This is a genomic window from Legionella busanensis (genome assembly GCF_900461525.1).
GTDB lineage: Bacteria > Pseudomonadota > Gammaproteobacteria > Legionellales > Legionellaceae > Legionella_C > Legionella_C busanensis.
In genome coordinates, this window is sequence record NZ_UGOD01000001.1 from 2,541,173 (window position 1) to 2,598,843 (window position 57,671).

Here is a 57,671-nt window from a genome sequence, read left to right on the forward strand (position 1 = left end):
AAAAAATCAACTCATAAGCGCTTAATCTCAAAATAGTCAATTCTATCGGATTTAAATGGCTAATTGGAATATCTAAGAAAGGTGAAAAATTTTCTTCAATCGTTTGTAAGGATTTAGGAATACCATATAAAAGACGACAAAAATACTCAGAATCAACTTTATCCATGTTGTTTGCAATACGAAATTGCGTTTCAATTTCTGATAACTCATGCCCTGACATTAGCCACTGATATAAAGCTTGCAATACAAGTCGTCGTGCACGACGTTTACCACGGATAGCATGTTTCTCCACTATTACCTCAATCATCTTTCATTTCATCAATTGCTTGTCTAAAGTCACTTATATCTTTAAACCGTTTATAAACCGATGCAAAACGTACATAAGCAACATGATCAAGATTATATAATTGTTTCATGACTAGCTCTCCAACTAAACTAGCCTCTATTTCACGTTCACCCCGACGGCGAATATCTTGTAAGATATTTGCAATGGCAGCCTCTCTTAAATCAACGCTAACTGGCCTTTTCTCTAGCGCTCTTTGCATACCAGAGCGTAAATTATCTATATTGAAAGATTCTCTGCGACCATCACGCTTAATAATTGCTGGCATAATTAACTCAGCTGTCTCAAATGTCGTAAAACGTTCATGACATAGCAAGCATTGCCTTCGGCGCCGCACTTGCGCGCCTTCTGCAACTAAGCGAGAATCAATAACCTTAGTTTCCTGTGCATGGCAAAAAGGACAATACATAATAATCAATTAGCTAGGGTAAACAGGGAAGTCATGACATAACTGTACAACTTGATTCTTAACTCGTTGAAGAACCTCTTCATTGTTATGATCATCAAGAATATCACAAATCCAGTCACTAATCATTCTTATTTCTTTCTCCTTAAAGCCCCTTGTAGTAACAGCCGGCGTGCCTAAACGCAAGCCACTTGTTACAAAAGGAGATTTTGGATCATTTGGTACTGAGTTTTTATTTACAGTAATATTTGCTTTACCTAAAGCTGCATCTGCTTCTTTACCTGTTAAGTTTTTTTCAATTAAATCTACTAATAACAGATGGTTTTGGGTGCCACCAGAAACAATGGAATAACCCCTTTTAAGTAAAATATTTGCCATTTCTTTCGCATTGGCTAATACTTGCTGTTGATAAACTTTAAACTCAGGTTGAAGAGCCTCAGCAAAAGCAACAGCTTTAGCAGCAATAACATGCATCAATGGTCCGCCCTGCATTCCTGGAAAAACAGCAGAGTTTAATTTTTTTTCAATTTCTTCATTAGAACGAGCTAAAATCAAGCCACCACGTGGGCCACGTAGTGTTTTATGTGTTGTTGTTGTGACAACATCTGCATAAGGAATTGGAGTAGGATACAGCTCTGCCGCCACTAAGCCTGCTACATGGGCCATGTCAGCCAATAGATAAGCGCCAACTGAATCAGCAATTGAGCGAAATCTTGCCCAATCTAAATATTGAGAGTATGCAGAAAATCCAGCTATAATCAATTTTGGTTTATGTGTTTTGGCTGCTTGCTCTAATGCATCATAATCAATTAAACCTGTTTTGACATCAAGACCGTATTCTATAGCTTGATATAATTTACCTGAGAAGTTAACTTTTGAACCGTGTGTTAAGTGGCCACCGTGCGGCAGAGCCATTCCCATTACTAAATCGCCTGGCTTTAAAAGAGCCATCATGACGGCTGCATTAGCTTGCGAACCTGAATGTGGCTGTACGTTTACATAATCAGCTTTAAATAATTTTTTAGCCCGCTCAATAGCCAAATTCTCAGCAATATCAACATATTCACAACCGCCATAATAGCGTTTACCTGGATAACCTTCAGCGTATTTATTAGTTAAGACAGACCCTTGTGCTTCCATCACGCGAGGACTTGCATAATTTTCTGAGGCAATAAGCTCAATATGTTCTTCTTGTCGTTTTTTTTCAGCTTCCATTGCCTGCCAAAGTTGATCATCAAAGTTGGCAATTGTGCAGTTTTTATCGAACATTCGTAGTCCTCTTTAACATAAGAAATGAAGTAATTATAGATTCTTTTTGAGCTTGATTGTAGATAGGACTAAGTAAGCTTAGATATTTAAATTAAAAACTTACTTAAATTTCTATATAAAAAGCAAACGGCACAACTCGCTTAAAAGCTATTTAAGCTCACTAATTGAACTGATATGTATAAATTATTCAATCTTTAATGCTCTTATTTTAACTGCTAATTTATTCTGCCTGTAAACAAACTAATCAATCCAATTAGTCATTTTCCAGGCAGTTTTAAAAAAATTTCTTATTTTAATCTCTAGGAAATTCCTATCGATGTCCATGTAGATGATCATTATAGGTATAATTATCAATTCGATCTTGATGATGGTTATAATAGCGTCCGCGATAGTAGGAACGTGAATAATAACGCGGATAACTACGATAGCGATGATAATGACGATAATAAGAAGGTGCAGGCACCCGGTAAGTTCGATATGGTCTTTCAATAACTACAACAGTATCATCATAATGCCCATGCATATTAACTGTATGCCTAAAGTTATGTTCTATTGAAGCATGATGATATACAGTTGAGCAAAATCCTAATGATGGCAACAGCAGTAAAATTAGAAAATAACGTTTCATAATACCTCCAGCCATTAAAAGGACACAATGTAATTTACACTGTGCCCTTAGAATCAAGTTAATTATTTAGCTCGAACTTCAGCTTTTACTTGATTTTTAAGATAAGGAACTATTCTTACAGTTGTTTCAGAACGTGTATAACCTGAATAAATATGGTAGCCACTAAATGTAACAATATCTAAATACATATCGCGATGACAGTAACCATAGTAATATAAATCAATGTAATGTGGCGCTTCAAAACTATAGACATTAAAAGGTGCTAATGAGCTACCATCATCAAAACGACCATATACTGTAACATTATCATAACTGTTATTAATAATTTCAATTTCACAAAAACCAGGTGCCATTGCCTTTTTAGCAGCGCTTACAGCTTCTGTTTTAAGTGCTTCAACTTTTGGGTGCACATGGCGGTTCTCTGCATAAGCAGTTGATAATAAACCTAAACAACAGGCAAGCAATAAAGATTTCACTTTCATAATTACCCCTTTTGTGTTAAAAACAAAAGGCATGGTAACAAAGGATACCATTTAGTCAATAGGTTTTTTTTCCGATCACAAATAATTTCTTTCTACTTCAACTCTTAACCAATTGTGATATATTAATGCCTTCGTAGGTACATTATTCAAATCAGCTTTATTTTATTCCATTAAAATACAAAGTTACATTAAACTTATTCAGAAACTGTTATTGGGAGACAATATCGATCGAAAAAAGTGCTGAAAAAGTATATTGTAGATAAATTATATGAGCCCATTAAAGCACTTTCTTAGGTAAAATTACTCGTCAAGAGCGGCTTCTAAATAAAGCTATTTTAAGTTTTAGAAAACGCAAATGGTTAAAGTAATGAAATATATAATAGTAATTAGCTTTAAGTAAAATTATCTTACGATGCAATATAGAATTTAATAGGTAGCATTAGAAAATTAAAACCGCCTGACTACATGCTTAGATAAAACTAGAAGGAATAATAATGAAAAAGCGTATGACTATTATGATAATAGCATTGCTAATTGTCTTTGGCGGTATCATTGCATTTAATTTTATTAAGGGAATAATGATTCAGCGTTTTGTTCGTCAATTCCAAGCTGTTCCACTTACTGTTTCTTCTGTTAAAGTCATGCAAAAAACTTGGCAACCAACTATCTCTGCCGTAGGTAATTTTGTTGCTGTAAATGGAGTGGAAATAAACTCAGAAGAAGCAGGTCAAGTTGTTGCAATCCATTTTGAATCAGGACAGTATGTTGAAAAAGGCATGCCTTTAGTTGATCTAAATGATACTGTTGAGCAAGCGCAATTAAAATTTGAACGAGCTAATAAAGAATTAAGAGATGTCAGTTATAAACGCCAAGTCACACTATCTGGGCGCGGAGCGACACCTATTACCAGCGTTGATGAAGCCAAAGCTAGCTTAGAGCAAGCTCAAGCTAATGTGGAAAAAATTGAAGCTCAAATCAGGAATAAACATATTATCGCCCCTTTTTCTGGCAAACTTGGTATCCGCCAAATTAATCTTGGCCAATATGTTACACCAGGTCAAACTGCAATTGTGACACTACAGTCGATGGATCCTCTTTATCTTGAATTTAATTTACCAGAACAATTTTTCAAAAAGCTACACTTAAGACAAAAAGTTCAACTTAGCCTAGAAGAATTTCCAAATTTACTTTTTCAAGGTGAAATTTCTGCCATTAACTCTAAGGTTGATCCCAATACCCATAATATTTTAGTTCAAGCGACTGTGCCTAATTGTCCAGCTCAAGCATTACAAACAATTAACAAAACAAAACTATTGACAGTAAAAAATGAAGAAAATGGTAACAAAAAAATTATTCAATGCAACACAGATATAAATACTAAGAATCATATTAATCAGTTTGTTTTTATTCCAGGTATGTTTGCTGCAATTTATGTTGAGCAGCCCTCTATTCCTAATGTACTAGTTCTACCCTCAACAGCAATTTCTTATAGTTTATATGGTAATTCTGTCTTTCTTATTGAAAAAACAAGCGAAAAAGATAAAGCTGGAAAAGATATTTTCGAGGCAAAACGTGTTTTTGTAGAGACAGGTGAACAAGAAGGTAACTATACAATAATTAAAAATGGCCTAAAACCAGGCCAACTCGTAGTTGGCTCTGGTGAACTTAAATTACAAGACCGATCACGAATTACAATCAATAATGATATTAAACTAGATACCACTGTTAATCCTGACCTATTAGGTCAGTAGTAAAGTTAAATTATTAGAATTTTTTAGGGAAACGGATGAATTTTACCGATATTTTTATTAAACGCCCCGTCTTAGCTACTGTGGTTAGTTTATTGATTTTTTTATTCGGTTTAAATTCATTATTTACCATGCAAATTCGCCAATATCCTCGTATGGATAATACTGTTATTACTGTTACTACTAGTTACCCCGGTGCTGATGCTAGTCTAATTGCTGGCTTTATTACTACACCTTTAGAAGCTGCTGTTGCAAGTGCTGAAGGCATTGATTATATGACTTCTACCAGTGTTCAAGGGCTAAGCACAATTACACTTACAATTAAATTAAATTTTAATCCCCAAGTTGCCTTTACAGATGTCATGAGTAAAGTTCAACAGACCTTAAATCAATTACCCCCGCAGGCACAACAACCTATTATTATTAAAAGCTCTGATACATCAACGCCCTTAATGTACATTAGCTTAGATAGTAATCAGATGACACCTCAACAAATTACTGATTATGCGGTACGTGTAGTTCAACCACAGTTACAAACAATTGATGGCGTTGCTCAAGCTCAACTTCTGGGAGGAGCAACTTATTCTATGCGGATTTTTCTTGATCCGATGAAAATGGCTGCCTTACATATCACACCCGCAGACGTAACTAATGTGCTTGCTCGTAATAGTTTTTTAACGGCAGCAGGAAACACTAAGGGCGAGTATGTTGCTATTAACGTTAATGCCAATACTGATTTAAACAATGCAGAAGAATTTAGTAAATTAATTGTTAGAGAAAATAAATCAGCACTCATTCGTTTAAGTGACATTGCAAAAGTAGAATTAGGATCGCAAGATTATGATACCATTGTCACATTTAATGGTAAGCAAGCCGTCTTTATTGCAATTACCCCCACGCCTACTGCTAATCCATTAACAGTTATTAGCCAAGTTAGACAAAATTTTCCATCTATTGTTGCCAATTTTCCGCCTACATTAGGAGGTACCATTGTCTATGATGCTACTGATTTTATTAGAGCCTCAATTAAAGAAGTGATCATAACAATTATAGAAGCAGCGATCATCGTTATTGTGGTTATTTTTCTCTTTTTAGGCTCTATTCGTTCGGTCATTATTCCTGTTGTTACTATTCCCCTCTCGTTAATTGGGGTATGCACCTTGATGCTTTTTCTAGGATACTCAATAAATTTACTTACCCTCCTTGCTTTTGTTTTAGCAATTGGTCTAGTTGTTGATGATGCGATTGTAGTTGTTGAAAATGTGCATCGACATTTAGAAGAAGGAAAAACGCCCTTACAGGCAGCAATGATTGGCGCACGAGAAATTGCAACACCCGTCATTGCCATGACTATTACCTTAGCTGCAGTTTATGCACCTATTGGTTTTATGGGTGGCTTAACGGGTGCTCTTTTTAAAGAATTTGCATTCACATTAGCTAGCTCTGTCATTATTTCAGGTATTATTGCACTTACCTTAACACCAATGATGTGTTCCAAACTATTTTCTAGGGAGGTTAATACAGGACGATTTGTTCATTTCCTTGATAGAAAATTTAATTCTGCTAAAAATTATTATCAAAGGAAGTTACATAGCCTCCTAGACACCCGCGCAATTATATTAGTTCTCGCAGTAGCCATTCTATTAATGTTGCCTTATTTGTATTCCACAACACCTAAACAAATGGCGCCAGAAGAAGATCAAGGATTCTTTTTTGTTGTGGCTACAGCACCTCAATACGCGACAGTTAACTATGTTGCTGCTTTTACGAAATTATTTGATAAAATCTATCAGAGTTTTCCCGAAGCCGCATATTATTTTAATATTAATTCAAGCAATCCAGTTTCGGGGATGGTTTTAAAACCGTGGGATCAACGTAAGCGTACCCAATTTGCCTTAGAGCGACCTCTGCAAGATAAACTAGATCAAGTAACGGGCTTAAAATCCTTTGCTATTATTCCACCGCCTCTACCTGGCGGCGGCGGTGGAACGCCTATTCAATTTGTCATTAAAACAACTAATGATTTCCAAACATTGCTTGAAATTTCTAATCAGATAATGGCTAAAGCTCAAAAAAGTGGTTATTTCATTTTTCTTGATAATAGTCTTAAGTTTAACCGGCCAGAAATTATATTACAGATTAATCGCTCAAAAGCAGCTGACTTAGGTCTAGATATGCAAGATATAGGCAGTAGCTTAACAAGTGCGCTATCTGGAAATTATGTTAATTATTTCAATTTACAAGGTCGAAGTTATCAAGTGATTCCTCAACTCGATAGACGATATCGGCTTTCCCCCCAACAATTAGAAAAAATCTATGTACGCTCTAAGAGTGGAACGATGGTTCCTTTATCAACTGTAATTACGCCCATAGAAAAGACGCAGCCTAATTCAGTCACCCATTTTCAACAATTAAACTCAGCGACTATTCAAGGGGTTACTGTGCCAGGTATTACGTTAGGCCAAGCATTAGAGTTTTTGCAAAATGAAGCTAAGGCTAGTTTACCGCAGGGCTATACTTATGACTTTGGTGGCCAATCAAGGCAGTATATTCAAGAAGGAACAGCCTTAATCCTTGCTTTTTTCTTCTCTATTATCATTATCTTTTTAGTCTTAGCAGCACAATACGAAAGTTTTCGTGATCCTTTAATTATTTTAATTAGTGTACCAATGTCGATTTGTGGTGCCTTAATACCTCTTAATGTAGGCGCTGCTTCTATTAATATTTATACTCAAGTTGGTTTAATTACTCTCATTGGTTTAATTAGCAAGCATGGTATTTTAATTGTCGACTTCGCTAATCAACTGCAACGAGAAAAGAAACTAGATAAACGCGCTGCAGTTGAAGAAGCAGCAGCTATTCGTTTAAGACCAATTTTAATGACTACGGCCGCTATGGTTTTTGGCGTGTTTCCTTTATTAATTGCTAAGGGTGCCGGTGCAGTCAGCCGATTCGATATAGGGCTTGTGATTTCATCAGGTTTATTAATTGGAACATTTTTTACCTTATTTGTTGTGCCAGCTATGTATACTTATCTTGCGGCTGACCATAGACATGAGGAAGCAAAAAAAGTAGATCTAGACGAAAACCCGGCTGGTTTCTTAAATACCTAATGTATCCTTGCCAAAGGATTAGACTTCTTCAAAAACAGTTAATGATGAGGCTAGCCAGTCGAAAGAGACTGAAAAAGCGCCGGGTATAAAAAGTCATAATTATCCTAATCGACATGGGGACAAGCTTTGAGGTACTTTTTCAGTTGAAATTGCCTGCAATGGCGGTTTCCAAAGAAGTCCATTGAAACTTCTGTCGTCAATAACAACTAATACGTGTTAAAATCACCAGCCTTATGCATTATTAATTGATTACAGGCTATACCATGGATAAGACTTATTCTCCTCAAGCAATAGAGAAATTTCGTTACCAAGAATGGGAAAATCAGCACTTTTTCCAGCCTTACGGTGAAGGACCAGCGTACTGTATTATGTTACCACCACCAAACGTAACGGGCAGCTTACACATGGGCCATGGCTTTCAGCATACGCTAATGGATATTTTAACTCGTTATCATCGTATGTTAGGTCATAAAACATTATGGCAACCTGGTACTGACCATGCTGGTATTTCTACACAGCTTGTGGTGGAACGTCAATTAGAAAGCAAGGGATTATTGCGTAAAGATATGACTAGAGAGCAATTTCTAGAATATGTGTGGCATTGGAAAGAAGAATCAGGTAATCAAATCACTTCGCAAATGCGGCGTATTGGTTCTTCAGTAGATTGGCAACGTGAACGATTTACTATGGATGAGGGTCTTTCAGCTGCTGTGCAGAAAGTCTTTGTTCAATTATATGATGAAGGTTTAATTTATAGAGGCACTCGTCTGGTTAATTGGGATCCTAAATTAGGTACTGCAGTTTCAGATTTAGAAGTTATCTCCCAAGAAGAAGATGGATTTTTATGGCACATTCGTTACCCGATTGTTGACTCAGATCAATTTATAGTTATCGCTACAACCCGGCCTGAAACTATGTTAGGCGACGTGGCCATTGCAGTGCATCCAGAAGATGAACGTTATCAAGATTTAATTGGTAAATACGTTAATCTTCCTCTTTGTAATCGGCAAATACCTATTATTGCTGATACCTATGTGGATAAGGAATTTGGAACGGGCTGTGTAAAAATTACACCCGCTCATGATTTTAATGATCACGAAATTGGTAAACGCCACAATCTTACTGCGATTAATATCCTTACTAAAAAAGCGGCTATTAATAAAAATGCACCGATTAAATATCAAGGTATGGATAGGTTTATCGCACGTGAACAGATTATTAAAGATTTAGATGAACTTAAATTAATTGTTAAAACTGAACCACATAAACTAAAAGTCCCTCGCGGGGAAAAATCAAATGTTATTATTGAGCCTTTACTTACCGATCAATGGTATGTAAAAACAAAGCCCTTAGCTATGCCTGCAATGGAGGCCGTTAAAAAAGGGGAAATTCGCTTTATTCCAGAAAATTGGACTAAAACTTATTTTCAATGGATGGAAAATATTGAAGACTGGTGTATTAGTCGACAACTATGGTGGGGACATCGCATTCCAGCTTGGTATGACAATCATGGCCATATTTATGTTGGTTATAGTGAGAAAGATGTACGTTTTAAATACTCGCTAGATGATGGTCTACCCTTAAAGCAAGATGAAGATGTTTTAGACACTTGGTTTTCTTCAGCGCTGTGGCCTTTTTCGACCTTAGGATGGCCTGCACGAACACCTGAGCTTGAGCAATTTTATCCTACCTCTGTGTTAGTAACAGGGTTTGATATTATTTTCTTCTGGGTCGCGCGCATGATTATGATGGGTTTAAAATTTACAGGCAAAATTCCATTTAAAGAAGTACTCATTACCGGCTTAATTCGCGATAGCGAAGGGCATAAAATGTCTAAATCAAAAGGAAATGTATTAGATCCTTTGGATATCGTTGATGGTATTGATCTAGATAGTTTAATTGCTAAACGCACCACTAATATGATGTTACCTTCTTTAAAAGATAAAATTGCTAAAGCGACGCGCAAGGAATTTCCTGAAGGTATTCCTGCTTTTGGAACTGACGCATTACGCTTTACTTTTTGTTCCCTTGCCTCGTTTGGTCGCAATGTACGTTTTGATTTACATCGTGTTGAAGGCTATCGTAATTTTTGTAATAAATTATGGAACGCTGCGCGTTATGTTTTATTGCAAACAGAAGAACAAATTGATCTAGAAGATGGTGCCTTTCAATATAGCCTTCCTGATCAATGGATTTTATCTTCTTTACAACATGCGGTAGCTAGTTGTCACCATTACTTGGTCACTTATCGTTTTGATTTGTTAGCACAAACTTTATATGAGTTTGTTTGGCATGAATACTGTGATTGGTATTTAGAATTGTCAAAACCAATTCTCTATGATTCACAAGCACTAGGCGCTATGAAACGTGGCACACGCAGAACATTAATCCATGTGCTGGATCAAATCTTAAAACTGTTACACCCTATTATGCCTTTTATTACGGAAGAAATATGGCAACGGACTAGTAAGCTTACTAGTCAGAATAGCGAAAGTATTATGTTAAGTGCTTATCCCCAAGTTAACGAACAACTCGTTAATAAAAATTTAGAAAGCGAAATGAGTTGGATTAAAGATATTATTCAATCTATACGTACTATTCGTAGCGAGATGAGTATTTCTCCAGCCAAGTTAATTATGCTACAGATTAAAAATGCAACTTCCCTAGAAAAGGAGCGCTTTAAAAATTACCAAGCCATCTTAATGGCATTAAGCAAATTAGCCAATATTCATTTTTTAGAAGATGGTGAAGAAGCACCTGTATCTGCTTCAGCAGTAGTTGGAGAACTTGAATTATTAATTCCTATGGCAGGGCTTATTAATAAAGATGCAGAATTAGCTCGTTTAAATAAAGAGCTCGCCAAACTTGATAAAGATATATCTTTAGCACAAGGCAAGCTTAATAATCCTAAATTTACGGACAAAGCGCCTGCTGAAATTATCACTAAAGAAAAAGAAAAGTTAGCGCAAGCAGAACTTACTAAAGAAAAATTATTACAACATAAATCTACTATCGAAAAGCTCTGATTACAGAGCTTTTCCTTGGGTATTTAATTCTAAAAATCTTAAGTCGAGCAGAATTTACCCCATGAAAAATTTGAATATACCTAAACTACTTTAATAAGTATGTTAATTAAAAATTAAACTCATATAAGAGCGCTTATAAGTCTTAACTTGATGAAATAGGACATTTCGACTATGTTAAATTTATGAAATTTTTAAGGAATAAATTCGATGGGCATTCAACTCAATCATACTATTATCCAAGCAAAAGATGCTAAAACATCAGCCACATTTTTAGCTGAGATTTTAGGCCTCCCTGCCCCATCTATTTTTGGCCCTTTTTTTGTAGTCAAAACCAGCAATCAGGTAAGTTTAGACTTTAAGTCAACTACAGATGAAAAAATTCAGTCTAGGCATTTTGCATTTCTTGTCAGCGAGTTAGAATTTGATGAAATTTTTAATCGAATTATCCAGCGTCAATTAAACTATTGGGCTGATCCTACGCAATCTAAAGGACAACAAATTAATCATAATGATGGCGGTCGCGGCTGCTATTTTTTAGACCCAGATGGGCATCTACTTGAAATTATTACTCGCCCTTATGGTAGCTTTAAATAAAATAGAAACATTTAAAGGTTAGTTAAATCAGCCTACTATTTTCAAACGTCACTAAATAGGAGTGGCTATTTAGTTAATACAGCTTAAATTTAGAAATATTATTACAAGCAATGAAATCGTTATTTCATTGCTTGTATTTTTTATTAAGAATAAAACCTTTGCTTTAAATTGAAGTAACTAAGGAAAAATATCTGACGGATTCTTTTTCATATTAATACTAGCTTCCTTTTCAAAAGATAAGTCGGGATGAATTTGATTTTTAAGATCTTGCATGCGGCCCATTTTAAAGAATAGTTCAGCGGTTAAATACAAAGGTGCAATGAGCGCTCGCCAAAAATTATCAACTAACGCTGGGCGCTTACCTTCCATAAAATGACCGACTAACTGTAAAACCCAACCTAAGATAAAAAGAATAATAAACATCCATAAAGTGCCTCTGGTGGGCCCAGCCCAACTTACTAAATCAGCAACCCATACCATAAAAATAAAAATTGGTACTAAAACAAGGCCTAAACGCCAATTTAAAATTATATAATAAATAAGAATAAGAACGGTCAGAATATCAGATACTCTAACGTCCATAACCCTAGGAACCACAATATGAAAAAAACCAAAAAAGATCATTAAGGAAAAAATAATAAGTGGTATACCTATAAGATGCGTATAAAAGGTAATTGGCTTTTGATGGTATTCAGAGTAAAACTGAGCTTGTTCAATAAATGAATTCATTTTTTTCATCCTGAAATTAAAAATCGTTTTCCATGTTAAATTTTAAAGATAGCCTCTACCATTCAAAATTCACTGCAGCATTATAAGTAATTGAGTTATTACCAGTACTGGCAAGGCCAGCTTTAAGAGCAAAATTTTCTGACCTTCTATAACCCATGCCAACAGCAACGGCATTCGCACCACGATAACCTCCGACGCCAATTGAGAAGTTGATTTTACCAACACCGTATGGTTGAAATAATCCAGCAAGAGCAGAAGCGGAAGCAAGACCTCTGTCAACTCTTCTATCTAATTTTTTTACTACCCCTCTTAAATTAAAAATTTTGTTTTCTAATTCATTTATTCTATTCACACTTGATTCGACACGCTGTGCAACTTGATTTAATTGAAACACATTTACTGCGTCTGTATCCTCAACCCCTGCTGCAACATTTACTAATTGTCTTGGCTGTAGCTCATTACCTATAGAAACTGTATTAGCTCTAGTTGCTACTGAACCTTCACCAATTGCTACTGAGTTTAATGCTAAAGCCTGAGAATTCGCACCTAAAGCAGTAGAATTACTACCCAATGCTCGCGCACCTACTCCGCTGGCTAAACTATTAATTCCAACCGCTTGGGCATTAGCGCCAGTCGCTGTTGCATTGTCATTTGTAGCCTGAGCACCAGCCCCGGTAGCTGTGGCTAGATTACCTGCAGCATTGGACAAAATACCTGAGGCAGTTGAGCCAGCACCAGTTGCCTGCGCACTAACACCTATCGCAGTTGAGTTTACGCCGCTGGCTTGTGCACCAGTGCCAATTGCAGAGGCATTAGTCGCAGTTGCTTGTGCATTAGCCCCATTAGCTGTTGCATTATCAGCTAAAGCTTGGGCACCAGCACCAGTCGCCGTAGCTTGAAAGCCAGCAGCATTTGACTCCGTTCCCACAGCTGTTGAACTACTGCCTGTAGCCTGTGCGCCAGTACCTGTAGCAGTTGCTTGCACTCCTGAGGCATTTGCAGCATTACCTGTCGCCGTTGCATTAGTCTGAGTCGCTTGCGCACCACTACCTGTAGCAGTTGCATTTGCTCCTGCGGCGTTGGATTCAAAACCCGTGGCTGTAGATTGAGGACCTGCGGCATTGGAGTTAGAACCTGTTGCTGTAGAACTTTCACCCCCAGCATTTGCAGCATTACCTGTCGCCGTTGCATTAGTCTGAGTCGCTTGCGCACCACTACCTGTAGCAGTTGCATTTGCTCCTGCGGCATTGGATTCAAAACCCGTGGCTGTAGATTGGGGACCTGCGGCATTGGAGTTAGAACCTGTTGCTGTAGAACTTTCACCCCCAGCATTTGCAGCATTACCTGTCGCTGTTGCATCAGTCTGAGTCGCTTGCGCACCACTACCTGTAGCAGTTGCATTTGCTCCTGCGGCATTGGATTCAAAACCCGTGGCTGTAGATTGGGGACCTGCGGCATTGGAGTTAGAACCTGTTGCTGTAGAACTTTCACCCCCAGCATTTGCAGCATTACCTGTCGCCGTTGCATTAGTCTGAGTCGCTTGCGCACCACTACCTGTAGCAGTTGCATTTGCTCCTGCGGCGTTGGATTCAAAACCCGTGGCTGTAGATTGGGGACCTGCGGCATTGGAGTTAGAACCTGTTGCTGTAGAACTTTCACCCCCAGCATTTGCAGCATTACCTGTCGCCGTTGCATTAGTCTGAGTCGCTTGCGCACCACTACCTGTAGCAGTTGCATTTGCTCCTGCGGCATTGGATTCAAAACCCGTGGCTGTAGATTGGGGACCTGCGGCATTGGAGTTAGAACCTGTCGCTGTAGAACTTTCACCCCCAGCATTTGCAGCATTACCTGTCGCTGTTGCATCAGTCTGAGTCGCTTGCGCACCACTACCTGTAGCAGTTGCATTTGCTCCTGCGGCATTGGATTCAAAACCCGTGGCTGTAGATTGGGGACCTGCGGCATTGGAGTTAGAACCTGTTGCTGTAGAACTTTCACCCCCAGCATTTGCAGCATTACCTGTCGCCGTTGCATTAGTCTGAGTCGCTTGCGCACCACTACCTGTAGCAGTTGCATTTGCTCCTGCGGCATTGGATTCAAAACCCGTGGCTGTAGATTGGGGACCTGCGGCATTGGAGTTAGAACCTGTCGCTGTAGAACTTTCACCCCCAGCATTTGCAGCATTACCTATTGCTGTAGAACCTTCACCGCCAGCACTTGCATTTGTACCTATAGCCACCGCATCAGTGTTAGCAGTAGCGCCATCACCGATAGCTATGCCAGCAGCAGTTGCATCCTCTTCTGAGGCATTCGCTTCAAAACCTGTAGCTGTAGATTGAGCACCTGCTACATTGGAGTTAGAACCTGTTACCGTAGAATTTTCACCTCTAGCATTTATATCTGTATCTATGGCCACCTCATCTGTGCCGCTAGCAGTAGCGCCACCACTGATAGCTATAGGAGCAGCTAATGTAAAAGAGCTTGGTGTTAATAAAGATAAAGCTATTGCAATTGAACAACATCGTCCTATGATTTTCATTACTATCCCTAATATTACAACATAAAAATATAAATATGCCTTGTTTAATTTTTTTTAACAAGCGCTTAGTTTTTATAAATCAAATTCAACAGAAAACAACTTTTGCTAGCATGCAGAGCAAAACTGAACTTAGTCGGTAAAAGATTTCAATTTTTCATCCTGAAAGTAAAATTATTTTTGTCTTAAATTTTAATACCAATAAAATATTATAGTAAGCCAGTCATAAGCGATTACCATAAATTAAGACACTAATATTTTCTATATTACATAATTTAAGATGTTGCTTTTAAGATTTCCTTAAGAATTCTATGTTAAAAAATTGGCAGTTTAAAAAATAATAAAGAAAGTAATGGAATTTTTAGATATCGCTGAAAAGATAATTCCTGGCTATTCTCTCTTATCTCTCGATGAACGACTCACTTTTCAAGTAAGTGCTACGGGACAAAATTTTATTACCTTAATAAAGAAGATTAAGAAAGATATAAGTCATCTTCAGCATTCTCTAAATCTATTTAATTTGCTTTTTTCGTCTATAGAAAAAGAAAAAGAACAACTCGCTGATACTATTAAAAAACAGATTGAATTATATAAAGCAAAAGCGAAAAAAGATAAAGCATTTCAATTAATAAAAGATAAATGTGATTTCCTTTTGTTAGCAGAAGACTTTCCTAAGTTAAATCGCGTTGAAGAAACAAGACGTCAACAAATTATTAATCAAGTTTATTCACAAGCCTATCTTCACCATAAAATTGATTTAAAAAAACGACTAGAAGAAGCTAGAGGAGAGTTCAGTAAAGTCTCTAACTGGCAAAATCAAGCAAAAATTAAAGAACTAGAAAAGCAATATAAAGATGCTCAACAAACATGGCTTACAAATTTTGATAATGATTTAGAATTAACTGAATTACGAAATAATCTTAATTTAGGAGAAATCAAGGAAAATCTCTTTTATTTAATTAAGTATTTTCATTTATTAAATTATCGAATTAATACGGCTAGCTCACAAACAGAACTTGAAAAATTATTAGCAGCAATTAATTTATCCAATAAAACGCCAGAAGAAATAAATAAATTAGAGAAAGAGCAATTAAGTTCTCTTATCTATTATTGTATGGATCAAATTAGCATACATGACTTGCAATTTATTAATCTCAAACAATTTAATCAAGATCAAGCCAACTTAATTGCAGATGCTATTTTACAAGCATTTAATAATCATACGGAACTATCAATACATGAACTTTTACAACAATATCATCAAAAAATAAAACACTACATTGAAAAACAATTACTATTAATTAATGACCCTTGGACACAAGAAGATAAGACTGATTCTACATCATCCTTAAATTCTTTATCCTATTTACTTTCTCATCCTATTGTTAATCAAGCTAATGAGTTTCTACGTCGCCTCTCCGATGCGCATGCCTTTATTCAAGCAACAGGCTTTGCTACCCAAAATGAAAGTTCATTTTTAGCTATTTTTGATTTCTATAATTATAATCGCGCTGCCAATCAGGTCGCCGAAGCAAAATCCATATTAACCAACCTATTTAGTCCTTTTTTACCTCTTTACACAGAGTATAAAGAAATTGCTTTGTATGAAAAAAGTATTTTCTGGAAGCTATATCGTACTGTCATGCCAGTTATTATTGCGGTTAGTTTTATTGTTCTTGTCGCGTCTTTATTATCTCCTTTAGGATTACCTGAGCTCGCTTTTGCTGCCGTTTTTATACCTGCTTTATTTATTGGCATAGCATTAGCTACTAAATACGTACAAGTAAAAGATAAAGTATATAATGGGCTACGAGAGGCTTACTATGGTGGCGCTTATGAAATACCTGAATTTCAGATCAATGAGCGTATGTTAGCGTCATTTGGCAATTATGATAAAGCCAAACTTGCCAGAGATTATTATATAGAAGCCATTAAAACGTGTATTGAATTAGATAAATTTTATCAATCCGATAAAGAGAAAGGAATTTTAACTACTGAACAACTTGAGGCACAAAAAGACAATGCTGCTCAGTTAAATCTCTTATATTTAGAATGGTATGATATCCACAGTAATAACGAATTAAGTTACACAGCTGCTCCTGATATTATTTTTAAACGACTGAGAAATGAAAGTAAAAAAGAATATCAAGCATTAAAAGAGACGTTCAATCAAGAACTCACTAAAATTAATGAAGCCGTTGATAGAGCGGTTAATGATTTAGAAAAAACATTAGATCCTAAAATAACCAAAAATCCTAAAAAAGAAACGTTAAAGCAAATGTCACCGACGCTAGAGATTCATTACACGCCAAAATTATTTAAACCTCGCTGCTTAACACATCAGCAAAAAGCACAAAAATATGTAGACCTTGCGGAACAACTTAGTCAACCTAAAATAATCTAATAAAGTTTAGGTATATTAGGTAGCTCTTTTTAAGAATTTTATTCTAAAATCTAGTTAGTAAATTTAGGAGCGAACATGATTAAGTATCTACATACCATGGTTAGGGTCACTAATTTAGATGCCTCCCTCGATTTTTATTGTAATAAACTAGGACTTGTTGAGATAAAGCGAATAGAGAATCAACAAGGCAAATTCACTTTAGTATTCTTAGCCGCTCCAGGTGATCTAAACCAAGATGAGCAATCTAAAAGTCCTATGCTTGAATTAACTTACAACTGGGATAATCAGACTTATCCCGAAGGTCGTAACTTTGGCCATCTTGCTTATTCTGTAGATAATATTTATGAGACTTGCCAACGCTTACAAGATGCAGGTGTGGTAATCAATAGGCCGCCTCGAGATGGCTACATGGCCTTTATACGCTCCCCGGATAACATTTCTATCGAATTACTCCAAAAAGGCAACGCTCTACCACCGCAAGAACCTTGGATGTCTGCACCTAATATTGGATATTGGTAAAGTGCAAGTATATTAGATCAGATAATGGTATTAACTTAAGAACAGCTCTGTGATTTCTGCAAAAGCAGGAATCTATTTTTATGTAGGCACAGTGCCAGTGTTAAGATAGAGTTCTGCCTGCGCGAAAACGACAAAATACTCAAGTTGATACTATTAATAGATCAAGTGGACTGCTACTTCAAAATTAAAATCTTAGAGCTGATATTGTGAAATCTCAGAGATATATTGCTTTAGATTATCAATGCCTCGTTGATATAAATGCTTATACTCATATATTTTATCATCTATCTCCTTATCTGATATCGTTTCAACATTAATTTGACTAAGTGGTTGATATGATAAGTATAAACAAGTTAATAATGCCTTTTTCTGCTTTATAGGAAGATGCTTGATGTTATCATAAAACTTAACCTCTTCTGCTGTAGGTTTTAAATCTTTAATAAAAGCTGAGATAGTTAAATTCATAGCAGGTGGATCTTGTGACTTTTTTCTTGGCAATACATTTTTAAAAAGTTTAGCACTCTCTATACTTAACTGTTGTATTTCTTTAAGTTTTGTAAGGCCCCAAGGTGTAAGAAATTGTAGCTCACATAATTTGAAATCTTCATTATTGGGATAATCTAATGCCATATAAATAATTTTTTTAATATCTTCATGCAACTTAAAAATTTTGATATTTTTTAATTCTTGATAAAAAGGATAAATATATTTCATATTGGTATAATGGTATTGTGTGCTTATTGCACTAGCCGCATTGTTTTTAAATGATTTAATGACTTCAGCTATGAATTTAAAATCTAGATTGCTATGCGGATGTTTCTTATTATTTAAAATATCTTTAAGATTTTTAAATAACTCTTTTAAATCATGATTATTATTAATTAACCTTATTAACTTATTAGATTTTGGACGTTCAAGATACTCACAACCGTTATTAAGGTGATTGAGAAGATTTTTTAAAACCAGCTTTAATGAGAATTCAATTATACAAACATATATATTAAGAAGAGGATAGACTAAATTGTCATATTCAGGCCCAACCTCTTTATCTACACTCATTTTTTGGATAATTATATCAGCTGCTGTTTCAAATCCTTTGATTAAAGAATAATCTTGCGCTAAAGAGTATTCTTCTACCTTATGGTCAGAATAGCTAGCAATAGAGTTATGTTCCTCTAACTCTTCTTCATCAAAATCAAAATACTTAGACACAGTACTCTCCTTTATTTTCTATGTCTTTAAATAAATTATAGTCTTGGTTTAGTAAGCTCTTAAGGAAACAGTTGATAAATAAAAAATTAGGATTTAGATTGACAAGGTTTTCTTAACATCACTTGATAGAAAATTTTATATTATTAAATTCATAGTTTTAGGTAAAAAATTTAATCTAAGAAACTAGAAAACTAATAAAATCCACAGAAATCAATATTTAAAACCTAGTGCAGGGAAGGCACTAGATTATTTATATCGACCTCTTTTTACGTATAAAAAGTACTGATAATAGTTAACATTGTAGAAAATCTATTTATTATGAATTAGCTGCTTTATAAACATACTGTTCATATCGGATATAACTTTCACGAAAAATCTGCGGTAAAATTGTTTTAATGACATAATTTTTCATCTCATCAACACTTCCCTTGCCATTCCAATCCCAAGTTATTGCAAAATAGCCATCCCATGTAAAGCACCAGCCCGCCGATTCTTGTTGGCAATCATTTTTCCATTGCATATCACGTAACGCTTTAAATGGTTCTAATGCTTTGCTTACACTACCAGGAATTATATGCGATTGATTAATCATATGAATATAATTTCGCTCGTAAGCAAGTTGGACTTCTTCTTTAAAAACAAATCGATCGTTAAAAAGTGACTGTTGTACTTCAAGTAAAAATTGATCTTTTGCCAATGGTGTTTGAGGATCTTGATTTACAGTTAGATTTAATAAGCCCTCTTTATAAAAACCATCAATAAGCTCTTGCACGATATAAGCAGTCGGATAATTAACTTGGTATGAAGAATGGCCGCAACTCGGTAATGTAAACTTAAAAGTATAAAGATTCCCTTGATTACTAATCTGAATATTTTTAACATCAGGCACCTGAATATCCTTACACTGAGGAACAGCAGCTACTCTAATCCTATTTTCTGAAGCTTCCGAATAGCTTGAAGTTATGGCTAAAAGAAGAATACTTATCCTAAATATAAGTTGCTGCATCATATTTCCTAAAAGATATTTGAAACGTCATATTATGATGACATTAGTTAGTTGATGAATAATAAAAATATACTTAAAAAATAGCCGTGATGCAGCGAAGCGTAATCAAGGTTTTTTATAAATTTTATTTTCTAATACCATTCAATTAAATCTTATCTTTTGCAATTTTGATTTTGAAGAAAAATATTTTTTTGATTACGCTTCGCGGCATCAAGGCTACTATAGACTAGATGTTTTTAAATTTTAACACTTGAATATTCTTGAAAAAAATCAATTAATTGTCGTGCTGAAGGACCCATTTCCTGTGGATTATGATGAACTAAATATAAAGGATAAGTTCGAATATTATCTTGCTGTAAACGCAGCGGTTTAATCGGTAAGTTTCTATTTTCTACTAATTGTTTAGGTAACCATGAAAAGCCAATACCTTGAGCTACACACTGAATTTTCATCTCCATCGAACTGACCTTCCAATGAAATTCCGACCCTAACCAGCCTTCGTTTCTTTGATTTTTTATACCTGAATCCTGAGCGATAATATAACGCTCGTGGTAAAGATCATCTAACGTCAATTCTTTTTGATGTAAGGGGCTGTCAATGTGGGCATAGGGAATAGACTCTACATCCAAAAGCTTATCACCGACATACCCTTCTGGAATTTTTGAAATAATGGCTATTTCAGCCTCACCATTAATTAGCAGATCACTTGGCCCCGATAAGAGGCCATGCTTTAAGATAATCCGAGTTTGGGTATTAATTAAGCTAAATTGATGCAGAATTGTTAGTAGTATTTGCGGAGGAAATATTTCATCAACCGCGAGTCGCAAAATTTTTTCATAATTAGATTTAAAATTAAGGGCTGCATTCTCAATATTTTTAGCTAAGCGTATTAATTGCTTAGACATATTTAAAACTTGGATGCCTTGTTCAGTTAAAACGGCTTTGCGTCCTTGTATATTCATCACTTGGATACCTAAGGACTCTTGTAATTTCATTAATGAATAGCTAATGCTTGATTGACTTTTATGTAGCTTTTCCGCTGCTTTAGCAAAACTTTTTTCTTCTACAATAGTTTGTAATACTCGCCATTGTTCAAGCGTTACTTTGGTCATTGCCATCCTAAATATATCTAAAAAACTGATTAATTAAAGCTAAAATTTGCGCTTTTTTATTAATTTATACCACTTATAATCAAATTTGTTAATTAAACAGAAATCCAATAAGGAGATAAAATGAAAAAAATAGCTGCTGTTCTTTTATTGATAGGTTTGGCTATTAGTGGTAAATCAAGTTTTGCAGAACAAAGTTCACAAGAAATAAATAAGGAGGTCGTGACGCAATTTTACCAAAAAGCAATTAATGAAAAAGATTTCTCGGCAGCCGAAATTTATATGGGGCCGTGGTACATACAACATAATCCTTTAGCTAAAGATGGTATAGAAGGTTTTAAACAATACATCGACTACCTTAAACAAACTTATCCTCAATCACACAGTGACATTAAACGAATTATGGCAGAAGGCGATTACGTCATTCTACATGTCCACTCTATAAAAGAACCAGGCACAAAAGGACAAGCCGTCGTTGATATTTTTCGCTTAGAAAATAATAAGATTGTAGAACATTGGGATGTAATCCAAGCCATTCCTGAAGGATCAGCGAATAGTAATGGGATGTTTTAACTAACCCACTTTGTAGTATTTAGTTTAATCAAGTGTAGATCAACCAAGATTTGATCTACGCTTGTACTTAAAAGTAAATAATAAAAATTCTTTTGCAAGAATTAATTTGGCTGATCTATTTCTTAACCCATCGACTGAATAAACGTTTCTTCAGATTTTTTCTTATGTAGGTTATCTATAATAATTTTTGCAGGCTTAAAAAACATTGCATGATTTGCTTGATTTAAAATACGAGGTATTAATTCCGGCGTTAAAGATTTTGTCAAATAATGATGGACACAACTACTAGTGAAGCGCTCCTCATTTAATAATTTTTTTTGATGTTCAGATAAGCTATCATATAAGCGTTTGGCATTTTTTTTATCTTCATGAAGTAAGACATTAACGATAGCATAATACCCGTTTTCTACCGCGATTTTAAAAGCACGACAATCATTCATACTCAACATAGCAGGTAATAAAACAGAAGCATGCTTGATAAAATAACATACTATATCTAGATGGCCATGAATTACAGCCCAGCGAAAAGCTTCAAACTCTTTGGCTTTTATCATATCTAACAATAAGTCAGGCGCTTGCGCAACTAAATATTCTATTACCTCTAAATGACCACATGCTGCTGCTAAGTAAAAAGCGTCAAACTCTTTGGCTTTGATCATTTCTAGCAATAAGTCAGGCGCTTGTTTAACTAAATATTTCATTACATTTAAGTAACCGCCCATTGCTGCAAAGCGAAAAGAAACAAAGTCTTTTGCCCTTATCATATTTAGCAATAGGTCATCAGGCGCTTGCGCAACTAAATATTCTATTATATCTAAATAGCCATTTGCAGCTGCCCAACGAAAAGCAGCATATTGGTCTGCTTTGATCATATCAAGCATTAAGTGTGGCGCTTGTACAATTAAATACTTCATCATATCTAAATGACCATTTGCAGCTGCCCAACGAAAAGCAGCATATTGGTCTGCTTTGATCATATCAAGCAATAAGTCAGGCGCTTGTGCTGCTAAGTACTTCATCACGTCTAAATGACCCATTTCTGCTGCTAGGCAAAAAGCTTGATAATTATTTGCACTAATCATTTTATTTAAAGCTTGTTGAGAAAATTTAGTCGACAAATAATTTAAACCTTGTAAATGATTAATGACACTTAAGAATTCAATTAAATTAAGGGTAGGAGGAGCTGGAAATATAAACTTCTGATACTCTAGCTTTTCTAAAACTTGCAGTTCTGCGTCATTAATTTGATTAGGATTGTCTAGAAAGCGACTGACTAAGAGATTAGGGTTAAACTCATCTTGTTTTACTTGATACATTGTTACCTATCGTACAAAATAGTATAAATAATAGCACAATGATCTTAATTAAAACATACTAAAATACGCTTATAAAGCCTAGTTCCGCTATCTATTCTAAGTATTAAAATTTTATCATCAAACTGCGATTACGAATTTCAAATTCTTACTATTTATTAACAATCTAGATAGTAATGTGAACACTTAGTAGGAAATCTAGCAAGATAAATAAAGTAAAAAATCACTGATAAGTCGAGTTACAATCATATATTTTTTAACCGACACACCCTTCTCTCAATCCATACTGCTAGCATAATAGTAGATAAAACACCTAATAAAACCCCATATCTATACCAATTCTCGCCTACTATTTTTAAAGCATCAGGCGAATGGAAGATAGAAAAAGGAATCGCTAATAAAACATCAATAATGGCTGAACCAGCTACTAACCCACAGGCAATTAAAGTGCCTTTTTGTTTTCTTTCAGTCTTTTGAGTATTACTAAGAGATTTCTTTTTATCAAGGCGCGCCTGCACATACATAGCGATCATCCCACCTAAAAACAAAGGAAATGAAGAGGAAATTGGTAAATACATCCCAATTGCCACACCTAAAATAGATAATTTCATAAAGCGATTTAAATTAAATAATTTAATAAAGATTAACAACCCTATGATAATTGCTGCCCCAACAAACATCATTGTCCAAGGTAAGGTATTGCGAAACACAGCTTCCGTAATAGCAGCCATTAAAGCGGCAGTTGGCGCTGGAAGCGATTGGCTTATGTCCATACCTTCATGAGGCATAACGCCAGCAATACCATAAACGTTAAAGAGTAATTGCATAACTGGCGGAATCACTAATGATGAAACAACAACGCCGAGTAGAAGCATCACTTGTTGCCGCCATGGGGTCGCGCCAACTAATTGGCCTACTTTAAGATCTTGGGTGTTATCATTAGCAATAGCTGCAATGCCTGTAACAACTGATCCAATAATAATGGTAATTGCTTCAGCCGCTTTAATCTGATTATTGGTCAAAGGTAGCGGTAAAAATTTATTAATAATGGTTAATAACATCCAGGCTGCAAATAACATTCCGGCAATGACTACCGAGCTACCTGGACTTGCAGTCACGCCTACCATTCCAGATAAATAGCCAGTGATTACTGAAAATAAAAATCCAATAACTAATACATAAATGACAGCAGTAAAAACTAAAGTGGGAGCAAAATCGCCATCAAGACCAGTTGCTTCAATGGGAAAAATATATTGGAAAAATAAAAATAATAAGGTCGCCATGAAAGCGATACCACTTAAAATAAAAGGTATAGGAATATCTTTATCTGTTCGCGGTACTTGTGTTGCCCAATTACGTTTAGAAGTAAACGCAGTTAAAGATTGAGTAATACTTTTTGCCAAGGGCTTAACAAGTAATAAAAAAGTCCAAGTTCCCGCAAATAACATCGCACCTATACCGAGATAGCGCATTTCACTATCCCAAAGTAATGTTGCTGCTTGATTTAATTGATAGTGTGCTAAAAAATCCGGATAAAACTGACTGACAATGGGTAACGCAATTAACCATGAGATAATGGCGCCTAGAAAAATACTAATGGCCATATCATGGCCTATCAAATAACCGGCTCCAATCATAGTCGCTGAGAAACCAGCGCCAAATCCAAAAATAGAGCGTTTAATAACAAACCAAAAATTAAAGCTACTAGCAATAACTTTAAAACCCATTTGTAACAGTTCAATTAATCCACCAACAGCACCGCCTAAAAAAATTTCTTTTACACCTACTCTTTCGCTAGAGGACTTTAAAACTTCAGCAATGGCTCTTCCTTCTGGAAAACGTAATGCGGGCTCATGAACTAAAATGCGACGAAGTGGAATAGAAAATAAAACGCCAAGGATGCCACCAATTGCTGCAATAAAGAAATTGGTTAAATAGTCAAAACTTTGCCAATAATGAATAATGATCAGAGCAGGAATTGTATAAACTATTCCTCCAGCAACAGCCTCTCCGGCAGAGGCAGCTGTTTGCACAGCGTTATTTTCTAAAATAGTTGAATCTTTAAATAAGCGTAAGATACCCATTGAAATAATGGCTGCAGGAATTGATGCTGATGTCAAAATACCTAATTTTAAAGCGAGATAAGAGTTTGACATAGCAAGCAAGACGGTCAATATAATGGCCAATACAATACTACGTACAGTTAATTCCGCTACTTTTGTTTCGTCACGAGCACCTAAGACAGAATTTGTCATGCATTGCCCCAGACTAATTTTTTCATTTCAGGACGTAAAGATGAGGTTAATGAAGAGGTGGGAATAATAATTGTTTGTGGGCCATAAACATAAGCAGCGACTTGGTAAGTGTCAAAGATGATAGCTAACCCTTCTTTGCTAAAATTCCAATTTGTATAATTTTTATTTATTGCTTGCGTACCTTCATTAACCCATTTTTCGTCAAAATCTTTATTTTTAAGTAACTGATTTCGGCAATAATTAGCAATTTCTTCTAAATAAGGACTATTAGTTTTAAAAATATCTTGTAAGTTAATTTCTTTACCATCAATAAAGTTAAATGTCTTTATACTATTATTAGGATGCGCGGCACCGCGAGAATAAGTTGAAATATTAAATAGCAAACTGACAACATGGGTATTTTGATACGCTATTTTATAATCGATATATAAACTGTCTTTACCAGGTAGATTAGTAGTAAAGGGGCTAGAGCCTGACATATCTTGTGAATTTTTGGTTTTTGTTACAAAGGTTTTTATAACCTGATTTATTTGGCTTTCTTTAAATCCTTGGGGATATTTCAGATCTAAAATAAATGTTTTAGTTTCTTTTTTTACCGTAACTGTTGTTGGTTGTGCGTAAATATTATTAGTAAAAACAACCATGAAACTTAAGATGGCAATGCGCAATAAATACATACTTATTTCTCCTGTGTTTTACTAATGATTAATCCAATGTCCAGCAATCATTGTTTCATGATCAAGTGGGTAGCCAAAATGATAACACAATTCGGCTTTATCTTTGAGCGACCAGCGTATAATATCAGCAGCCAAACCTGGCTTAATAGCACCTGTCTCTTCTGTAATCCCAAGTGCTTTTGCCGCATTTATAGTAACCCCTGCTAAAACCTCTTCTACTGTTAAACCAAAATACTGACACGCCATATTCATCATTAAAAGCAAAGATGTAGTAGGAGATGAGCCGGGGTTACAATCAGTCGCGATGGCTATATCTATTTTCAGCTGACGCAATAAGGAAATAGGTGGTAATTCTTGAGCATGTAAAAAATAGAAAGCCCCTGGAAGCAGCACAGCAACGCTACCCATCTTTGCCATTGCTCTAGCGCCATCTTCATCTAAATACTCTAGATGATCGCAGGATAAAGCGCCTAAAGAAGCAGCTAGTTTACTTGCACCTAAATTAGATAGTTGTTCAGCATGACACTTAATAGGAAGCTTTAAATCTTGCGCCACCAAAAATATTTGTTCTGCTTGTTTATAAGAAAAAGCAATGGTCTCACAAAATACATCGACTGCATCAGCTAGACCCAACGCGGCAATCGTGGGTAACATGTCTTGACAAAGATGATCAACATAATCTTGTGTTTTATTTGCAAACTCAGGTGGAACGGCATGTGCGCCTAAAAAGGTTGTTTTTACACGCATGCCACTTACCTTGCCTAGTTCACGCGCCACATTAAGCATCTTAATCTCATTTGCTATGTCTAAACCATAACCTGATTTAATCTCAACTGTGGTAACCCCTTCCGCACGCAAAGCCAATAAGCGAGGCAATGATTGTGCAATTAATTCATCTTGCGAAGCTGTACGAACTTGTCTAACTGTCGATAAAATACCGCCACCTGCCTTGGCAATATCACTATAAGTAGCGCCTGCAAGACGCTGTTTAAATTCATTAGCTCTATTACCTGCATAAACTAAGTGAGTATGACAATCAATTAACCCTGGTGTAATAAGCTTACCCTGACAGTCTTCTTTAATAGGCGCCGAAATAGGCGGTAATTTTTTTTCTTCATCACACCAAATAATCTTATTACCCTTAATACCAATAGCTTGTTGCTTATTTAAATGGCCATCGACTGTAAGCGTTGTCGCATTATGGAGAAGTCTATCGCATATAAGCATAAGCTATTCCCAATGTGGCACACTATGAGGTTTTTTTAGCCAAAACTGATGATGATGAGTAGCATAGATATCCCATTCTTCGGCATCATAATCATTACGATTAACCTCTAATAATAACCAACTTAAGAAAAGTGCAACTGTTTCTGTTGAAACCAAACGATTCTGCTTTTTAAGTGTTTTAAAAAACTCAAGCTTCTCATTATCCATAAAAGAACTTTGTCGAATCAACGTTTGCATATCTGTATCAATAATCCCCGGCATAACACTTGCAAAAGCAACCGATTTGCATTCTAACTGCCAACAGCGAGTTAACATAGCTAAAGCTGCTTTGGAAACACAGTAAGCTGTCCAACCTAACACAGGAAAATGAGCAGCCCCAGAACCGATATTAAGAACACGACCGCCATTAAGTTTATTGATTAGCAATTGAGTAAGAAATAAAGGCGCATGCAAATTCGTTGCTAGCGTTTGTTGCCAAGCTTGCTCTGTAATCTGAGTAATCGGTGCAATAGGCTCAATGACGCCAGCATTATGAATTAGACCTTTTATAGTTAGTTTATCATTTAAGGCTGTTAAAATAGCTTGCTGCCCTTCTACAGTTGAAACATCAGCACAACAGATAGAAATTAAAGGAGAGTAAGAAGCTGCTTCTTTTAATACTAACTCACGCCGGCCTACAATAAGTACTTCCTGCCCTTGCTCTGCTAATAAGTGCGCCAGCGCACGACCAATACCACTACCACCACCTGTGATAATAAACACGCTATCTTCCTCACACTCTAGATTTAACTAAAAGGGCTCTATTTTACCGAAATCATTTAACAAAGCTACACGTTATCCCCTAAAATACTTAATAGACAAATTATCTAAAGCAACTTTAGCCATTTCTAAAAAGGAAGAATTAGATGTTACTGGAAATTAATCACTATGAGCCCCCAATAGCAGCAGTTTGGCAAGGACGTAAAGATAGTTTGCCTAATGAACGTTTTTTCCAAGCAGTCAAACCCTTTGATATTCGCATCCATTCTCTTGCGGATATATGTAGCCAAATTGTTTTTCTAGGTTTTAGTAGTGATGAGGGAATAAAACGTAATGAAGGCCGCGTAGGCGCTAAAGCAGGACCAAACGTAATAAGAGAACAGATCGCAAAACTTCCTTGGCACACTAAAAAACCACTTTATGACTTAGGCAATATTGTTTGTAATGATGGAAAATTAGAAGAAGCTCAAGATGAATTCGCAAAAGTAATCAGCCAATGTCATCAACACCAATGTAAAACTATTGCTTTTGGTGGTGGCCATGAAATTGCTTGGGGACACTTTTTAGGATTAAGTGAAAAATACTATAAATTAGGCATTATTAATTTTGACGCTCACTTTGATCTTCGTCCCGTTAATGCACAAAATCAAAGTACTTCTGGCACACCATTTTATCAAATTAGGCAACTATGTCACTCTAAGAATTTACCTTTTAACTATTGTTGTTTGGGTATTCAACCTCATGCTAATACAGCAAGTTTATTTCAAATAGCGAGTGATTATCAGGTTTCATTTTTAACTGCAGAGCAAATGTTTGAGCAATCAATTAAACAGCAAACTCAATTTTTGCATCAATTTATTAGCAAACAGGATTTTATTTATCTAAGTATTTGCCTCGATGTTTTTGCTGAAGCGCATGCACCTGGCGTTAGTGCACCTCAAGCATTAGGTTTGTTGCCTTGGCAAGCACTGCCCCTGTTGAAATACATCATACAAACTGGCAAAGTAGTCAGTATGGATATTGCTGAGCTTTCACCCCAATTAGATGAGGGACAGAAAACGGCACATTTGGCAGCAATACTGATAGCAGAATTATTAGAGTCTTAATTGCTGCAAGCCATAAGTAGCAATTTAGAATAAACTCTAATAAATTAAGTAAATGTTTAGGAAATATTAAAACCTGGTGAACAGTCAGATTTGTGTCAAATACAGCTGTTTAGCAAATATGGCTAAACGGTTACTAAATTAAAAGTATTTATTAAAAGTATAATGACGTTTATAGTAGTCTCAAAAATTCATGCAAGGAGCATCTCGAATGAAAAAAACTATGTTGTTTAGCAGCCTCTTAACTGTCTTAAGTGGCTCTATTTATGCTGAAAAATCAGACTCCTTAGTCAATGCCACTCTAGATAATTATACCAAGGCTGCATCAAGTTCTGTATCTCAGCAAATTCAACTGGCTAAGGCTGACACTTTCAAAGTAGCTGCCGCTACTACAGCACCTAGCTCAACGACGACAACCACTACCCAAGAAGTTGTTGTGCCAACAACCACACAACCTGCCACAGTCACAACCCAACCTGCAACTGTGACCACACAACCTGCTACAGTTACGACACAACCAGCCACTGTAACGACACAGCCAACCACTGTAACAACTCAACCAGCTACTGTAACTACACCTTCTACCACAACGACGGTAATTACCAATCCTGCACCCACTACAACCACAACAGCGACGGTACCTGCATCATCAACAGGAACAACGTCCATGGCACAACCCATGAACTGTACTTATCATATCCCTCCTGAAACAACTCATATCGAACATGCCATTATTATGCAGTGGGCAAATAATGCTACAAGGCAATCCTTTGACTTTGATCACGTTAACATTGCACAACAGTTAACAAATTTAAGACCTTGTTATACGGAGCAAGGTTGGCAAAGTTTTAATGAAGCGCTTAATAAGTCTGGTAATTTAAGTGCAATAAGAACACAGAAACTAATGGTAGCAAGTACCGTTGATGGCAACATCGCTGTAACTGACCTTAAAGAAAATCAGTGGCGTGCCAGTGTGCCTTTACAAGTTATCTATCAAAATGAAAAACAAAAATTAACGCAGCTGCTAACTGTGGATTTAATTATAGGACGTAAAGTCACAGGGGATCTTGGCATTATGCAAATGATTGCTTCGCCTAGACAAGCTGTTACTACCACAGCACCTGCTGCAACAACAACGACAACAACAATTAAGAAACCCACCACGGTTATTATAAAACAGCCTGCAAGTGGGAATCCTTAATTGAAAATCTAAAAACCATATTAGGCCTCTTTCCAAACTGCCAGTGATGAGACGAGGTCTATTAAAAAAAGCTGAAAAAGAACCTTGTTATGAAGTAAATGAGCATTTTAAGGTCCTTTTTTTGGCCAAAATTGGCCATTAATGGCAGTTTGAATAGAGGTCTATTATATAAAAGCCTTACCATTTACCGCAGGAAAGCCTGCGATTATTTAATTTCAGGATGATTATGCGTTATTCGATTCTATCTCTTTTATGTTTAACTAGTCTTAATGCAAATGCTAACGTATTACAATATTTTACCGGCCTTAGTTATAGTAACCCTGCCGAGCTATTTAAAGTTAAAAAAAATGATCTTATTATTGGCGGTACAGTCATGTATGCTGATATTACATTCAAAGGGCGACAATTAAATTTAAATACTTTTGAAGAAGATCCTGGTACGAGTGATAGCAGACAAACCAGCTTATTACCCTATGGCCGTATTGCTACAAGGCTTAACGATAAACTTGTTTTCGGAGTTGACGTTACAGAGCCGTTTCATTCTAATTTAAAATGGGGTGCTAATGCAGTTACGCGTTATGCATCCACAGAAACACTTATGACTGATGTAGATGTAAGTCCACGCGCTTCCTATAGTTTAAGTAAAAGCATTTATCTTGGCGGTGGATTAAATTTCAATTTTTTAAAAAATAATGAAGCAAATTGGGCATTGCCATCTGGTCGAACAACTTATGATACATTAATTAATCGTACGTCTAGTTTTGGTTTAGGCGCTGACATTGGCCTGTATTATATGTTTAATCAAACTAATTTTTTTGGCGCTGCTTATTATTCATCAATTAAACAAAAAGCAAAGGGTGAAAGTTTATTTGGTAATTTTATTAACACTAATCATAAATTTTACTTTCGCATGCCGGCAACCACTATTTTGTCCTACACGCACTTATTTTCTAAAGAGTGGCTAATTAATTTACAAGCTTTTCGTAGTGAATGGAATGCTAATCAATATGCGCGTGTACGCAATACAGCGGCGCAGCCTCCTTCACCAAAGGATTTTACATTTTCTATGAAGTACGATGAATCCTGGGCTTTCGTAGGTTTTCTCCGTCATCAAATTAGTGAAAAAACAGGCTTTGGCGTGATAGGTGTTTATGATGATGGCCCCGAACAAGAAGAATTCCGGCCTCTTAACTTTCCATCCGATAAACAATATTTATTTGGTCTTGTCATAGACTATAAGGCAACATCTACAACCACACTCCAGCTTTTATATGGCCATGTTATTTCTAATACCCTTATTGCCAATAAATTTAACAATGAAGGACGAATTTTACCTTTCACTACAGGCAGAGTCCAAATTAATGCGGATGTGGTTGATTTAAGGTTATCGGTGCAAGTTTAAAACTTTGCCTATTTAATTCCTTGATTTATATCCCGTATAAATACTTTTACATTTTATGGGATATTAAATTATTTTTTTTCTTCAGCGTATGGTAAAACAGTTACCTGAGTGCCCAGTGTCATAAACTCTTCATTTAACCATTTTGCAGCGCTAGGTAAGACACGAACACATCCATGACTGGAATTTGCATAAGGTACTTCGTAAGCGGCATGAATAGTATAGCCTTGGTGAAAATACATACAATATGGCATTTTAGCGCCACCTGTAGTTTCCACAGGATATTCCCCAGACAGGCAATCAGCTCCTCGTTTATTGTAAACCCGAAAAGTACCAGTCACCGTACGACAAGACTGACCTACATCATCACAAAAATCTTTGCCACCCGAAGCACTACCTGTCATGACTCGATGACCTTCAGCATCATACGCTGCCCACGAATAAGCTTGGGGATCAAAAATAAATTGTTTCCTTCCAATAGCAGGTATTTGTAAAGGAAAATGCTCACGCCCTCGCTTATCACGTAAATAATGTGTTGTCTTATGTACATAACCATTATCATCCGTAACTAAGGTTGATTCATCATAATACTCACCGCAACTTGACAGTCCAGCACAGGCAGCTAAGCCCACCCAAAACAACTTATTCATGATAATCTCCGCTACAGGATAAATTATTAAGACAACTTATTAATGTGAGTTCGCCATAAAAGCTTAGTAAGCTAGTTTAAAGTAAGAAATATAATATATCTTTCTATAGCGAACCGACATTAATTAAGTTAAAAGACTAAACATTGTCCTACAAACGATTCCTAATGATGGTTAAGATTAATTAAGCACTTAATCGACGATATTTAATTCTTGCTGGCCGATTGGCATCATCACCTAATCGTCTTTTCCTATCTACTTCATAATCACTATAATTACCTTCAATAAAGGTTACTTGTGAGTCCCCTTCAAAAGCCATAAGGTGAGTACAAATTCGATCTAGGAACCACCTGTCGTGAGAAACAACAATAACACAGCCAGGGAAATTTAATATAGCTTCTTCTAAAGAACGTAGCGTTTCAACATCTAAGTCATTACTTGGTTCGTCAAGTAATATGACATTAGCACCGCGCCTTAGTAATTTCGCTAAATGCACACGGTTACGCTCCCCTCCTGATAACTGTGACATTTTCTTTTGTTGATCAGCCCCTTTAAAATTAAAACGACTTACATAAGCTCGAGATGGCATTTGAAATGAGCCTACCTGAATAATATCTTGGCCATCTGATATTTCTTGCCAAACAGTTTTATTGTCATCTAAATGATCACGTGTTTGGTTAACATAAGCTAAATCAACTGTATCCCCAAGACGAATTTCTCCACTATCAGGCTTTTCCTGACCCGTTAACATTTTAAGGAAAGTTGATTTACCAGCACCATTTGGACCAATAATCCCCAATACGCCACCTTTAGGTAATTGAAAACTTAAATCTTCAATAAGTAAACGATCACTAAATGCCTTACGAAGGTGATTAGCTTCAATCACTAAATCACCTAAGCGCTCACCTGGCGGAATATAAAGTTCATTGGTTTCATTTCGTTTTTGAAACTCTTTTGAGTTCATTTCTTCAAATCGAGCAAGTCGCGCTTTATTTTTAGCATGACGACCTTTAGGTGATGTACGAACCCACTCTAATTCAGCTTTTATTGCACGTTGATGAGCGGCCTGTTGTTTTTCTTCCATAGCAAGTCGTGCTTCTTTTTGCTCAAGCCAAGAAGTATAATTACCTTTATAAGGAATTCCTTCGCCTCTATCTAATTCAAGAATCCATTCTGCAGCATTATCAAGAAAATATCGGTCATGCGTTACAGCAACCACGGTCCCGGGAAATTCTTCCAGATAGCGCTCAAGCCAAGCAACACTTTCAGCATCAAGATGGTTGGTAGGCTCATCAAGTAATAACATATCTGGATTAGATAAAAGTAAACGACAAAGCGCTACTCGGCGTAATTCTCCGCCCGATAAATGACTTATTTTAGCATCCCACTCAGGTAAGCGCAGAGCATCAGCAGCAATATTAAGTCTGCGTTCTAAATCCCAACCACCACAAGCTTCAATATCAGTTTGTAATTGTCCTTGCTTTTCAAGTAATGCAGTCATTTCTTCATCACTCATTGGCTCAGCAAAGCGCATACTAATTTCGTCAAACTCTTTTAACTTATTCTTTATGTCAGCAACACCTTCTTCAACAACTTCACGAACAGTTTTAGTTGCATCTAATTTAGGCTCCTGGGCTAAGTAACCTATCTTAATTCCTGGTTGCGGCCTTGCCTCACCATTAAATTGCTGATCAACACCGGCCATTATTTTTAATAAACTTGATTTTCCTGAACCATTTAAACCTAAAACACCAATTTTTGCCCCTGGATAAAAACTTAAAGAAATATCTTTAAGAATTACGCGCTGATTATCTACTACCTTACTTACTCGATTCATTGTGTAAATATATTGCGACATGAATACTCCACTCTTTAAAAAAATTGGTGCAGAACATAAACCAAAGTATATTGCTATACAAGACCTATTGTGCACTTCGCGACGGATCAGTTAGAACAAGCATAACTTTTTATATCTACTTAGAAAATATAACTGAGTAAGTATAACTTTTAACCTCATCCTTACTGTCTTTTTAATAAATTTAAAAATGATGCTTGATAATGATCAATAGACTTCTTCAGAAACTGCTTGTGAGAAGACAAAGTCAGAAGAAGTCTAATCAAGATTAAGACCAATCTAGTATGACTTTACCAGATTGACCTGAGGCCATAATTTGGAAAGCATCCTGATAATCATCAACGTGAAAACGGTGGGTAATAACAGGTGATATGTCTAAACCGCTTTGCAACATAGCAATCATTTTATACCATGTTTCAAACATTTCTCGCCCATAAATACCCTTAACCGTTAAGCCTTTAAAAATAACTTGATTCCAATCAATAGGTGTTTCTTGTGGTGGGATACCCAACATAGCAATATGGCCACCATGATTCATTGCTTTAACCATATCGTTTAATGCCATAGGATTACCTGACATTTCAAGGCCAACATCAAATCCCTCTAACATACCTAATTCCTTAGCTACGTCAGTAATTGATTGATATTTTATATTGATAGCCCGAGTTGCGCCCATTTTACGAGCTAACTCTAAACGATGGTCATTGACATCTGTAATAACTACATGACGAGCACCGATATGTTTAACAATTGCAACAGCCATAATACCAATTGGGCCTGCACCTGTAATTAAGACATCTTCACCCACTACATCAAATGCTAGTGCACAATGTGTCGCATTACCAAAGGGATCAAGAATGGAAGCTTGCTCATCTGTAATATTATCAGGAAGTGCCAACACATTCGTTGCGGGAAGCGCTAAATATTCCCCAAAGCAACCTGGACGATTGACTCCAACGCCTTCTGTATTCCGGCAAAGGTGGCGTTTACCAGCACGACAATTCCTACACATACCACAAGTAATATGACCTTCACCAGAAACACGCTGCCCTAGTTCTAGCCCTTTTACTTCACGTCCAAGCGCAACAATTTCACCATAAAACTCATGACCGACAGTCATGGGTACAGGAATAGTTGCCTGTGCCCAATCATCCCAAGTATAGATATGGATATCTGTACCACAGATGGCAGTTTTATGAATTTTAATTAAAACATCATTTACGCCATACTCAGGAACCGGCACATCCTGCATCCAAATTCCAGGTTCACGTTTAGCTTTTACTAATGATTTCATGAGCCTCCTAAGTATTATCAAAACTTTTTCGGGAAATTTATAAATCGCTTGTGATTTATTTCTACAGCAAATCCGTGTTTATATCCTTATTTAATTACATTAAGTAACTTTCCTACCTTAGAAAAGGCTGCTAACGCTTGATCCAAATGATCTAGTTCATGTGCTGCTGACATTTGCGTGCGAATACGCGCTTTTCCTCTAGGAACAACTGGATAAGAAAAACCAATTACGTAAACACCTTCATGTAATAACAGTTCAGCCATCTTCGCTGCTAAACTTGCATCACCAAGCATAACCGGAATGATGGGATGTTCGCCTGGCACTAAATCAAATCCAAGTTCCGTCATACCTTTACGAAAATATTGATTATTTCGTTTTAATTTTAATAATAATTCATTAGAATTTTCTAATAAATTAAGCACGGCGATAGAGGTCTCAGCAATGACAGGAGCTAAGGTATTAGAAAATAGGTAAGGACGAGAACGCTGACGCAACCAATCAATAACAAGAGAAGGACCTGTCGTATAGCCACCTGATGCGCCGCCCAAAGCCTTTCCTAATGTACCTGTAATAATATCTACTCTGTCTGAAACACCACAATACTCAGGTGTACCTCGACCTGTTTCTCCCATAAATCCCACAGCATGCGAGTCATCAACCATAACCATGGCATCATATTTATCAGCTAATTCACAAATAGCAGATAAATTGGCAATAATACCATCCATTGAAAATACGCCATCTGTAGCAATTAAGCGAAAGCGAGCATCTTTGGCAGCAATTAATTGAGCTTCTAAGTCACGCATATCATTGTTAGCATACCGAAAACGAGCGGCTTTACATAATCGAACACCATCAATAATACTAGCATGATTTAAAGCATCACTAATGATAGCATCCTCAGGTCCTAGTATTGTTTCAAATAAACCTGTATTAGCATCAAAACATGACGAGTAAAGAATGGCATCTTCTTTATTTAAGAAATGGCTTATCTTATTTTCTAGCTCTTTGTGAGGTGTTTGAGTTCCACAGATAAAGCGAACAGACGCCATGCCATAGCCATATTTTTGCAATGCCTCTTGCCCTTTGTGAATTAAATTTAAATTATTGGCTAATCCTAAGTAATTGTTAGCACATAAATTAATAACTATTTCATCTTGTACTTGGACTTTTGCTTGTTGTTGACTAGAGATAACTCGTTCAGATTTATATAAGCCTTCATTTTTAAGTACATTTAACTCATCTTGCAAGTGGTCTAAAAATCGCTCTTGCATTGCTTGCTCCTAATTAAATCGAAAATTGCCGTAATAATAACAAATTTTACACAACTGCACTATTAAATGATAAACGTTTATAAATCTTTTATGAATCAATCGCACCTTTAATCAATTCTTGCTAAAATGGCCACAACCTTTTAACCTATCTAACTCCTGTAATGGTATTTCACAAATGATTAGTCAAAATGCACGTATTAATATGATTAAGCAGCAGCTTAGAACAGGTGATGTTCTTGATGAGGATATTTTAGCGTTGTATGATAAATTTCCTCGTGATGAATTTGTTCCGAGAGCGATGCATCAGTTTGCTTATTCTGATATGCAAATTCCTTTGCCCCATGAGCAGCGGATGATGAGCCCTCTAGAGGAAGGAAGAATTTTACAAGCGCTGCAACTTAAGAAAGAAGAAACTGCACTAGAAATTGGCACAGGAACAGGCTATTTTACAGCATTATTAAGTAATTTATGTAAGAACGTAATCAGTGTGGATTACTTTCAGGATTTTTTAGATACGGCAGCTGTTAATTTAAAACACCATCATTGCAATAATGTCGAACTAATTAAAGGCGATGGTTATAACGGATGGCTTGATAAAGCACCTTATGATGTCATCATTATGACTGGTGCAGTTTCTACTATAACCGATACATTGCGTTTGCAAGTATTACCTGGTGGTAGAATTTTTGCCATTATTGGTAAAGAGCCTGTTATGCAAGCAATGCTCTTTACTTTAGGATTAGATGGTATATGGACTCAAGAATTACTTTTTGAAACTTGTATCCCACCTTTAATTAACAGATTAAAGCCTAAAGAATTTATTTTCTAGGACGCATTCGCATGAAAAAAAAGCTGTTTCTGCTATTTACTATCTGCTTTGCTGGTCAATTGCACGCAACAGACTTAATGGACATCTATCAACAAGCTTTAGAAAATGATCCCACTTTTAAAGAAGCTTATAGTACTTATATGTCTACACGTGAGTCTATACCTATTGCGCGTTCAGCACTTTATCCACAACTAGGTGTAAATGCTCAAGTTGCCAGAAATGTTATAGAAACAAAAACAGCTAACGTTGATTTTCAACAAACTTATAATAGTAATCAGTGGCAGATTAACGCTTCTCAAGCAGTCTTTAATTTCCAAGCTTGGGCCCTTGTGCAACAAGCTAAGGCATCTGCTAAAGCAGCTCAGGCGACGTTTAATGACGCGGCGCAAGATCTTATGTTACGTACATCTAGAGCTTATTTTGATGTTTTACTTGCTAGAGATACATTAAGCTTTGCAGAGGCAAAAAGACGTGCTAATAGACGCCAGCTTGAACAAGCAGAAGAACGTTTTCGAGTAGGTTTAGATGCTATTACTTCTGTGTATGAAGCTCGTTCGGCTTATGATCAATCCGTTGCTCAAGTTATCACCGCACGCAATAATCTGGAAAATCAAAGTGAAAATTTACGTAAATTAACGAACCACGTATATGCTTATCTTGTACCATTGAGAAATAGCCGCATTCCTCTTATTCGTCCTGAACCCAATGATATTAACGAATGGGTCGACGTAGGTCTTAAACAAAATTATAATTTGTATGCTGCTAAATACAGCTTACAAGCTGCAAGAGAAAATATCCGCGCTCAAGCTGCAAGTGGTTGGCCTACTTTAGGGATTCAAGCCAATAGCTCCCAAACCCATAACGATGTAAGTGGAGGCGGTAGTAATGGTGCCAGTTTTTTTGCTCCTTCAAAACAATCAAATTCTACTATTGCCCTGGCATTAAACTTCCCAGTATTTCAAGGTGGGCTTGTTGTTGCACAAACAAGACAAGCTCAGTTTGATTTTCAAGCAGCCAGTGAACGCTTGGAAAGAGTGTATCGTAATGTTGTTGTTAATAGTCGAATCGCTTTTAATACGATTATTGACGGAATTAGTAAAGTTCAGGCCGATAGGCAAACGGTCGTTTCTCAACAAAATACTTTGCAAAGTACAGAAGCTCAGTTTCAAGTTGGGACACGTACTATGGTTGATGTAGTTAACGCTCAACAACGACTATTTGAGGCCCAACGGCAATTAGCGGAAGATCAATATAATTTAATTATTGCGACCTTAAATCTTAAATACTTGGCAGGCACTTTAAATGTAAATGATTTAGAAGAAGTCAATTCATGGCTAGCTACTACGCGCGTTAGTCGATTTCCTCCTCCTTTACCTCGTAGAGGCAAGCTTGAAGGCAAACACACTATCAAAAAAATCATTCATGTAAAGTTAAAAGGCTCAAAGAAAAAAGGGACAAAAAAGCAAGTAACAAGAAAACTCAAAAGTTACATATGTCCTATAAATGACCTTTTATCTAATAAGGTCAGCGCGCCATAGAAAGATAGCTTGTCTCTCTACTGTCGCACGCACCTTATTTAAAACTGGTAAGCTGATGCAATTTAAATCAAAACTATTTATAATTACTCTTTTTTGACTTTCAAGAGAACTTAAACTTGGTTAGAAAGGACGCCTTAAGGAAAATGTTATTTTTATAAATTAGAGGCTTTAATTTATCTTTCCAAGGCAAATTTAGATATCTACTTGATAAAATCTAAGTAAAATTTTTCTAAACCAGCACTTAATTTTAGTCGTCCATTAGGTTAGGTTGTTAATATGGTATTTAATCCAACAGCTATTGAAAAGAAATTACTGCACTATACTGGCAAAGCTATTGCTGATTTTAATATGATTCAGCGAGGCGATCGAGTTATGGTTTGCCTATCAGGCGGCAAAGATTCGTTTACTTTATTAACATTACTACAGTTATTAAAACAACGTTCAAATCATAAATTTGAATTATTTTCTTTTACTCTTGACCAGGCGCAGCCTGGTTGGGATGATAGTAAAGTTCATGCCTGGCTTAAAGATAAAAAAATTCCTTATGAAATCCTAACTCGTGACACTTATAGTATTGTTAAAGAGAAAATTCCTGAAGGTAAGACCTATTGTTCCTTATGCTCACGATTACGGCGCGGCATTATTTATCGTTATGCTGAGGAAAATGGGTTTAATAAAATTGCGTTAGGTCACCATCGAGATGATTTAATCCGAACTTTAATGATGTCTATTCTGTATAATGGTGATATTCGATCTATGCCCCCCAAATTATTAAGTGATAACAAAAAACATATTGTTATTCGGCCTTTATGTTATGTACAAGAACGCGATATTATTACTTATGCTAATGAGCAAAATTATCCAATCATTCCTTGTACATTATGCGGTTCGCAAGAAAATCTAGCGCGCAAAAGAATTGGTAAGTTAATTGATGAGCTTGCAAAAGATAATCCTAAAATTCCTAGTAACATTCTTCATGCCTTACAAAGCGTTAAACCAAGCCAATTAATGGATCAATCATTATGGCAATTTAAAAATTTAGAAAGTCAGCTGTTAAATAAAAAAGAACTAGGAGAAACTCCCGTTTTTGTTGAAGAAGAACTTGCGGCATTGGAAATAGAATAATTAAACGTAGGTTAGGCTAAGCATAGCAAAGCATAAGAGCCTGGGTGTAACAAAGAAAAACCCGGGCTTCGGCTTTATAGGCCTGCGTCTAGGCTACCACCAGTGTTATCGATTAAGCTGAGCATAACGCAGTCCACCAATGTAAGTCTTAAAGTATGAAGTCTATTCACTACTTGTTGAGCTGCACTTCATTTAGCCCAGTCAACCCTCAATATCTACCCACACCGACAAAACAGACAAAGCAAATGTAGACTAAGCTATGCATCGCGCAGCCCAACTGTTTGCGTCTTAAGCTATGATGACTATTTATTGTTTTATTTAAAAACAATTGTTAAAAAATTCACCTTTTTATCTTATCGATAAAGTTAAGAAATATTTCTCTCTTGTAAAGATTCACAAATTGCTCAATTTGAGCTAGTATCCAGATTAAGGTAATTACTTAATAAAAAAACTATGAATGATGCTGTGATAACAACTTTTCGTAGAGCAAAAATTTATCAGCAAAGACATTTTAAATTTGATTTTGTTGCTGCAATTGTAGTTTTTCTGGTGGCTGTTCCTTTATGTTTAGGGATAGCACTTGCTTCAGGCGCCCCCCTTTTTTCAGGGCTTGTAAGTGGTGTCATTGGGGGCGTTGTTGTAGGTTTACTTAGTGGCTCGCAAGTAAGTGTAAGTGGCCCTGCAGCTGGAATGGCTGCAGTCGTTTTGACTGCAATCACTCAGCTAGGGGATTTTCAAACCTTTCTTTTAGCTTTAGTACTAGCAGGTATTATTCAAGGCCTTATGGGCGCATTACGTGCAGGTTTTATTGTTGAATATGTACCATCTAATGTGGTTCAAGGTCTCTTATGTGCTATTGGTATTTTGTTAATTATTAAACAAATTCCATTAGCCTTTACTCTATCAAAGGATCTTAAAGAGTTACAAAGTCATCTGTTAGAGACTACAGAGGGTCTTACTTTTAGCCCGCTTTATGAATTTTCCCAGCATATTAATGAAGGGGCGGCTATTATTTCTTTAATTTCCTTTACCATTTTAATTTATTTTGAAAAAACTAAATTGAAATTTTTGCGTGGTATTCCAGCCCCTATTATTGTAGTTATCGCCGGTATTTTAATTAATGAGTTATTTCTCTTTACTGACTCAACGCTAGCTCAAAATAATCCTCATTTAGTAAATATACCTAGTAATGACGGATTTCTTGATTTCTTTACCCAGTTCCAGACACCTAATTGGTCAGCTTGGGGCAATCCAAAAGTTTATTTATATGCCTTTATTATAGCGATTGTTGCCTCTTTAGAAAGCTTACTTAATGTTAAAGCTTCAGAGAAATTAGACAAAAAACGGCGGACGACCTCTAAGGATCAAGAATTACTTGCACAAGGTACCGGTAACTTTATTTCTGGCTTAATTGGTGGTTTGCCCATTACATCAGTTATTGTGCGTACATCTGTTAATATTCAAGCTGGCGCAAAAACTAAGATGGCGGCTGTTTTACATGGTTTTCTATTATTCTTTGCAGTACTTCTAATTCCAGGTTGGCTTAATAAAATTCCTTTATCTTCGCTTGCCGCAATCTTAATATTTACGGGATATAAATTAACTAAACCTGCAATTTATAAGTCCATTTATCATCAAGGTTTAGATCGATTCATTCCATTTATAGCAACCGTAATTAGTATTGTCGTTTTTAATTTACTTGCCGGTATTTTAATTGGTTTAGCTATTAGCTTATTTTATATTTTAAAAACAAATAGTCAGGCACGTTTAGATATCATTAAAGAAGTTTACCCCAATGGTATCACTAATAGACTTGTTCTGCCTCAGCAGATAACGTTTTTAAATAAAGCCTCTTTAGTTGCTGAACTAAACTCAATACCTAATGATTCTCAACTTATTATCGATGCCCGTTATGCAAATTATATTGATAAAGAAATAATTGAGCTTATTAAAGAGTTTCAACAAGAACAGGCCCCTGTTAATAATATTTCTTTAAACTTAGTAGGTTTTAAAAACTATTATGATATTCATAATTATATCGATTTTATTACGGTAACTACCTATGATGTACAAACAACCTTAACACCTGTTGAAGTACTAACTATTTTAAAAGAAGGTAATCAACGTTTCTTAAATGACACACGTATTCATCGGATCTCCAAGCTTGATATTCAACATACAGCAAAAACTCAACATCCTATGGCTGTTGTTTTAGGCTGTATCGACTCACGTGTGCCTGTTGAAACTATTTTTGATATGAGTTTTGGTGATTTATTTTGTATACGTGTGGCTGGTAATGTCGTTAATGAAGATGTTTTAGCAAGTATGGAATATGCTTGCCAAGTTGTTGGTGCAAAACTAATCGTTGTATTAGGGCATACGCGTTGTGGCGCTATTCAAGCTGCTTGTGATAATGTTGAGAAAGGGCATATTACCCAACTCTTAGCGAAAATTAAGCCTGCTATTAGCGCTGAAGTAGAAACAACAGAAGACAGAACGGGCCAAAATAAAAAATTTATTGCTAATGTAACTGCATTAAATATTGCTAATACTATGCATCAAGTCTATCAAGACAGCGAAATCCTTAAATTATTAATTGAGCAAGAAAAGATTGCTATTGTAGGTGCCATTTATGATGTTGAAAGTGGCCGGGTTCACTTTGATGATTATTCCAATCATATTACTCGTCTAGGTAAAACGCATGACGAGGTATTAGTACATAAAACTCGCCCTATTATTGAAAAAGCAAAAGATTTGAAAGCGTCTAATTTAAAATAAACTATTTGTCTCCTAAGCTTAAATACTGTAGTCGATTACTGCGGTATTTAAGCATTCAAAGCCTGCAACCCTCATTCTAGGAAATTAATGTTGCAATAGCCTTCTTAAAAAGATATATCTTTAATCATAGCTTCAACCCAAACCTTAACTTTTGGTTGCATAAATCGTGCTGGGTGATAAAAAATAAATACAGGGATGGTTGGCATTGGATAATCCGTTAATACTTCTACTAAATCCCCTTTTTCTAATGCGTTTTTAACCTGATAAGCATGTAGGGCAATGACACCTAGCCCTTGACACGCACAATCAACCATAGCTGTTGCGTCATTTAAAAATAAACTCGGTTTTAAAAAGATAGTCTCACCATTAGCAAAGGTCCAAGAGTCATTTGGGACTCGCATGCTATGGGTGATGTAAGCATGTTTGGTTAAATCAGAGGGTTTTCTGAGTTCTGCTGCTTGTTTAAGGTAACTTTTTGCTGCACAAAAAACATAACGAGTAGTGCCAATTTTTTTTTGGATGGAATTTGAAGCAACTGGCATGGACATACCAAATACAACATCTAAATCTTCTGCAGGTAAATGAGGTACTTGCTCAGCAATTTGTAAATCAAGAATAATGTTGGGATACTTTTCTTTAAAACCTACCATTCGTGGTATTATTATTTGCTCAGCAAAAAAACGAGCACTTTTAACCCGGACTAATCCTAAAGGCTCTGTTTTAAATTTAGCAACCATATTCGTTGCTCGCTCAAGTGAAATTAATACGCCTTGTACCTCTTGATAATACATTTCACCTAAGGCAGTTAGTGTGACTTTCCGAGTAGTTCTTGCAAACAAAGCAGCACCTAATTCTTTCTCTAGTAAAGAAATTTGTTTACTTACAGCAGCAGCTGAAATATTTAAAGCTTTAGCCGCTAAGGTAAAATTGCAAGATTGCGCAACTCTACAAAATGTTTGAATCAAACCAAATGTATTCACTTTGTCTCTAGTTAATAGGTTCACTTTTAGTTTACCGTGTCCTTCAAGAAGAATAGAAATGATAAATCGCAAATTAGAAATAATACATATATAATGAGCAATTTGATTGTAATTAGGAACTAATATGCGCACATCTCAATGGTTTTTAGCTACGCTACGAGAAACGCCCAGTGACGCTGAAATTGTATCACATCAGCTTATGCTGCGAGCAGGAATGATTCGCAAGTTAGGATCAGGATTATATACTTGGTTACCGCTTGGTCTCAAAGTTTTACAAAAAGTAGAACAAATTGTTAGAGAAGAGATGAACCGCGCTAACGCCATAGAAGTGTTAATGCCAGCAATACAGCCTGCTGAATTATGGCAAGAAACAGGTCGCTGGGATACCTTTGGTGGGCAGTTGTTAACCATGAAGGATAACAGCGATAGAGATTACTGTTTTGGGCCTACTCATGAAGAGGTTATCACCGACTTAATGCGTAATGAATTAAGGTCCTATAAGCAACTACCTATTAATCTTTATCAAATTCAAACTAAATTTCGTGATGAAATTCGACCTCGCTTTGGCGTTATGCGTGCTAGAGAATTTATTATGAAAGACTCTTATTCTTTTCATTTAACCTCTGAGTCATTACAAGAAACTTATGATGCAATGTATGCAACTTACTGCCGTATTTTTGATAGACTAGGTTTAAAATATAGAGCTGTAGAAGCAGATACGGGTGCTATTGGCGGTTCAGCCTCACATGAATTTCAAGTCTTAGCTGACTCGGGTGAAGATATTATTTTCTATAGTGATGGTAGTAATTATGCAGCGAATATAGAGCAAGCAACGAGCTTAGCGCCACCGCCTACTACAACGCCACCAGCGCAAGAAATAGAGCTTGTTGATACGACTGGTAAAAAAACAATTAAAGATGTCTCTGACTATTTAAATGTGACACCTGAACAAACTGTCAAAACATTAATTGTAGAAGGCACTACTCATCCTCTAATTGCCTTAGTTTTACGTGGCGATGATGAACTAAATGAAATTAAAGCCAGTAAAAATCCAATTATTAAATCACCCTTAAAATTTGCCGATGAAAAAATTATCGAATCAACATTAGGCGCACCTACTGGCTCTTTAGGGCCTGTTAATCTCCCTATTCCAGCTATTGTTGATTATAACGCGCTTGCACTTACCTCTTTTGTTTGTGGTGCAAATCAAGCTAATAAGCATTTTATTAATGCAGCTTGGAATCGCGATGCTTCTTATCAAGTTGCCTATGACTTAAGGCAGGTTAAAGAGGGTGATCCTAGCCCCGATGGTCAAGGTAAATTACATGCTTGCCGTGGTATCGAGGTAGGCCATGTTTTTCAATTAGGTGATAAGTATGCTAAAGCCATGAATGCTGCAGTGCTTAACGAAGCAGGTGAATTACAAACATTATCGATGGGCTGTTACGGGCTGGGTATTAGCCGTGTGGTTGCCGCTGCAATTGAGCAACATCATGACGCGCGTGGCATCATTTGGCCAGAACCACTTGCTCCTTTTCAAGTAGTACTTATTCCTATTAATGGTCATCGCTCACCTGCTGTAGCAGAAATGACTGAAAAACTCTATCAGGAGTTGATAAGTTTGGGCATTGAAACACTATTAGATGATCGTAATGAGCGGCCAGGCGTTTTATTTGCTGACTGTGATCTAATTGGTATACCCCATCGCCTTGTTATAAGTGAACGTCATTTACAACAGCAAGCTGTTGAGTATAAAGCACGAAATAAAGAAGATATCGAAATGATAAGTCTAGACAACTTATCTAATTTCTTTAAAAAGTTATTACTAAATAAAAAATAAAATTAGGTTTATACTTTTTTAGCTTAGACTAAAATTGGATAAGCTTGATCTATAAATTCTAGTAATTAGTACCAGTTGCTAATTTACCTATCTCCTAGTACTTAGTGTCAGTTGCCAATTTATCTATCACCTACGTGCCGCGGCTTGTCCGCGGTATCCAGTAGATGGTCAAATTAAAATCCATCCTATCTCAATTTATTAAATGATAAAAGCAAGCTCAGAAGATAAAGGTGCTAATAGTAAGTACAAAATAAGTTTGCAATAGGTAGACTTATACTCAATCCATAATGGTATCAGTTGTATAGCCAAATTTGCCAATGATTTAGATCTTACTGGATATCGTGGACAAGCCGCGGTACGTAGGCGGTTGGTTGGTGGATTATTAACATCACCTAATAGGACAAAAAATCTCAAAGTCTAATTTTTATAAAGCTAAATTAGATGTTAATTTAATACTAAGACGCTATCTAATAATTGCCGAGTATAATCATGTTTTGGCTTAGCAAAGACTTCCTCACAAGGTCCTTGCTCAATAATTTTTCCTGCTTTCATAACCATCAAATCATCAGCAAAATAAGACACAACACCCATATTGTGAGTAATAAATAAGTAAGCTATTCCTAACTCTGCTTGTAGCCGTTTTAATAAGTTTAACAATTGTGCTTGTACTGATACATCAAGTGCACTTGTAGGCTCATCACAAACTAAAACTTCAGGTTCGATAGCTAATGCGCGCGCAATACAAATACGCTGCCGCTGCCCACCAGAAAATTGATGTGGATAACGCTCAAGACTAGTTTGCGGTAAATTAACGTAATCTAACAATTGTAATTGTCTACGTTTAATAGCATCGCTTTTTAAACCTTGTGCCACCATTCCTTCTGCCAAAATTTCGTTTACTGTTAAACGGGGATTCATTGAGGCATAAGGATCTTGGAAAATAATTTGTACCTTTTTGCGATAATTCTTTAAAGCACTGCTTCGCAAATATGACACTGATTGACCACGATAATTAACCTCACCATTGGTAATAGGTAATAAATGAAGTAATGCTCGACTAACGGTCGTTTTACCACAACCTGACTCACCAACTAAAGCAAGGGTTTTACCTTTATATAACTTAAATGATAAATCATCGACTGCCTTAATTAATTTTTTTTGTTGTGGCAAAAACCCTTTACCTACATGGTAATAGACTTTAAGGTTTTTTACTTCAAGTAATAATTCTTGATTACTTTTGTCTAAAAATTTTTCCTCATTACCTTCTGGCAAAGGAGGTAACTCTTGTGTCTCTGGATAAAGATGACAGCGCACTAATTGATTATTAACAGGTTGTAATATTGGCATTTGATGAGCACAGGGTGAAAATACATGTGCACAGCGAGGATGGAAACGACACCCTGACGGTAACTCTTCCATAGTTGGCACACTACCTGCAATACTTGATAAAAACTGATTTCTTTTCTGATAATGTGGTAAAGAAGCCAAAAGTTGTTGTGAATAAGGATGCTTGACGCACTTAAAAAATTCAGTAACTGTTGCCTCTTCAACAATTTGCCCAGCATACATAACACATACCTTATCTGCCATCGCTTTAACAACAGATAAATCATGGGTAATGAGTAAAATACTCATATTAGTTTCCTGCTGCAATTTTTTCAGCAATGTTAAAATTTGCGTCTGTATAACGACATCTAATGCAGTGGTAGGTTCATCAGCGATAAGTATTTTTGGATTATTCGCTAAAGCCATAGCAATAACAATTCTTTGCTTTTGTCCACCAGAAAGTTGATGAGGATATTGTTGTAAACGTAGTTCTGGTTCAGATATTTCTACTTTATGTAGTAAGTCAATCATTCGCTGCTTAAGTTCATTAGCAGAAAGTTCTTGATGTGCTAGTAAAGCTTCTGCTAATTGCTCTTTAATAGGCAAAACAGGATTTAAAGCAGTCATGGGCTCTTGAAAGATGATAGCAACACCTTGCCCACGCAAGTGGCGCATCTGCCGTTCTGGAAGAGACAGTATATCTTGTTTGGCAATAGTAATTGTGCTCTTATCACTATACGCAGCATTATTAGGTAGAAGACGCATCATCGCTAATGCAGTTAACGATTTACCAGAGCCTGATTCGCCTAACAATGCTAGCGTTTCACCAGGCATTAAAGCAAAGTTGATCTCGTCAACTGTTATAATAATGCCTTGGTCGGTTTCAAAAGCTACTGTAAGCTCTGCAACATTAGCTAGTTTGTCCATGATAATTTAATTTAACCTAAATTTATTTTCTATCTGCTCTAAATGACTTTTGGCTGTTTTCGTGATTAATGTTGCTAGCTTTTGCAGGCAAATAACTTTTATTGACGTAGAACGCCAATATAAGGCGACAGTACGCACAGGCGCAGGTTTGGCAAAAGGAATAATCGATAAAGAATGATGAGATGCTGTTTGCATCTGCGTTGCTAAGGCTGGTATTAATGTAACACCAGCGCCTGCCTGGACCATAAGTCGTAACGTTTCTAAGCTCGTTGCTGTAAAATCTATTTTTGTTTCTGCTTGAGCTGTTTGACATAACGCCATTGCCTGCTCCCTTAAACAATGACCCTCGGCTAGTAAAAGAACGGCCTGCCCTTTTAACTCTTCTAACTGAATTGATGAACGTTGATACAGCGGTGATAGAGCAGAGCAGATAAAATAAAAAGGCTCATCAAACAAATTATGTTGTACTAAATCACTTTGCACAGGTGTTGCCATTAGCGCCGCATCTAATTGCCCCTGGCTAAGCATCGTTGTTAATACGTCCGTTTTTTCTTCAACCAACCAAATACGCAGTTTAGGAAATTTTTTTTGAATATTAGGCATGACTAAAGGCAATAGATAAGGCGCTAAAGTTGGTATTACACCTAAGCGAATTTCACCAGAAAGGGGATCAGAGCTCACTTGAGCTAATTCTTTCATTTCTGCAACTTGCTGTAAAATCGCTTGCGCATACTTGACAAGGATTTGCCCTTGTTCTGTTAGCATCACTTGCTTATTGTTGCGTTCAAATAAAATTAAATTTAACTCTTCTTCTAATTTTTTAATCTGCATGCTAAGGGTTGGCTGACTGACATAACACAATTTAGCAGCCTCGCCAAAATGCTTTACCCTCGCTAAAACGACGAAATAGTGTAGATCACGTAAGTTCATCCATTACCTTTTTCTTTAGCGCTAATCGCCTGTTCAATAATATGTTCATTAATATCATTATAATGAATAGCACAAAATCCCGGCATTGTCGTATCAGTCAAGCCCATAACGAGCTGCTGATTTTCATTAATTTTATCAAGTAAATTCTCAAATGTTAGTTTTACTTTAGGTGATGAAATTTGTATGTCCCAATTATTTCCTTTGTCTTGAGTTAAGATAAATTGAGATATTGCTACCGGCATACCTTGTTCATTACGCCAGCCAGAAATAGAGCCGCGGCTTGCATCTGATTCCTGTAAACTTACTGAATACAAGCCACTACCGTTATTAAAATCACATAAAATTGACTTAACTAAGTGCCTCAGGGGCTGCGGTTTATTAACCCAAATTTGTTTAAACCAAGCCTTTTTAGCTGTAACAAATTGCTCTTTATTATCATTAGATACAATATGGCCATTTAAGCGGCCAGTTTGATTAATAAAAAACTCTATACCTATTCTTAACTCTTGTTGTTTAGGAAGCGCTTGTGTTGAGCCTAACATATCAACTTTAAAATTGAATCCCTTTTTCTTTTTATTTTTTGCACCAAAAACCCAGCTATTATTAATTGGATTAAAGCGCAAAAATAGATTCCCTACTTGCCAATGAGTAAGCTCAGGATTATCAATTAGAGTATTACTTTGTTCATAGACTACAATTTGTTTTGACTGCGCATCTATAACTGTAGCTAAACCATGAAAATTATTGTAATTACGCTCAATTTCAAAAAAATAAATATATCGTTCGCCACTTTCATTAGTGACTATTCCAGAAAAGGCCCAGTTTGCTTGCGGCACATACAAAGACGAAATTTTTTGCAAAATTGTAGGTTCGGCGCTCTCAGCAGACTCAACTACCTCAGCGCGCACAAAGGAATAATTTAGTATTAATCCTAGAAAAAATAAAAGAGGATAAGTGTAAATTCGTTTCATGTTGGCAATAACCTTTTAACTTGGTCATGTGACCAGAAAGCATCCCAAAAAGCATCACTTAATTTAGCCTCCACTGGTAAAAAGTACCAATTATTAGTTGCAAATGGCTGACACTTTACTGCATCTTTTTCTGTCATAATGACAATATGATTTAAACTATTTAACTCTTCTTTAGTAAACTTATGATGATCTGGAAAAGGATAGCACGTAAACTTTATACCCATGTTAGCAAGTGTGTTATAAAATCGTTGTGGATTTCCAATTGCAGCTACTGCAGCAATTGAACCGTTCAATTCTGCAGCGTCAACAACTTTACCTGTTACTAAATTAATTAACTGCCCAGGCTGCATGCTCATCTGATAAGCATCAGCCCAGCTGCCTTCATTAACAATTAAAAAATCAGTTTTATTTAAACGTTTGGGATGTTCGCGTAATGGACCTGCAGGTAAACATAAACCATTACCAAAACCACGTGTTCCATCAATAACTACGATTTCCATATGACGTGCCATTTTGTAATGCTGCAATCCATCATCACTAATAATAATTTGACTTTGATAATGCTTAGTTAAATAACTTACCGCCTCACTACGTTTAGGCGCTATCACGACAGGGCAGCCTGTCTTTTTGGCTATAAGCAAAGGCTCATCACCCACTAAACTAGCTTCGTCCGTAGGTTGTACTTTATAAGGAAATTTTTTTATTGTTGCATGATAGCCCCGACTAACGACACCTACTTTTAAGCCTTTATCTTTTAAGGCCCTAGTTAAGGCAATAACTAACGGTGTTTTACCCACACCACCTACTGTTAAATTACCTACGACAATAACAGGAACTGAAGAATGCTGTTGTTTAAAGGATTGTAGATAGGCTCGCCGCCAATCTGCTATCTTCTGATAACAGTAAGATAAAGGCCAGAGCAGCCAGCGTCCTGGATGCTGGCTATACCAGAAATTCTCTAAACTACGTTGCATCAACCACACTTTCCTTTTTTATTTCAGTTAATAAACTTTGAGTGCGATAAAGCTGAGCGTAGTGGCCATTTCTCGCAATTAGTTGTTGGTGCCTACCTTGCTCAACAATTCGTCCTTGATTCATAACAACAATTGTATGTGCATTTTTTATAGTCGATAAGCGATGTGCAATAACCAGCGTTGTTCTATTGTGCATGACTTCTTGTAACGCTGATTGAATATAATGCTCTGATTCACTATCTAGAGCAGACGTTGCCTCATCCAGTATTAAAATAGGTGCATCTTTTAAAATGGCACGCGCAATAGCAATTCGCTGTCTTTGCCCGCCTGAAAGTAAAATACCATTTTCACCAATTTTAGTATCATAACCCTCCGGTAAGCGCGCAATAAATTCATCAGCATAAGCAAGCTTAGCAGCCACTATAATCTCTGCTCGGCTTACATCAAAACGTCCATAGGCAATGTTATTAGCCAAAGTATCATTAAATAAGGTAACGTGCTGACTGACTAAAGCAATCTGCTGCCTTAAGCTAGTTAAGGAAATCTCGCTGACAGGAATATTATCTAAAAGAATTTGACCTTCATGTAACTCATAAAAACGTGGCAGTAAACTTGCAAGTGTCGTTTTACCACTCCCTGAGTGCCCCACTAAAGCTACTATCTCACCTGGCTTTATAGAGAAACTAACATTGTGTAAAATGGGTAATCCTTCTCGATATGCATAAGTAACATTTTTAAACTCAATAGCCGCTTTTATAGGTTTATCAAGTTGTTTACCCTTATTCTCTTCGATAGGACTATCAAGTAAAGTAAATACACTTTCGGCACCAGCCATTCCTTTCTGGATTGTAGCATTTAGCGTAGTAAGTGTTTTAATAGGTTTAATCAACTGTAACATAGCAGCAATAATAGCTAAAAAAGAACCTGCTGTAATTGGCATCACAGTCGTTAACTTAATCGAGGCAAAAATAATCAAGGCAATACCTAAAGCAATAATAAATTGTACACCAGTTACATTGATGCCTTTACTTATGGCAACCTTCATATCATTAATTCTTGAGGTCTCCGTTGCCTGATTAAATTTTTGAATTTCATAATTTTCGCCACCAAAAATACGAACAACTCGGTATCCTTCGATCGCTTCAGCAGCAATTTCAGTAACTTCACCCATTGTTTTTTGTACTTTATGGCTAATACGTCTTACCCTTTTATTAGTAAAATTAACTAATATCCCTATAAAAGGAATGGTTAATAGAAACATTAGTGATAATTGCCAACTGATGATCATCATGACTGTTAATAGACCAATTACTAGGCATGTATTTTGAACAAAATCAGTTAATGCATCGGCACTCACCTGCGCTACTTGCTCAACATCATAAAGAATTTTAGATAATAATTGGCCTGAAGTTGCTTGATCATAATAACTAGACGGTAATTTAATGATATGAGCAAAAACCTGCTGTCTTAATATTTTAACAACGGATCGAGCGACCCAGGTCATACAATAGCTACCTAAAAAGCTTACTAAGCCACGAAAGGTGATTCCTATTAAAACAATAAAGGGAATTTTTTTAACAAATTCTAAATCTATATTTATAAAACTTTTATCTAAAAAAGGCCGCATCATATAGGTAAATGTAGCGTCAATTAAAGAATAGATAATATTGGCAAAAATTCCTAACAGTAAAATCAACCAAAAAGGTTTAACATAACGAAGCAACCGCCAATAAAGAAAACGTGTTTTACTCGATAATCTTTGAGTCATTTGGAATTAATTATGCGGAAAATTCAGATTGTAGCCGCAAACCTTTCTGAGTGCCAAGTTTATTGGCAAAGATAATTAGATAACATGCCGATAATTTACCTAAATTTTTATGACTGCATCACTTAGTCTATTATGCCACACGAGAAGATTATGTGAACAAGGTAAGTAGCCTGGATGAAAAGAAGTGAAACCCGGGTTTCAGCCCTATGGGCTTCCACCCAGACTACTTAATAGTAAATAGCGCAATTGATTAATAAAACTCTTTCGATCGCGCTATCTATTAGCCTAAGTTAAGGCGTTTGAATTTTATTTTTAATATAAACACCAGCTGGTTTTAAGCGATCATCAGTCCAGATATTTCTTGAGCAAGTGCCAGTTGTCCAAATAGCACCTGATCGGAAGTCATCGGAGTGATTCCAATTTGCCCAGCTTATTTTTTTAGTTGCCATAAGCTGCATATATCTATCGGACATAGCAAAATCATTTTCGCCATCGCCACTGAATGTTTGCGTACCAAATTCGGTAACAAAAATTGGTAAAACATTAGAAGCACTATCTAATGCATTTAAATAATTGTCCCTATGGGAGGCAGCATAGAAGTGGAAAGCATACATGATATTTGGGAAATTAACGGGATTGCTTACAATTTCTTGATAGCTACTTCCGTCAGATACCCCTAGTGAGCTCCATCCACGTGTACCAACGATAATAGGCGCGTTAGGGTCAATTGCTCTAATTACAGGGATTATTTGATTAGCATAATTTCTAATCGTTGCCCAACTTACGCCATTAGGCTCATTCGCTATCTCATACAGAATATTGTTTTTATCTTTATGCACAGTCGCAATATCTGTAAAGAATTTTTTAGCACGATCTAAATTATAGTTAGGATCACCAGGGTTTAAGATATGCCAATCGACAATAACATAAACACCACGAGCAGTTAATTGATCAATTAAGCTACTCACTTGTTGCGTAAATTGCGCAGGGTTAGTTTCATAACCACCTTCTTGCACATAGAGAGCAAGACGAATTACACTTGATTTAAACCCACTCGTTAAGACATCTAATGCCGCAGGCGTCATACATTGACTAAACCATTGTAACCCATGCGAACTCATCCCTTTTAACTGAATGGCTTCACCATGTTCATTACATAACTTAGTGCCACATACAGTTAACTGACCATTTACGGCAATAGGAGTACCGGCTCCTTGTTTAGTTAACGTAATGGCAACAGTTGCATTAGGCGTTGCTGTAAGCGGTTGTGGCGTAAACTTGATAGAATAACCACTCACAGGTGCTGATGATAAAGTATAAATCACACCATCTGTTAACATTACCGTTCTTGAGCCACTACCATTAGCTAGACTAATTGTAGTTGTTACTGGTGCGGTATTGTTATTCGGCGTTAACGTTACTTGTAATGAAGTTAACGTAGTTGGTGCGCCGGTAACATTTAAGGTCACCGAATCTTGCGCTACTTGCACACACTTATAAGTTAAGTTAGTGCTAGGCGCTGTAGTAGCTGCTGTTAAGCTTGCTGGATTAAAGCTAGGTGTACACGTATAACCATTATAACTAATAGTATCTGTTGAAAATGAATATACACTACCTGCTTTTAGTTGACTTACAGTTGTCGTTGTATTCCAAGCTACCGTCTGAGCTATTGAACTACCTGATTGATTCTCTCTAACTAATATAACTGGTCTAGTGGTATAGCCTGTTAACTCACTAGGTAGGCTCTGCACATTAATTGCAATTCTACCAGTCTGCTGAGTTAAGCTATAGGTAATAGTAGACGTTGCTTGCTGATTTGCATTAATAGTTACTGAACTTGGCACAGCACTACCTTGATAAACGCCACCAGCACTATCAGTTACGGCTTGAGGCGATATTGTATAAGCACCGGGTGCTAGATTAGGCACTGTTACTGTTGTATTCCAAGGTAGCTGGATTTCACTAATTTTCTGGCCATTCATCATAAGATGAACTAACGCATAAGTTTGAGTAACACTACTTGGCTTTGTTGTTGCATTTCTTAATTGTAAGCTACCGGTATCACTTGGTGTTCCACCTACATATACATTAACTGTACCATCTATATGAGTATCTGCACCTACACCATATTTAATCTGAATGGATCGACCTACTGGCAAACTAGTGCTTGTACCAGGATAAGCCGTAAAATGCATATTAAGTGTTGCTAAATAAGTTCCATCGGATTGGGGCTGTGAACTAATATTCAGTGGGCTATCTGGGTAAGGTAGCGGTGCAAAATCACCCCAAAATGAAGTATTTAAAGGTGATGTATTTTTAAAAGTGACAGTTGTGTTTTCAAAATTAACAGGCCCACTGCAATCATTAGTTAATTTTAATGTCACAGTTTTCCAATATTGATCACCTGTCACCACAAACTGTGAACTTATACAGGTAGTCGGTTGAGGAGCAATAGTTGGAACTGCTACAGGTGGAGACGCTGAAGCAAACATGCTTTGAGTTAATAAAATTAGCGAGCCTAAGCCGCGCAAAAGATATCTCATAATCATTTTCCTTATGAATTGAGTTAAATACATGCGTACAAATTTAGAAAAATATAAATTTATAAAAACAAATTACCAAGTATTTAAGATAGACTAACAAATTATTAAATCAAAGTATTATTATCATTACTAGTCATTTTTACTAAAGTGGCGCTAATATATATTTCATCAATAGTTGATCACATTTTAATCATATTTGAATTTAATAAAAATTTCGTTTATAAAGAAAATTCCTTTTTTTATATGGACTTAAGAATATGAAACATCTTAAACGCCTATCTCTTACCTTTTTTACCTATTTATTTATCTTACAATTCTCTTCTGCAGCTTTTGCACACGGCGTTATTGAAAGCCCCCCTTCTCGTGAGCAATTTTGTGGTGTAGAAAGTAAGCCTGATGAAATCTTTAAAGATAAAATGACACATGAAAAATGTCGTCCTATTATGACTAAAGAAGACGGCACAATAGATAATAGTATCTATAATTTTATGGCTGTATTAACCCATACTATTGGCCGCTCAACTAAACCTATTGACCAGTTACCTAAATATGTCTGTGGCTTTGCCTCTGAGATGTGGAGCGGGGGTAAAACACCTTGGGACAGAGCAAATGATTGGCCAACTACTCAAATTGCAGGCGGTCAACAAAAATTTACTTGGAATATTTCATGGGGTAATCACTTTGGTGATACTGAAGAATTTGTATACTGGATTACCAAGCCTGATTTTCAATTTGACCCTACAAAAGAGCTAACTTGGAATGACTTTGAAACCACACCTTTCTGTCATCTTAAGTATAATGATCAGACACCAAATGCAAATCCCAATATAGTTCCTGATAAGGCTAATAACCGATTTATCACAACATGTACAGTACCTGCACGCACTAATCGTGCTGTCATTTATGGTGAATGGGGACGAAACAGTTATACTTATGAGCGTTTCCACTCTTGTATTGATGTGGTGTTTTCAGGCACCAACCCTCCGCCTACAGTTAAAGCAGTTATCAGAGCACTACCTACTACTGTTACAGGACCAACGGAATTACAGTTAGATGGTAGTCAATCTGTTGGAACTAACTTAACTTATAATTGGTCAATTGATGCTGACAATCAAGCGCCTTATCAGCTACAAAATAGTCAAAGTGCAAAAGCGCGTTTATTAATAGCCAATATTAATGCTCAACAGCTGGTACGCGTTAATTTAACTGTTCAGCAAGGTCAAACTACAAATCGAGTTAGCACCCAATTTACTCATCTTCCCGCAGTGACTGCGACTTGGAAAATGGTTGGTAGAGCAACACTTGATTCAACCTTACAAGCAGGCGATAAGATTCAATTACGGCTTATTGATAATGCTGGCAAAGATTACTTCTTTCCCACCACGCCGATTGAGTTAACGACTGACACTGCAAGACCGGATAATTGGGCCTATATGTTAGCGCAAGCAGTTAATCCAGCTAATCAATTCTCAGCTAAAATTGGTGTATTAAGTTCTGATAACAAAACCATTGAGCCTATCAAATCTGCCACAGCCAATATGATCTATGTACCTGTTAACAGCACAATTGTTAATGGTTATATTCAAGTCAATAAAACGACTGAGCCTACGCAACCTTGTACTTCGCAACGCAAACAAGGCTCAGGTAGTTATTGGTTAGGTTATGATATTTTTGCAGACACAACACCTATCGTATTAGACTTCAGTGCTACAGGAATTGACTTAACGAAAATTATTGTCGATAAAGGTGTATTTACTGATGTAAGAGTATTAGACAAAGATAAGCTATACATTGGTGGTAAACCAGCTTGGGTCACTAAAACAAATCCGGGCTACATGGCCTTCTTTGGACCAAATTATGGTAGCTATGATCCCTTTAACTCGCCAATTAATGCTAATTGTCAGACTGGTGCGTTAATAAAGAAGTAACCTCTAATCTATAGAAATTTTAATAAAAATCTGGCAATGATACCTATGTTTCGCGGATAAGCCGCGAAACGTAGGCGGAGAATTTAAATTGGGCCTCAACCCCATTTAACAAATCAAGCAAAATATCAAATAGCGTCTTTTTACCATTAATTAACACATCGGGCCAAAGCTCGACCTACGTTCGCTCAATCTTAACTTAAATTTATTTAATAACTCTTGTTGAAAGCGTATCTGTAAGGTCGTTATTTAACTCTCGAATTTCTTTACCAGATTGGGTTGTTGAATAAAAGAAAAGCGCTTTTGCACCACTTATTTTTGAGGTTACGCCCTTAACTATATTAGGAATCATTAATAAACAAGAACCTAGTAGATTGGCCAAAGCAAATAAAGCACCTCTACACCAAGGATGTCTATCTTCATCAACAACTTCTAACATCTCTTTTGAACTTGCTTTTATTCTCTCTGCAAATTTTTGTGGACGCATTTTTGTCGTAATAGCATCAAATGCTAGTGTAT

At 36.3% G+C, this 57,671-nt stretch carries 43 protein-coding genes (2 of these 43 running past the window's edge); 16 read left to right on the plus strand and 27 right to left on the minus strand.

All coding sequences use genetic code 11. The features are described 5' to 3' along the window. The 5 genes from nusB to DYH30_RS11310 form a co-directional block, all read right to left on the minus strand. Positions 1–292: the 5' portion of a transcription antitermination factor NusB gene (gene nusB, locus DYH30_RS11290; protein WP_165482193.1), read on the minus strand. 149 nt of this gene lie to the left of the window's left edge; 292 of the gene's 441 nt are visible here — the first part of the coding sequence; its start codon is at positions 290–292; its stop codon lies off the left edge, out of view. A gap of 7 nt (positions 293–299) precedes the next feature. After that, entirely contained in the window at positions 300–752 is a 453-nt protein-coding gene (gene nrdR, locus DYH30_RS11295) for a transcriptional regulator NrdR (RefSeq protein ID WP_115331756.1), read from the minus strand. A gap of 9 nt (positions 753–761) precedes the next feature. Further along, entirely contained in the window at positions 762–2,018 is a 1,257-nt protein-coding gene (gene glyA / locus DYH30_RS11300) for a serine hydroxymethyltransferase (protein WP_115331757.1), read from the minus strand. 310 nt (positions 2,019–2,328) lie between these two features. Then, positions 2,329–2,646: a hypothetical protein gene (locus DYH30_RS11305; protein ID WP_131740754.1), complete on the minus strand. Its 318-nt coding sequence runs from the start codon at positions 2,644–2,646 to the stop codon at positions 2,329–2,331. 62 nt (positions 2,647–2,708) lie between these two features. Then, positions 2,709–3,128 (minus strand): hypothetical protein, encoded by a 420-nt coding sequence (locus DYH30_RS11310; RefSeq protein WP_115331759.1) that lies wholly within the window; start codon positions 3,126–3,128, stop codon positions 2,709–2,711. Between the two features lie 494 nt (positions 3,129–3,622). Between DYH30_RS11310 and DYH30_RS11315 the strand changes: the two genes are divergently transcribed. The 4 genes from DYH30_RS11315 to DYH30_RS11330 all read left to right on the plus strand — a co-directional run bounded on the left by DYH30_RS11315 (position 3,623) and on the right by DYH30_RS11330 (position 11,609). After that, positions 3,623–4,879, plus strand: coding sequence for an efflux RND transporter periplasmic adaptor subunit (locus DYH30_RS11315; protein WP_115331760.1), 1,257 nt, complete (start codon positions 3,623–3,625; stop codon positions 4,877–4,879). Positions 4,880–4,914: 35 nt separating this feature from the next. Continuing rightward, a complete protein-coding gene (locus DYH30_RS11320; RefSeq protein WP_115331761.1) occupies positions 4,915–7,989 on the plus strand; it encodes an efflux RND transporter permease subunit in 3,075 nt (1,024 codons plus the stop codon). A gap of 263 nt (positions 7,990–8,252) precedes the next feature. Continuing rightward, positions 8,253–11,015 carry a valine--tRNA ligase gene (locus DYH30_RS11325; RefSeq protein ID WP_115331762.1) on the plus strand — a complete coding sequence of 921 codons (2,763 nt, stop codon included), beginning with the start codon at positions 8,253–8,255 and terminating at the stop codon, positions 11,013–11,015. Between the two features lie 207 nt (positions 11,016–11,222). Then, entirely contained in the window at positions 11,223–11,609 is a 387-nt protein-coding gene (locus DYH30_RS11330) for a VOC family protein (RefSeq protein WP_115331763.1), read from the plus strand. A gap of 177 nt (positions 11,610–11,786) precedes the next feature. Here DYH30_RS11330 and DYH30_RS11335 read toward each other — a convergent pair whose 3' ends face one another. Both DYH30_RS11335 and DYH30_RS11340 read right to left on the minus strand, forming a co-directional pair. Beyond that, the gene (locus DYH30_RS11335) at positions 11,787–12,338 is read right to left on the minus strand and encodes an Mpo1 family 2-hydroxy fatty acid dioxygenase (protein ID WP_115331764.1); all 552 of its coding nucleotides are present in this window, start codon (positions 12,336–12,338) and stop codon (positions 11,787–11,789) included. Between the two features lie 55 nt (positions 12,339–12,393). Then, positions 12,394–14,874 carry a YadA family autotransporter adhesin gene (locus tag DYH30_RS11340; protein WP_115331765.1) on the minus strand — a complete coding sequence of 827 codons (2,481 nt, stop codon included), beginning with the start codon at positions 14,872–14,874 and terminating at the stop codon, positions 12,394–12,396. A 349-nt stretch (positions 14,875–15,223) separates the two neighbouring features. Between DYH30_RS11340 and DYH30_RS11345 the strand changes: the two genes are divergently transcribed. Together DYH30_RS11345 and DYH30_RS11350 are read left to right on the plus strand one after the other, a co-directional pair. After that, entirely contained in the window at positions 15,224–17,275 is a 2,052-nt protein-coding gene (locus DYH30_RS11345) for a hypothetical protein (protein WP_115331766.1), read from the plus strand. A gap of 78 nt (positions 17,276–17,353) precedes the next feature. Beyond that, positions 17,354–17,794 (plus strand): VOC family protein, encoded by a 441-nt coding sequence (locus DYH30_RS11350; protein ID WP_115332567.1) that lies wholly within the window; start codon positions 17,354–17,356, stop codon positions 17,792–17,794. A gap of 192 nt (positions 17,795–17,986) precedes the next feature. Here the strand turns inward: DYH30_RS11350 and DYH30_RS11355 are convergent, their stop codons facing one another. The 3 genes from DYH30_RS11355 to DYH30_RS11365 form a co-directional block, all read right to left on the minus strand. Further along, positions 17,987–19,006, minus strand: coding sequence for a hypothetical protein (locus DYH30_RS11355; RefSeq protein ID WP_115331767.1), 1,020 nt, complete (start codon positions 19,004–19,006; stop codon positions 17,987–17,989). Between the two features lie 316 nt (positions 19,007–19,322). After that, positions 19,323–20,012, minus strand: a complete 690-nt coding sequence (locus tag DYH30_RS11360) for a hypothetical protein (protein WP_242604725.1) — start codon at positions 20,010–20,012, stop codon at positions 19,323–19,325. A gap of 236 nt (positions 20,013–20,248) precedes the next feature. Continuing rightward, complete coding sequence (locus DYH30_RS11365) at positions 20,249–21,124, minus strand: LysR family transcriptional regulator (RefSeq protein ID WP_115331769.1); 876 nt, start codon at positions 21,122–21,124, stop codon at positions 20,249–20,251. 120 nt (positions 21,125–21,244) lie between these two features. On the opposite strand from DYH30_RS11365, the gene DYH30_RS11370 reads away from it, so the two are divergent. Further along, positions 21,245–21,694, plus strand: a complete 450-nt coding sequence (locus DYH30_RS11370) for a nuclear transport factor 2 family protein (protein WP_115331770.1) — start codon at positions 21,245–21,247, stop codon at positions 21,692–21,694. A 122-nt stretch (positions 21,695–21,816) separates the two neighbouring features. On the opposite strand, the gene DYH30_RS11375 is transcribed toward DYH30_RS11370, so the two are convergent. The 5 genes from DYH30_RS11375 to DYH30_RS11395 form a co-directional block, all read right to left on the minus strand. After that, the gene (locus DYH30_RS11375; RefSeq protein ID WP_115331771.1) at positions 21,817–23,010 is read right to left on the minus strand and encodes an ankyrin repeat domain-containing protein; all 1,194 of its coding nucleotides are present in this window, start codon (positions 23,008–23,010) and stop codon (positions 21,817–21,819) included. Between the two features lie 242 nt (positions 23,011–23,252). After that, entirely contained in the window at positions 23,253–25,262 is a 2,010-nt protein-coding gene (locus DYH30_RS11380) for an OPT family oligopeptide transporter (protein ID WP_115331772.1), read from the minus strand. Beyond that, complete coding sequence (locus DYH30_RS11385) at positions 25,259–25,939, minus strand: DUF3298 and DUF4163 domain-containing protein (protein ID WP_115331773.1); 681 nt, start codon at positions 25,937–25,939, stop codon at positions 25,259–25,261. Before DYH30_RS11385 ends, DYH30_RS11380 begins: the two co-directional genes overlap by 4 nt. A 21-nt stretch (positions 25,940–25,960) precedes the next feature. Further along, positions 25,961–27,166: an imidazolonepropionase gene (gene hutI, locus DYH30_RS11390; RefSeq protein WP_115331774.1), complete on the minus strand. Its 1,206-nt coding sequence runs from the start codon at positions 27,164–27,166 to the stop codon at positions 25,961–25,963. Positions 27,167–27,169: 3 nt separating this feature from the next. Then, a complete protein-coding gene (locus DYH30_RS11395; protein WP_115331775.1) occupies positions 27,170–27,928 on the minus strand; it encodes an SDR family NAD(P)-dependent oxidoreductase in 759 nt (252 codons plus the stop codon). Positions 27,929–28,071: 143 nt separating this feature from the next. Here DYH30_RS11395 and hutG point away from each other — a divergent pair, with 143 nt between their 5' ends. The 3 genes from hutG to DYH30_RS11410 all read left to right on the plus strand — a co-directional run bounded on the left by hutG (position 28,072) and on the right by DYH30_RS11410 (position 31,631). Further along, positions 28,072–29,031, plus strand: coding sequence for a formimidoylglutamase (hutG, locus tag DYH30_RS11400; protein WP_115331776.1), 960 nt, complete (start codon positions 28,072–28,074; stop codon positions 29,029–29,031). 208 nt (positions 29,032–29,239) lie between these two features. Next, entirely contained in the window at positions 29,240–30,229 is a 990-nt protein-coding gene (locus DYH30_RS18340) for a DotI/IcmL family type IV secretion protein (protein WP_242604726.1), read from the plus strand. A gap of 226 nt (positions 30,230–30,455) precedes the next feature. Next, complete coding sequence (locus DYH30_RS11410) at positions 30,456–31,631, plus strand: OmpP1/FadL family transporter (protein ID WP_115332569.1); 1,176 nt, start codon at positions 30,456–30,458, stop codon at positions 31,629–31,631. 68 nt (positions 31,632–31,699) lie between these two features. On the opposite strand, the gene DYH30_RS11415 is transcribed toward DYH30_RS11410, so the two are convergent. The 4 genes from DYH30_RS11415 to DYH30_RS11430 all read right to left on the minus strand — a co-directional run bounded on the left by DYH30_RS11415 (position 31,700) and on the right by DYH30_RS11430 (position 36,698). Further along, positions 31,700–32,278 carry a L,D-transpeptidase gene (locus DYH30_RS11415; RefSeq protein ID WP_115331777.1) on the minus strand — a complete coding sequence of 193 codons (579 nt, stop codon included), beginning with the start codon at positions 32,276–32,278 and terminating at the stop codon, positions 31,700–31,702. Positions 32,279–32,459: 181 nt separating this feature from the next. After that, entirely contained in the window at positions 32,460–34,133 is a 1,674-nt protein-coding gene (gene ettA, locus DYH30_RS11420) for an energy-dependent translational throttle protein EttA (protein WP_115331778.1), read from the minus strand. Between the two features lie 265 nt (positions 34,134–34,398). Beyond that, positions 34,399–35,424, minus strand: a complete 1,026-nt coding sequence (gene tdh / locus DYH30_RS11425) for an L-threonine 3-dehydrogenase (protein WP_115331779.1) — start codon at positions 35,422–35,424, stop codon at positions 34,399–34,401. An 86-nt stretch (positions 35,425–35,510) separates the two neighbouring features. Continuing rightward, entirely contained in the window at positions 35,511–36,698 is a 1,188-nt protein-coding gene (locus DYH30_RS11430) for a glycine C-acetyltransferase (protein ID WP_115331780.1), read from the minus strand. Between the two features lie 175 nt (positions 36,699–36,873). Here DYH30_RS11430 and DYH30_RS11435 point away from each other — a divergent pair, with 175 nt between their 5' ends. From DYH30_RS11435 to DYH30_RS11450, 4 genes are all read left to right on the plus strand, one after another. Continuing rightward, positions 36,874–37,527 (plus strand): protein-L-isoaspartate O-methyltransferase family protein, encoded by a 654-nt coding sequence (locus tag DYH30_RS11435; RefSeq protein WP_115331781.1) that lies wholly within the window; start codon positions 36,874–36,876, stop codon positions 37,525–37,527. A gap of 11 nt (positions 37,528–37,538) precedes the next feature. Then, a complete protein-coding gene (locus tag DYH30_RS11440) occupies positions 37,539–39,065 on the plus strand; it encodes a TolC family outer membrane protein (protein ID WP_115331782.1) in 1,527 nt (508 codons plus the stop codon). Positions 39,066–39,341: 276 nt separating this feature from the next. Further along, complete coding sequence (ttcA, locus tag DYH30_RS11445; RefSeq protein ID WP_115331783.1) at positions 39,342–40,190, plus strand: tRNA 2-thiocytidine(32) synthetase TtcA; 849 nt, start codon at positions 39,342–39,344, stop codon at positions 40,188–40,190. 453 nt (positions 40,191–40,643) lie between these two features. Next, positions 40,644–42,968 carry a bifunctional SulP family inorganic anion transporter/carbonic anhydrase gene (locus DYH30_RS11450; protein ID WP_115331784.1) on the plus strand — a complete coding sequence of 775 codons (2,325 nt, stop codon included), beginning with the start codon at positions 40,644–40,646 and terminating at the stop codon, positions 42,966–42,968. Positions 42,969–43,072: 104 nt separating this feature from the next. Here the strand turns inward: DYH30_RS11450 and DYH30_RS11455 are convergent, their stop codons facing one another. Further along, positions 43,073–44,080 carry a LysR family transcriptional regulator gene (locus DYH30_RS11455; RefSeq protein ID WP_115331785.1) on the minus strand — a complete coding sequence of 336 codons (1,008 nt, stop codon included), beginning with the start codon at positions 44,078–44,080 and terminating at the stop codon, positions 43,073–43,075. Between DYH30_RS11455 and DYH30_RS11460 the strand changes: the two genes are divergently transcribed. Further along, complete coding sequence (locus DYH30_RS11460) at positions 44,073–45,788, plus strand: proline--tRNA ligase (RefSeq protein ID WP_115331786.1); 1,716 nt, start codon at positions 44,073–44,075, stop codon at positions 45,786–45,788. The two genes, DYH30_RS11455 and DYH30_RS11460, sit on opposite strands and share 8 nt — an antisense overlap. Before the next feature lie 444 nt (positions 45,789–46,232). On the opposite strand, the gene DYH30_RS11465 is transcribed toward DYH30_RS11460, so the two are convergent. The 6 genes from DYH30_RS11465 to DYH30_RS18175 all read right to left on the minus strand — a co-directional run bounded on the left by DYH30_RS11465 (position 46,233) and on the right by DYH30_RS18175 (position 55,227). After that, a complete protein-coding gene (locus DYH30_RS11465; RefSeq protein WP_115331787.1) occupies positions 46,233–48,041 on the minus strand; it encodes an ABC transporter ATP-binding protein in 1,809 nt (602 codons plus the stop codon). 6 nt (positions 48,042–48,047) lie between these two features. After that, positions 48,048–48,971 carry a LysR substrate-binding domain-containing protein gene (locus DYH30_RS11470; RefSeq protein ID WP_115331788.1) on the minus strand — a complete coding sequence of 308 codons (924 nt, stop codon included), beginning with the start codon at positions 48,969–48,971 and terminating at the stop codon, positions 48,048–48,050. Continuing rightward, complete coding sequence (locus DYH30_RS11475; RefSeq protein WP_115331789.1) at positions 48,968–49,942, minus strand: hypothetical protein; 975 nt, start codon at positions 49,940–49,942, stop codon at positions 48,968–48,970. The genes DYH30_RS11470 and DYH30_RS11475 overlap by 4 nt, the downstream gene beginning before the upstream one ends. Further along, on the minus strand, positions 49,939–50,916 hold the full coding sequence (gene lpxK / locus DYH30_RS11480; protein WP_115331790.1) for a tetraacyldisaccharide 4'-kinase: 978 nt from the start codon (positions 50,914–50,916) through the stop codon (positions 49,939–49,941). The genes DYH30_RS11475 and lpxK overlap by 4 nt, the downstream gene beginning before the upstream one ends. Continuing rightward, a complete protein-coding gene (gene msbA, locus DYH30_RS11485; RefSeq protein ID WP_115331791.1) occupies positions 50,906–52,684 on the minus strand; it encodes a lipid A export permease/ATP-binding protein MsbA in 1,779 nt (592 codons plus the stop codon). The genes lpxK and msbA overlap by 11 nt, the downstream gene beginning before the upstream one ends. Positions 52,685–52,974: 290 nt before the next feature. After that, positions 52,975–55,227 (minus strand): glycoside hydrolase family 5 protein, encoded by a 2,253-nt coding sequence (locus DYH30_RS18175; RefSeq protein ID WP_207385782.1) that lies wholly within the window; start codon positions 55,225–55,227, stop codon positions 52,975–52,977. 257 nt (positions 55,228–55,484) lie between these two features. Here DYH30_RS18175 and DYH30_RS11495 point away from each other — a divergent pair, with 257 nt between their 5' ends. Next, the gene (locus tag DYH30_RS11495; RefSeq protein WP_115331792.1) at positions 55,485–57,155 is read left to right on the plus strand and encodes a lytic polysaccharide monooxygenase; all 1,671 of its coding nucleotides are present in this window, start codon (positions 55,485–55,487) and stop codon (positions 57,153–57,155) included. Positions 57,156–57,357: 202 nt separating this feature from the next. On the opposite strand, the gene DYH30_RS11500 is transcribed toward DYH30_RS11495, so the two are convergent. Next, a protein-coding gene (locus DYH30_RS11500; RefSeq protein ID WP_115331793.1) for a hypothetical protein crosses the window boundary here: on the minus strand, positions 57,358–57,671 show its end. Its footprint extends 1,735 nt past the window's final position; the window shows 314 of its 2,049 coding nt (coding positions 1,736–2,049); the start codon falls outside the window, past its right edge; the stop codon is at positions 57,358–57,360.

Coding starts and splice junctions, on each gene's coding strand:
- nrdR (WP_115331756.1), bottom strand. CDS start 752: ATGTATTGTCCTTTTTGCCATGCACAGGAAACTAAGGTTATTGATTCT.
- glyA (WP_115331757.1), bottom strand. CDS start 2,018: ATGTTCGATAAAAACTGCACAATTGCCAACTTTGATGATCAACTTTGG.
- DYH30_RS11305 (WP_131740754.1), bottom strand. CDS start 2,646: ATGAAACGTTATTTTCTAATTTTACTGCTGTTGCCATCATTAGGATTT.
- DYH30_RS11310 (WP_115331759.1), bottom strand. CDS start 3,128: ATGAAAGTGAAATCTTTATTGCTTGCCTGTTGTTTAGGTTTATTATCA.
- DYH30_RS11315 (WP_115331760.1), top strand. CDS start 3,623: ATGAAAAAGCGTATGACTATTATGATAATAGCATTGCTAATTGTCTTT.
- DYH30_RS11320 (WP_115331761.1), top strand. CDS start 4,915: ATGAATTTTACCGATATTTTTATTAAACGCCCCGTCTTAGCTACTGTG.
- DYH30_RS11325 (WP_115331762.1), top strand. CDS start 8,253: ATGGATAAGACTTATTCTCCTCAAGCAATAGAGAAATTTCGTTACCAA.
- DYH30_RS11330 (WP_115331763.1), top strand. CDS start 11,223: ATGGGCATTCAACTCAATCATACTATTATCCAAGCAAAAGATGCTAAA.
- DYH30_RS11335 (WP_115331764.1), bottom strand. CDS start 12,338: ATGAATTCATTTATTGAACAAGCTCAGTTTTACTCTGAATACCATCAA.
- DYH30_RS11340 (WP_115331765.1), bottom strand. CDS start 14,874: ATGAAAATCATAGGACGATGTTGTTCAATTGCAATAGCTTTATCTTTA.
- DYH30_RS11345 (WP_115331766.1), top strand. CDS start 15,224: ATGGAATTTTTAGATATCGCTGAAAAGATAATTCCTGGCTATTCTCTC.
- DYH30_RS11360 (WP_242604725.1), bottom strand. CDS start 20,012: ATGCAGCAACTTATATTTAGGATAAGTATTCTTCTTTTAGCCATAACT.
- DYH30_RS11365 (WP_115331769.1), bottom strand. CDS start 21,124: ATGACCAAAGTAACGCTTGAACAATGGCGAGTATTACAAACTATTGTA.
- DYH30_RS11370 (WP_115331770.1), top strand. CDS start 21,245: ATGAAAAAAATAGCTGCTGTTCTTTTATTGATAGGTTTGGCTATTAGT.
- DYH30_RS11375 (WP_115331771.1), bottom strand. CDS start 23,010: ATGTATCAAGTAAAACAAGATGAGTTTAACCCTAATCTCTTAGTCAGT.
- DYH30_RS11380 (WP_115331772.1), bottom strand. CDS start 25,262: ATGACAAATTCTGTCTTAGGTGCTCGTGACGAAACAAAAGTAGCGGAA.
- DYH30_RS11385 (WP_115331773.1), bottom strand. CDS start 25,939: ATGTATTTATTGCGCATTGCCATCTTAAGTTTCATGGTTGTTTTTACT.
- hutI (WP_115331774.1), bottom strand. CDS start 27,166: ATGCTTATATGCGATAGACTTCTCCATAATGCGACAACGCTTACAGTC.
- hutG (WP_115331776.1), top strand. CDS start 28,072: ATGTTACTGGAAATTAATCACTATGAGCCCCCAATAGCAGCAGTTTGG.
- DYH30_RS18340 (WP_242604726.1), top strand. CDS start 29,240: ATGAAAAAAACTATGTTGTTTAGCAGCCTCTTAACTGTCTTAAGTGGC.
- DYH30_RS11410 (WP_115332569.1), top strand. CDS start 30,456: ATGCGTTATTCGATTCTATCTCTTTTATGTTTAACTAGTCTTAATGCA.
- DYH30_RS11415 (WP_115331777.1), bottom strand. CDS start 32,278: ATGAATAAGTTGTTTTGGGTGGGCTTAGCTGCCTGTGCTGGACTGTCA.
- ettA (WP_115331778.1), bottom strand. CDS start 34,133: ATGTCGCAATATATTTACACAATGAATCGAGTAAGTAAGGTAGTAGAT.
- tdh (WP_115331779.1), bottom strand. CDS start 35,424: ATGAAATCATTAGTAAAAGCTAAACGTGAACCTGGAATTTGGATGCAG.
- DYH30_RS11430 (WP_115331780.1), bottom strand. CDS start 36,698: ATGCAAGAGCGATTTTTAGACCACTTGCAAGATGAGTTAAATGTACTT.
- DYH30_RS11435 (WP_115331781.1), top strand. CDS start 36,874: ATGATTAGTCAAAATGCACGTATTAATATGATTAAGCAGCAGCTTAGA.
- DYH30_RS11440 (WP_115331782.1), top strand. CDS start 37,539: ATGAAAAAAAAGCTGTTTCTGCTATTTACTATCTGCTTTGCTGGTCAA.
- ttcA (WP_115331783.1), top strand. CDS start 39,342: ATGGTATTTAATCCAACAGCTATTGAAAAGAAATTACTGCACTATACT.
- DYH30_RS11450 (WP_115331784.1), top strand. CDS start 40,644: ATGAATGATGCTGTGATAACAACTTTTCGTAGAGCAAAAATTTATCAG.
- DYH30_RS11460 (WP_115331786.1), top strand. CDS start 44,073: ATGCGCACATCTCAATGGTTTTTAGCTACGCTACGAGAAACGCCCAGT.
- DYH30_RS11465 (WP_115331787.1), bottom strand. CDS start 48,041: ATGGACAAACTAGCTAATGTTGCAGAGCTTACAGTAGCTTTTGAAACC.
- DYH30_RS11470 (WP_115331788.1), bottom strand. CDS start 48,971: ATGAACTTACGTGATCTACACTATTTCGTCGTTTTAGCGAGGGTAAAG.
- DYH30_RS11475 (WP_115331789.1), bottom strand. CDS start 49,942: ATGAAACGAATTTACACTTATCCTCTTTTATTTTTTCTAGGATTAATA.
- lpxK (WP_115331790.1), bottom strand. CDS start 50,916: ATGCAACGTAGTTTAGAGAATTTCTGGTATAGCCAGCATCCAGGACGC.
- msbA (WP_115331791.1), bottom strand. CDS start 52,684: ATGACTCAAAGATTATCGAGTAAAACACGTTTTCTTTATTGGCGGTTG.
- DYH30_RS18175 (WP_207385782.1), bottom strand. CDS start 55,227: ATGAGATATCTTTTGCGCGGCTTAGGCTCGCTAATTTTATTAACTCAA.
- DYH30_RS11495 (WP_115331792.1), top strand. CDS start 55,485: ATGAAACATCTTAAACGCCTATCTCTTACCTTTTTTACCTATTTATTT.